Raw genomic sequence first — 57,671 nt, 5'->3', positions numbered from 1 at the left:
ATCAAGAAAAAAATCAGGCAACAATAGATTACATTCAAAAGGATTCACTTGATACAGACTGCCTTCCAATAACAGAAGTTATCATGAACTTAGTAAAATAAGAATAGATATAAATGAAAGCATGAACAATTCCGACACTCATAATCAGCGTATCGCAAAAATGTTTTTTACCTCCGTCTATCCTTTATATCTGGCAAAAGTGGAAAAGAAAGGCAGATCAAAAGAAGAATTGCATCAAGTTATAGAGTGGCTAACAGGCTTTGATGACAAAAAACTGCAAGAACTCATAGCTGAAAAAGCAACTTTTGAAACACTCTTTGAACAAGCTTCTCTAAACCCCAATGCTCACCTCATCACAGGAGTAATATGCGGATATCGTGTAGAAGAAATCGAAAACACTTTAACACAGCAAGTTCGGTATTTGGATAAGCTAGTGGATGAATTAGCAAAAGGCAGGAAGATGGAGAAGATTTTGCGTGGCTCGTAGATTGTTAGAAAACTTACTGCTGCTCAGATGTTCGTTCAACACCAAAAAACTAAACAGCTGCATTCTTTTATGTGATTATCATTATAAAAACAGCTGTAAACGACTGTTATACCGATTACAAAAATGGTTTGACTATCTTTGCAGCGAAATTTAGGAAATGAAATCAATAAAAAATACAGAAAAGACAACTTTACATCCAAGAAATCTTCATCGATTTGGATATAACTTTGAACTATTAACACAAAAAAATCCAGAATTAGGAAAATTTGTTTTTGTTAATAAGCATGACATTGAAACAATTGATTTTAGTGATCCTCAAGCCGTAAAAACACTCAACCAGACCTTATTGCAAGTGGATTACGGCATTCAAAATTGGGATATCCCAAAAAATTACCTCTGCCCGCCAATTCCCGGACGCGCTGATTATATTCATTATATTGCAGATTTGCTGGCTCTGTCCAATAAAGGAAAAATTCCGGAGGGGGAAAATGTATTGGGACTTGATATTGGCGTAGGCTCAAATTGCATCTATCCTATCATTGGCAATGCAGCTTACGGCTGGAATTTTGTAGGTACCGATATTGACTCAAAAGCTATCGAAAACTGCAGTAAAATTATTGAGGCAAATCCAAAACTGATAGACGCTGTCAGCTTGCAGCAGCAAACCGAATCCCGTTTTATTTTTAAAAATATTATCACGCCCGAAGATCGGTTTACCTTCATAATCTGCAATCCGCCCTTTCATAATTCAGCCGAGGAAGCTCAAAAAAGCGCCACTCGAAAAGTAAACAGCCTGAATCCAAAAACAGCCAAAACTGATAAGCCAATTTTAAACTTCGGCGGACAAAATAATGAATTATGGTGCGATGGCGGCGAACTGGGATTCATCAAACAAATGATTTATGAAAGTGCCAAATATCCTATGCAGTGTTTATGGTTTACCACTTTAGTTTCTAAAAGCGATAATCTGAAAAGTATTTATAAAACATTGGCTAAAGTTCATCCCGCAACTATAAAAACAATTGATATGGCTCAAGGCCAAAAAACAAGCCGCTTTGTTGCTTGGTCTTTTTTAAGTGAAGAACAACAAGAAAACTGGAAGTTTTAATATTTACAATGCTCTTTTGATTAAATTTGTATAAATTCTTTTATTATGAGTACCATCGAATTAAAAAATTTATTGATTTCTAAAATTGTCGAAATTGATGATGAAGTTTTTTTGTCGGCAATAAATACAATTTTAGACAGTAAATCAAAATCCATTGATAGTGGCAATCAGGATTTTAAAAACATAATAATTCTTAACGATCAGCAAAAAAAAGAAATTCAAAATTCGAAAAAGGAATATTTGAAAGGAAATTTTATTGAGAACGATGTCTTAAATGAAGAAATGGAAAAATGGCTGCAAGAAGAATAGTTTGGACAACACCTGCAAAACTTCAATTAAAAGCTATATTTGAATATTTTAATTTTAGAAATAAAAGCAAATTATATTCCTTAAAATTAAACAGATTAATTCAAACCGAATTACAAATACTGCTCCAACAGCCAACCATTGGAAAAAAAACTGATTCGATAAATATTCGCGGTTTGTTAATTGAAAATTATTATATTTTCTATGAAATTAATGAAACTCACATTATAATTCTGTCTGTTTGGGACACAAGACAAAACCCTAAACGTTTGAAATACTAAACAATGAATTTCCAAGTTATATCCGAATACAAGCCAAAAGGAGATCAACCGCAAGCCATTGAAAAATTAACTCAAGGTGTGCTCGATGGCGAACAATTCCAAACGTTGCTTGGAGTTACTGGCTCCGGAAAAACTTTTACAGTGGCCAATGTCATTCAAGAGATACAACGTCCTACTTTAATTTTGGCACACAACAAAACCTTGGCTGCGCAATTATACTCGGAGTTTAAGCAGTTTTTCCCCAATAATGCCGTAGAGTATTTCGTATCCTATTACGATTATTACCAACCCGAAGCTTTTATGCCCGTCACAGGCGTTTTCATTGAGAAGGATTTATCCATCAATGAAGAGTTGGAAAAAATGCGTTTAAGCACTACTTCTTCCCTGCTTTCTGGTCGGAGAGATATAATAGTTGTGGCTTCTGTTTCCTGCATTTATGGTATTGGTAATCCCGTAGAATTTCAAAAGAACGTAATTGCCGTAGAGAGAAACCAAATGATTTCACGAACCAAATTATTAAAAAGTTTGGTTCAAAGTTTATACTCCAGAACCGAAGCTGATTTTACTCCTGGAAATTTTCGCATAAAAGGAGATACTGTTGAAGTATATCCTAGTTATGCTGATGATGGTTTCCGAATTCATTTTTTTGGAGATGAAATAGAAGAAATAGAAAGCTTTGATATAAAAACGTCCAAAGTTATTGAGAGATACGAAAAGCTGACAATTTACCCAGCCAATATGTTTGTAACTTCGCCGGATGTATTGCAAAATGCCATTTGGGAAATCCAGCAGGACTTGGTCAAACAAGTTGATTATTTCAAAGAAATCGGCAAGCATCTTGAAGCCAAACGCTTAGAAGAACGCACCAATTTTGACTTAGAAATGATTCGGGAATTGGGTTATTGCTCAGGAATTGAAAATTATTCCCGCTATCTCGATGGCAGAGAAGCCGGAACCCGCCCTTTTTGTTTATTGGATTATTTCCCTAAAGACTATCTGATGGTTGTTGACGAAAGCCACGTAACAGTTTCACAAGTGCATGCCATGTACGGAGGCGACCGCAGCCGTAAGGAAAATTTGGTAGAATATGGTTTTCGCTTACCAGCCGCTATGGACAACCGCCCTCTGAAATTTGAAGAGTTCGAGGCCATGCAAAACCAAGTTATTTATGTTTCGGCAACACCAGCCGATTATGAACTGCAAAAATCGGATGGCGTATATGTAGAACAAGTAATTCGCCCTACTGGATTATTGGATCCAATTATTGAAATCCGCCCAAGCCTGAATCAGATTGATGATTTAATAGAAGAAATTCAACAACGATGTGAACTTGACGAACGTGTTTTGGTAACTACTTTGACCAAAAGAATGGCAGAGGAATTAGCCAAATATTTAACTAAAGTAAGCATTCGCTGTCGCTATATTCACTCTGATGTAGATACTTTAGAGCGAATTGAAATCATGCAGGATCTGCGAAAAGGAATATTTGATGTTCTAATTGGTGTGAATTTATTGCGTGAAGGATTGGATTTACCCGAAGTATCATTGGTTGCCATACTCGATGCCGATAAAGAAGGATTCTTGAGAAGCCACCGTTCACTTACTCAAACCATTGGTCGTGCAGCAAGAAATCTGAATGGGAAAGCAATTATGTATGCAGATAAAATTACTGCCAGCATGCAAAAAACGATTGACGAAACCAATTACCGAAGAACAAAGCAAATCAATTTCAACACAGAGAATAATATAGTTCCTCAAGCATTGAATAAAAAGATTGAAAGTGCCTTTACCAATAATAAATTAGTAGAATACGAATTGGGGCACATCATGAATATAGCCGCCGAACCGGAAACAGCTTATATGTCAAAACCAGATTTAGAAAAACTCATTCGCGAAAAGCGAAAAGCAATGGAAAAAGCGGCAAAAGATCTTGATTTTATACAAGCCGCAAAACTGCGTGATGAGATTAAGGCTTTACAAGGGAAAATTCATTAATTATGCTGTTCCTGAAAATGTCCCAATAAAACTTGCGGAGGAATCATGGCATTGGGAGATTCTTTCATCAGCTTTAATATACGATTCGTAGCACTTGGATTCAATCCCATGTTAATGGCAATTTGCCGGATAGCCTCTTCTTCTTTTTGATGTAAAACGCCGTCAACATGCATCAATAATGCCAAACGGTAAAATTGCTGAACTCTCTCAAATTCAGATTTAATAACTCCTGTTGGCAATTCTTGATGAAATAAATCGTTAAAGTCATTTTTACTGATGCCTAATTCTTGGGCAACAATCCAAACAAATTGATATTCACGTTCATGCAGTCTTCCGTCAACAACTGAAAATGCAATCATTTCAGATAACAAATTGATTTTATCTTCAAGTTTTCCCATGATATTTGTATTTTTAGCTAAAATATTCTTTTTTTATAAATCAAAAAAATTAATCGCTTTGAAATTATTTTTTCTTATCCCATTATTTTTATTTCTTAGTAAAACCAATGCTCAGGAAAGTACCGCTTCCAAACAGGTTTCCTCTTTTGCCATCGAAGCGCCGCAACTGAAAACAAGCCGAAAAATTTGGCTGTATTTACCCAAAAATTACGAAACTTCAACCAAAAAATATCCTGTAATTTACATGCATGACGCCCAAAATTTATTTGATGCAAAGACCTCTTTTGCGGGAGAATGGAATGTCGATGAAAAACTCGACAGCTTAAACGCACAAGTAATTGTGGTGGGAATTGAAAACGGTGGCGAAAAGCGCCTCGAAGAATTAACTCCCTATAAACACTCCAACTACGGCGGGGGCAATGCCGATAAATATCTCGAATTTATCGTAAACACCCTAAAACCTGAAATCGACAAAAAATACCGAACAAAATCGAATGCCAAAAACACGACCATTATGGGAAGCTCTTTGGGAGGCTTGACTTCATTTTATGCCGTTATAAAATATCCGGAAGTCTTTGGAAAAGCGGGCGTTTTTTCTCCTGCTTTTTGGATCAACCGCAAGGACATAAATGACTATATGACAAACAGTAAAAAGCTTAAGGCCAAAATTTACTTTCTCTGTGGTGATTCAGAAGGAGATGATGACAGCATGGTAACTGACCTTAATCACATGGAACTTTTGCTAAATACAAACCGCTGTTATTGCCTGCATCTCAACAAAAAAGTAATTGTAAAAGGAGGGCATCATAACGAGAAGCTGTGGAGAGATGGTTTTGACGATGCAATTATTTGGTTGGGAATTAAACAGTTAAATTAAACTCCTCAAACGATTAAACAATTAAACTATATTTTGGAATACTCTTTTTCCATTTGGGTAATAATGCTTTTTATCGCTTCAGAACCAATTCCTTTGGCTTTAATGATTTTGTTTTTATCAAGAATATAAATCACGGGCGTTGTCACGACATCGTATTTATCTTTGAGATTATTGATATGAACCCCGTCATAGACATTAATCCAATCCAGTTTATTATCAATGATGTATTTTTTATATTTATCAAATTCATTTTGGGTGTAAACCCCAAAAACTTTGACATCTTTCTTTTCTTTCAATAAATCGTGGTACAGTTCCAATATTTTTGGCACTTCTTTTTGGCAATGCCCGCAGTCCACATCCCAAAAAAGCAGTATCAAATAATCAGCTTTAACACTTGATAAAGTCACATAAGATTTTTCGATTTCCGGCTGATTGGCATAATAGATTTTGGTGATTTCTTCGCTTGTTTTTGCGGTGTCAAAACCCATTTTTGCAATCTTGTCATGACCAGGAATGTCTATCATATAGAGTTCTGGAGCTGGTTTTCCAAGTTGCAGCGGCGTCAAAACGTTCCCCCTGTTTATGATTAGTTTGATTACGCTGTCATCGTATACGCCTTTGGCTTTTCCCGTTTTAAAATAATTATCGACCATATAGACAAACACTTTGTCCATTCCCATAATTTTTGGTATTTCGTACGTCGAAGTAAAATAAGCCAATAAAAGCATGTTCATTTTGGTGCCTTGCTTAGTTTTTAGCATCATGCGGTCAATCTCCACGCAAATTGAATCAGGATGCTGAGCAATAACTGTATTAAAATACTTCTTAATCTTATTGGCAAAAAAGGGATTGCATAACATGGCATCGTCCTGAAAATTGACGCCGTCCCAAAAATGTTTCTTGTAATAATGATACGAAAAAATGCTATCGGGTCTTCCGTTAGTAGCTTTTGGAATGTCTTTGGCCACTTTTTCAGTTTTTAAATTAATAATTTCCGAAAGATAATTTCCTTTATTTTGTCCAATAGTATTCAAATCATTTTCCAGAATAGCCTCATCCAAGATTTTGAATTCCTTGGCTAAAAGTGCTGTAGAATCAGGATTTTTCTGTTCTTTCACAGATTTTTTAAAACTGTCAAATTCTTTGTTTTTGTCCGTGACAAAACGAATATAGTTGAAAAAATTTTCATTTTGCTTAGAATTGACTGCTTTTAAATCCTTGATCAAATTGGCTTTATCAGAATTGATTTGTTGTTTTTGAGATTGCTCATCTATTATGAAATCAAAATAATTTCCTTTTTCCTGGCTGAGCAAAAAATAAACTCCCTTGTCCAGGTTTTTCTTTCCCTTGAAAACAATATTTCCGTTCACCACCTTTTTACACGTATCAGAAACATACAGCTTGTCAAATTGGTAAAAAGCAAGATATGCAATGATATCTTTACAATTCTTTAAATTTATTTTGATTTCGTGCCCCGACTGAGCATAAGCTGATATTAAACAAAAAAAGAGAACGAAACTTAGTGCAATTTTCTTCATACCGAAACAATCTTTAATACTCTTTACAAAACAACAGTTAAACATTTTTTTACAGAACAATTCCATTATTAACCCCAAAAATAATTGAATTTATATCTAATTTCAAATAATTGGCAAAGTGTTTTTGGTGACAAAAAAACAATACGAAGAATTCATTTTGTAAATGCTTATCTTTGCGCTTTAAATACACAAAAATGACAAATAACGATATATTCAAAAAACTTCGAGTAGCATTGATGTTGCGCGATGACCAAATAGTAGAGATTTTGGAATTGGTAGATTTTAGAATTTCAAAATCAGAATTGGGTGCTTTTTTCCGTGATGAAAAACACGAAAATTATATGGAATGCGGCGACCAAGTGTTACGCAATTTCCTAAACGGATTGGTAATTCACTTGAGGGGAACCAAAGAAAACCCTAAAAACCCGAATGACGTTTTAGCTAAGCACAAAGCAGAAATTCCGAAGAAGGAAACTTCAAAAGACAGACCTGAATTTAAGGCTAAACCAAAAGACGCAGAAAAATCAAGAGGAGACCAAAGTCCTTCAAAATCGGCTTCGGACACTAAAAAATCTAGTAAAAAAGAATTCCCAAAAGGAAACGGAAAAACATCAGTAGTAGAAAAAGTTAAATACAATTTTGGCAAAAACAAAAAATCCTAAGACAACTTAGGATTTTTTTATTTATTTCAAATATTATAAAGCTGGCAAATCACCATTTCCTTTTGTTGGCAAATTGCTATACCCCATCAAGTATAAATCAACTTCTCTAGCAGCTTCACGTCCTTCTGAAATGGCCCATACAATTAAGGATTGGCCTCTTCTCATATCACCAGCAGTGAAAATATGAGGAACATTAGTCTGATAATTGGTAGCTTTGTAATTACTTCTAAAATCAATTTCTAAACCTAACTGCTCTGCTAATGTTTTTTCAGGACCTGTAAAACCTAAAGCTAGCAAAGCCAAGTCGCAAGGCCAGATTTTCTCTGAACCTTCTTTTTCGATTAATTCAGGTCTTTGTCCTGGTTTTATTTTCCATTCTACTTCAACGGTTTTTAATCCTACTAGTTCTCCTTTTTCATTAGCAAGGAATTCTTTAGTATTAATCAACCAGTTTCTGTTACAACCTTCTTCGTGTGATGAAGAAGTTTTTAATTGCAACGGCCAAAATGGCCATGGTGTGGTTTCGCTTCTTCCTACTGGAGGTTTTGGCATGATTTCAAAATTTGTAACCGATTTTGCTCCGTGTCTGTTTGAAGTTCCAACACAGTCAGATCCTGTATCACCACCGCCAATAACGATTACATCTTTACCGGTTGCTAATACTTGGTCTTCAATTTTTTCTCCGTATAAAACTTTGGTTTGCTGCGTTAAGAAATCCATAGCTTGTACAACACCTTTGCTGTCTGCACCTTTAGTAGGTAATCCTCTTCTTTCAGTTGCTCCACCGCATAATACGATAGAATCAAAAGAATTTAATTCCTCTACACTAAAATTAACGCCAACGTTTACATTAGTTTTGAAAACAATTCCTTCGGCTTCTAACACTTTTACGCGTCTGTCGATTATTCCTTTTTCCAATTTAAAGTTTGGAATTCCATAACGTAATAATCCGCCAATTGCATTGTCTCTTTCGAAAACGGTTACAGTATGACCAGCGCGGTTTAATTGTTGCGCAGCCGCCAATCCTGCAGGGCCAGATCCAATTACAGCAACAGTTTTTCCTGTTCTTTTTTCTGGAGTTTGCGGTTTAATCCATCCTTCAGCGAATCCTCTTTCTATGATGTTTTTTTCAATATTTTCGATAGCTACAGGTTCTTGGATTATTCCTAACACACATGATTTTTCACATGGAGCAGGGCATAAACGGCCTGTAAATTCAGGAAAGTTATTGGTTGATTGTAAAATTTGTAATGCACTTTCCCATTCTTCTTGGTGCACCATGTCATTAAAATCAGGAATTAAATTTCCTAACGGACAGGAGCTATGGCAAAATGGAATTCCGCAATCCATACATCTTGAACCTTGTTCTTTTTTCTTTTCTTCTGAAAGCGGAATTGTGAACTCATTATAATTTGTAACTCTTTCTTGAACAGCAACGTTATTTTCGTCGGCTCTATTATATTCTTTAAATCCTCCTATTTTACCCATGACTTATTGTGCTATTAATTCTTGAATTTGCTTTTCTTCTGCCAATCTTTGCAATGCTTTTTTGTAATCTGTTGGCATAACTTTTATGAAATGTTTGCTCTCGTTTTCCCAATCTCCTAAAATGCGTTTCGCTAGAGGGCTATTGGTGTACATAGAATGATTTTTGATTAAGTGTTTTAATTTTACTAAATCTTCCTCTTCTAATGTTTCTAGGGCAACCATTTCCATATTGCACAATCCATTTTCAAATTTCTTTTTGGCGTCATATACATAAGCAACACCGCCGCTCATACCTGCTGCGAAGTTTCGGCCGGTTTTACCAAGAACAACTACTGTTCCTCCAGTCATGTATTCACAACCGTGATCCCCAATTCCTTCAACAACAGCTGTAGCTCCTGAGTTTCTAACAGCAAAACGCTCTCCAGCCATACCATTAATATAGGCCTCTCCAGTAATTGCACCGTATAAAGCAACATTACCAATAATGATATTGTCTTCTGGGGTAAAAGTTGCAGTAGGAGGTACTTTAATAATTAATTTTCCTCCAGAAAGCCCTTTTCCTAAATAGTCATTACAGTTTCCGTGGATTTTGAACGATAATCCATTAGTAGCAAATGCTCCAAAACTTTGTCCCGCAGAACCTGTAAAGTCAACAAGAATAGTGTCTTCCGGTAATCCTTGAGAACCATATATTTTTGAAATTTCATTACTTAAAATGGCACCAACAGAACGGTCTGTGTTTTTGATGTCAAATGTAACTCTTGTTCTTTCTTTTCTATAAATAGATGGAATAGCAGCTTTTATAATTGCAAAGTCAAGTACATTTTCTAATGCGTGATCTTGAGATGTAGTATTATGATTTGGTACAGTTTTCGCTTTCTCAGGTTTGTAAAGAATAGTAGACAGATCTAAACCATTTGCTTTATAATGCTTAATCGCTTTATTAACATTCAATTTTTGAGATTGTCCAACCATTTCTTTCAATGTTCTGAATCCAAGCTGAGCCATGATTTCTCTTAACTCTTCGGCGATAAAGTACATGAAGTTAATAACGTGCTCCGGAGTTCCTTTGAAATTCTTTCTCAATTCAGGATCTTGTGTTGCAATACCTACAGGGCAAGTATTCAAGTGGCAAGCTCTCATCATGATACAGCCAGAAGCAACAAGCGGTGCAGTTGCAAAACCAAATTCTTCTGCTCCAAGCAATGCAGCGATAGCAACGTCACGTCCTGTTTTTAATTGACCGTCACATTCAAGAACTACACGGCTTCTTAAATCGTTCAATATTAAAGTCTGTTGTGCTTCCGCAAGTCCAAGTTCCCATGGAATACCAGTGTGCTGTAATGAAGTTAATGGTGCAGCACCAGTTCCTCCGTCATATCCAGAAATTAAGATAACATCAGCTTTTGCTTTAGCAACACCTGCAGCGATAGTTCCAACTCCAACTTCAGCAACTAATTTAACATTGACTCTAGCTTCTCTATTGGCATTTTTTAAGTCAAATATCAATTGAGATAAATCTTCAATAGAGTAAATGTCATGGTGAGGCGGAGGCGAAATAAGACCTACATAAGGAGTAGAATTTCTTGTTTCGGCAATCCAAGGCACAACTTTTTCACCAGGTAATTGTCCTCCTTCTCCAGGTTTTGCACCTTGAGCCATTTTAATTTGTATCTCTTGAGCATTTGTCAGGTAGTTAATAGAAACTCCAAATCTTCCAGATGCCACTTGTTTTATGGCACTGTTTTTAGAATCGCCATTTAATTCTTTTTGGAAACGTTTTGGATTTTCTCCACCTTCACCAGAGTTAGATTTACCTCCAATTCTGTTCATGGCAATCGCTAGATTCTCATGAGCTTCCTGGCTGATAGATCCGTAAGACATTGCGCCAGTTTTGAATTTTTTCACAATTTCAGTCCATGGTTCTACTTCGTCAATAGAAATAGGATCCAAATTGTTAAATTCAAATAAACCTCTTATGGTCATCAAGTTTTCACTTTGCTCGTTCACCATTTTAGAGTATTCTTTATAGCTTTCTGGGCTGTTTAATCTAACTGCCTGCTGTAATTTTGCAATGGTAGTTGGATTGAACATGTGTTTTTCACCATTTCTTCTCCATCTGTAAATACCTCCGATTTCTAATGGCAACAGATTTGCAATATTCGATTTTGGGAAAGCATTTTGATGTCTTTTTTTAACTTCTCTTTCGATTTCCATTAAACCAATACCCTCTATTCTTGAAGGAGTATAAGGGAAGTATTTAGAAGTAAACGTTTTATTTAAACCTAAAATTTCAAAAATTTGTGCGGCTTTATAGGAATGCAAGGTAGAAATACCAATCTTATTCATGATTTTAACAATACCTTTTGCAATCGCTTTATTGTAGTTTGTAATCGCATAATCTGCTTTTACGCCTGTAATGAAACCTTGGTTTACTTGGTCATGAAGAATTTCATTTACCATGTACGGATTGATCGCACTGGCGCCATATCCAAATAATAAGGCAAAATGATGTGGTTCACGTGGTTCTGCAGATTCGATTATAATACCAAATTTGGAGCGAACTTTCAAAATATTCAAAGAATGGTGGATGTAAGAAGTAGCCAATAACATTGGTATTGGAGCCATTTTTTCGCTTACGCCTCTGTCTGAAAGGATAACGATATTACATCCTTCAGAAACTGCTTTGAATGTTGCTTGTATGCATTTTTCTAAAGCACGTTCCATTCCGTTTACTCCTTTTTCTATTTTGTATAAAGTAGAAATAGTAACCGATTTGAAATCGGTATGGTCAAGGCTTCTTACTTTATCCAAATCCTCATTGGATATTACAGGATTTTGGATTTTGATTTTTTTACAGTGAATGTCAGTAATATCAAAGATGTTGTAATCTCCTCCAACAGATAAACTTGTATCTGTGATTATTTCTTCACGAATACCATCCAACGGCGGGTTAGTAACCTGAGCAAATAATTGTTTGAAATAGTTATACAGCAATTGAGGCTGATCAGATAAAACTGCAAGTGGAGTGTCATTACCCATTGAGCTTAATGCTTCATTACCTTGAGCGCCCATTGGATTAATGATAGTCTTTAAATCTTCGATAGTGTAACCGAATAAACGCTGTCTGGTTTCAAAATCAGTTTCTTCAGTTGGAATTGGATTGTTTGTATAAGGAATTTGCGCCAACTGCAGCATATTGTTATTTAACCATTCTCTATAAGGACGTTTAGTTACTACAGAATGCTTAATTTCTTCATCTTCAATGATACGGCCTTCATTCATGTCAACCAAGAACATTTTTCCTGGTTCTAATCTTCCGTGCTGAATTACATCTTCTGGTTTTATGTCAAGTACACCAATTTCTGATGACATGATAACGAAACCGCTTTTTGTCAATGTATAACGGGACGGACGCAATCCGTTTCTGTCCAATAATGCGCCAATTACGTTTCCGTCAGTAAAAGGAATAGAAGCAGGGCCATCCCATGGTTCCATGATACAAGCATTGTATTCGTAGAATGCTTTTTTCTCATCAGACATGGTTTTGTGTTTTTCCCATGCTTCAGGAACAACCATCATCATAACTTCCGGCAATGAACGTCCAGTCATTAATAATAACTCAACAACCATATCCATAGAAGCTGAATCTGATTTTCCTTCTAATATAATTGGGAATAATTTTTTTAAATCTTCTCCGAAAACATCACTTTTCATTAATTCTTCACGAGCGCGCATTCTGCTCACGTTTCCTCTTAATGTGTTGATTTCACCATTGTGGCACATATATCTAAATGGCTGTGCCAAATCCCAAGATGGGAAAGTGTTTGTAGAGAAACGCTGGTGAACCAAAGCTAAACGGGTTACCAAATCGCTGTCTAATAAATCAGTATAGTATCTGCTGATGTCTTCCGGCATCAATAGTCCTTTATATATTATAGTAGTTGTAGAACAGCTTGAAAAGTAAAACATATGACTTTCAGAAGTTCTTGAATTGCGAATCGTATGCTCAGCAATTTTTCTAGCCATGAATAGTTTGGCATTGAATTGCTGTTCAGTAATATCTAAACCGTTTTTACCAACAAATACTTGTTTAACGGTTGGTTCTTTCTCTGCGGCAATTTGCCCTAAATTAGAAACATCCACAGGAACGTCTCTCCATCCTAAAATAGACAGATTTTGATCCTTTACAGCAGATTCAAATGTGTTTTTGCAAAAATCAGCTTGGTTTGGGCTTTTTGGCATAAAAACCATTCCTACTGCATATTCTCTAACTTCCGGAATTTCAAAATCACAGACTTTTTTGAAGAAATCATGTGGGATATCAAATAAGATTCCAGCACCATCACCAGTTCTTCCATCCGAGCTTACCGCTCCACGATGTTCCAGCTTGATTAGGATGTCTAGAGCCTTATGAATGATGTCATTAGACTTAATTCCGTTCAAATTACATATAAATCCTGCGCCACAGTTGTCGTGCTCAAATTCGGGTAAATAAAGACCTTGTTCTTTAACTCTCATGCTTGATATTTTTTTTTACAAAATTAAAGATTTCATAACATATAACGAATGAATCTATAATTAAGGTTTCATTTTTGCTATAAAATTAAAAAAGGAATGTATAATTGATAATAATGTTGATTTTTTACTTTTGAATTGACATATCAGCAAAAAATATTTTTCTAATTTTTTAAAAGAGTCTCTTTTTGTAATAAATATAGGATTATACTTTTTTTGGATGATTATTTTAACAAAATACTTGATTATTTTTAAATTTTCTATTCTTTTTCAAATGGATTGCTACCTTTAATTTTTTTTCTGCTTTATGTTGGATATATAACTAAAAAAAATTTCAATTAAATTAAATTTTGCTATTTTTGTGCCACTTTTATTCTGAAATAAATTCAGAATCCAGACAAATTCTATATTATGAACATACACGAATATCAAGGAAAAGAGATTTTAGCTAGCTATGGTGTCCGCATTCAACGCGGAATTGTAGCTAATAGCCCAGTAGAAGCTGTAGCAGCTGCCAAACAATTAACTGCCGAAACGGGTACAAGTTGGTATGTAGTAAAAGCCCAAATTCACGCAGGTGGACGTGGAAAAGGCGGTGGAGTTAAGCTTGCCAAAGGAATTGACAAAGTGGAAGGAATTGCAGAAGAAATAATCGGAATGCAATTAATCACACCTCAAACTTCTGCTGAAGGTAAAAAAGTGCACAAAGTTTTGATTGCTGAGGATGTTTATTATCCAGGTGAAAGTGAAACTTCTGAGTTTTATGTTTCTGTTCTTTTAAATAGAGGTACAGGACGTAATATGATTATGTATTCTACTGAAGGCGGAATGGATATCGAAGAAGTGGCTGAACACACACCGCACTTAATTTTCACAGAAGAAATTGATCCAGCTGTTGGATTACAAGGCTTCCAAGCAAGAAGAATTGCTTTCAATTTAGGTCTTTCTGGAAATGCTTTCAAAGAAATGGTGAAATTCATCGACTCATTATATAATGCTTATATTGGTTCTGATGCTTCTATGTTTGAAATCAATCCGGTTTTGAAAACTTCGGATGATAAAATTTTGGCTGTTGACGCTAAAGTAAATATTGATGATAATGCTTTATACAGACAAAAGAAATATGCAGATATGCGCGATATTCGTGAGGAAAATCCAATCGAGGTTGAAGCTAAAGAAGTAGGATTAAACTATGTAGATCTTGACGGAACTGTAGGTTGTATGGTAAACGGAGCAGGTCTTGCAATGGCAACTATGGATTTAATTAAGTATGCTGGTTTTGAGCCTGCAAACTTCCTTGACGTAGGTGGAACTGCTGATGCAAAACGTGTTGAAACTGCTTTCCGTATTATCTTAAAAGATCAAAACGTAAAAGCAATTTTGATTAACATTTTTGGAGGAATCGTTCGTTGTGACCGTGTTGCTCAAGGTGTTGTTGATGCATACAAAAATATGGGTGATGCTATTAAAGTGCCAATCATTGTTCGTTTGCAAGGTACAAATGCTGAAATTGCAAAAGAACTAATCGATAATTCCGGAATGCCAATTTTATCTGCAGTACAATTTCAAGAGGCTGCTGATCAAGTACAAGCTGCACTTTCTTAATTAGATAAGGAAAACTTAAATACTGAAAATCCTGAGTGAAAGCTCAGGATTTTTTATTTTTAATTCAAAAGAGTTAAGTTCAAGACTATTTTTTAAAAATAGCTTCTTTGATTTTTTTACTGATACTTGCTGCGTAATCTTTAGGATACGTTCTTTCTCCCATAAACAAATCAGTCATAGCTTCGGCGGTATACTGCCCGTAATTTTTTAAAATAATATTTCTGAAGTTTTTTTTATGATAGAAATGATATGCCAACACCCCGGCTTTTTCTAGTTCAGGCAAAATCGTAGCTTCTAATTTTTCAATGTATAAAGAAGCAGCTTTTTCTGAATTTAAATTACTTTCCATAATTGCTTTTGCAGCCAGCACACCGCTCAAAATGGAATTAGAAATACCTTCGGCTACTAATGGATCAGCAAAACCTGCTGCATCTCCGGTTAAAAAAACATTTTTTTGTACAAAAGAATCTGTTCTTGGTGTTACCGGAATGACAAAACCGTGTCCTTCCTCATTTAGAATCTCAGTAATTCCCAGTGTTTTTAAATAGTCTGCATAATACTGTTTGAGATTGATTTTTTTATTGGTCTTGATAATAGTTGCAATCCCAATCGAAAGATGATTTTTTTTAGGGAAACACCATCCATATCCATAAGGGATAGCATCAATATCAAAACGGGCATCTTGAGACAATCGTTCAAAATCAGCTGCCGGAACTTCCACTTCATATTCCAATGCCGGAATTATTGTTCTCGTTTCTTTCCAGCCGACTATTTTTGCTGTTGGGCTTAATGCTCCATCCGCTGCTATAATAAATTTAGCGGTAACATCTCCTTCAGTAGTATGAATCGTTTGAATCTCTCCAAATGTAATATCTAATACTTTATGATTCTGCAGTAAGGTAACTCCGTTATCTTTGGCTTTTTCTACAATTAAATTATCAAAAGTATCACGCATCACCATGCTGACAATAGGTTCTTCTCTTTTGGTAGTTATACGGGGATATTTTTTGGAAAAGTAAATATCCATTGAATAAAACTTTTTTTCAACTACAGATGAAATATCAAACGGCATCATTTTTAGACCTCTAAAAACAAGCCCTCCGCCACAAGTTTTATATCTTGGCAAGGTTTCCTTTTCAATAATTACTGTTGAAATTCCTGATTTGGATAATTCAAAAGCTGCTGAAGCACCTGCGGGCCCACTGCCAATAATAGCTACATCAAATGATTTCATGTGTTTTTTAGCAAAACTAAATTAATAATTTGAAATCTTCAAAATTATCTGCTCATTGCATTTTATAAATATTGTTTTTTGTTTTTCTAATTTATAAGCATATTGATTTTGCGTATAAAATAAAGTTATCGTAAGGATCCAATTATGTGTTAGGGATGGAATATCTTTGCATAATATTAATTTAGCAACAAATGAAACTTCATATTCAAAATAATTTTATTACCGAATTGCCAGCCGATCCAAGTGAAATCAATATTCCGAGACAAGTGGAGAAAGCATGTTTTTCGTATGTTGAACCAAAGAAACCTTCAAACCCTTCTTTGATTCATGCTTCGGCAGAAGTGGCTAATTTGTTAGGATTGTCTCAAGAAGATATAGTGGAGGATGATTTTTTGAATGTTTTTTCGGGAAATACCGTTTATCCAGAGACAAAGCCTTATGCTTTGAGTTATGCCGGACACCAGTTTGGAAATTGGGCCGGGCAATTGGGAGATGGCCGTGCTATTAACCTTACCGAAGTAGTGCACAATGGCCGCTCGTACACATTGCAGCTGAAAGGAGCGGGGCCTACGCCTTATTCCCGTACAGCCGATGGTTTTGCAGTATTGCGCTCTTCGATTCGAGAGCATTTGTGTGCCGAAGCGATGCATTATTTGGGTGTCCCAACAACCCGTTCGCTTTCTCTAATGCTTTCGGGGGATGAAGTGATGCGGGATATATTGTATAATGGAAATCCTGCTTATGAGAAAGGTGCTATCGTGTGCAGAGTGGCACCGTCGTTTATTCGTTTTGGGAACTTTGAATTATTTGCTTCAAGAAATGATCTAACTACGCTTAAATTACTGGCGGATTATACTATCAAACATCATTTTCCAGAGATTAAAAGCGATGGAATAGAAAAATATCTTTCTTTTTTTCAGGCGGTATCCAAAACTACTTTGGATATGATAGTGAATTGGCAACGTGTTGGTTTTGTTCATGGCGTTATGAATACCGATAATATGTCGATTCACGGAATCACGATAGATTATGGACCTTATGGATGGCTAGAAAATTACGACCCAAATTGGACTCCCAATACAACTGACAGACAGTATAAAAGATACCGATTCGGTAATCAGCCCGATATTGCTTTGTGGAATTTATACCAATTTGCGAATGCTTTGTATCCCCTAATTAATGATGCCAAGCCGCTTGAAACTATTTTGAATGCTTTTGGCAGTGATTATCAAAAAGAATATCTGAATATGATGCGGAATAAACTTGGCATTAAAATAATGAAAGATGAAGATGCTATTTTAATTGAAAGCCTGACTGAACTGCTTCAATTGGCAGAAACTGATATGACTATTTTCTTCAGAAACTTAAGCAGTGTTCAGAAATCGGATTCAGCTGAAGCTTCATTCGAAAAAATAAAAGAAGCTTTTTATAAAGAAAAAGATTTAACAGAATCTATTTTGAATAATTGGCACACTTGGCTTGAATATTATAAAACCCGAATCAATGAAGAAGCACAGACGGATGCTGAAAGAAAAGAGCAAATGAATATTGTAAATCCTAAATATGTATTGCGGAATTATATGGCACAATTGTGTATTGATGATGCCAATAAGGGAGACTATTCGTTATTGAATGAATTGTTTGAATTACTAAAAAAACCTTATGGTGAACAGCCGGAGAGCCAAAAATGGTTTGCCAAAAGACCTGATTGGGCTAGGGATAAGGTTGGCTGTTCTATGCTAAGCTGCAGTTCTTAATTATTAAGGTTTAAGTCTGTTTTTTATACCATTTAGAAATATAAAATAGTTTTTTTGTTTTTCCTCACCCCAATCCTCTCCAAAGGAGACGGAGATAGAAAATGGAATTGTTTTATATTTCTAAAAGGTATTATAGTCAACTTTTTTCAGGATGAGACATTAAATTAAAAATCCCTTGATATCAACTTTTATCAAGGGATTTATTTTTTAGGCCAGATCAAAATTTCAATTCGTTAAAAATTTAATTATTCGACAAAAAAAATGTTAACGATTTATTCATTAAACCTTTTAGAATTCCCATTCTTTAGACATCTAATACAAATTTTGACAAATCCAAAAAAGTTAAAAAAATTCACAAACAAGAACTATTTGTTCAATATAAAACATTTTGTTATATTTTGTTAAATAGTATCAATTTGTTTGGTCGTAATATTAAAGAATAATAAATTTGTAAAAAATTAATAAAACAAAGATGCAAGCAAACGATTTACTACAATTAGCTGAACAATTTGGAAGTCCACTTTATGTGTATGATGCAGAGAAAATACAATCCCAGTATAATCGGTTAACAAAGGCTTTTTCTAAAGTACCTAATTTACGCATCAATTATGCGATGAAAGCATTATCCAATGTTGCTATACTACAATTATTGAGAGATATGGGATCTGGATTGGATACAGTTTCTATACAAGAAGTATTATTAGGATTACATGCTGGTTATGCTCCAGAAAAAATATTTTACACGCCAAACGGTGTTTCCTTAGAAGAAATTGAAGAAGTACACGCATTGGGTGTACAAATCAACATTGATAACTTATCGATATTAGAGCAATTCGGAGCAAAACACCCGCACGTACCCGTTTGTATCCGTATTAACCCACACGTAATGGCAGGCGGAAACGCTAACATTTCGGTAGGGCATATCGACAGTAAATTTGGTATTTCGGTACATCAGTTGCCACATTTAGTACGTATAGTTGAGAATACCAATATGAACATCGTAGGTATTCACATGCACACAGGTTCTGACATATTAGATATTGAAGTGTTTTTATACGCAGCCGAAATTTTATTCGATGCTGCCAAAAACTTTAAAAACTTAGAATTTTTAGATTTCGGAAGCGGATTTAAAGTTCCATACAAAAAGGACGATATCGCAACTGACATTGACGAATTAGGTAAAAAACTTTCAAAAAGATTCAATGCTTTCTGTGCAGAGTACGGAAAAGATCTGACTTTAATATTTGAACCTGGTAAATTTTTGGTAAGTGAAGCTGGTTTCTTTTTAGCCAAAGTAAATGTGGTAAAACAAACCACTTCAACTGTATTTGCAGGTATCGACAGCGGTTTCAATCATTTGATTCGGCCAATGCTTTATGGCTCACAGCACTTTATTGAAAACATATCGAATCCAAAAGGAAAAGAGCGTTTTTATTCTGTAGTAGGGTACATTTGTGAAACTGATACTTTTGCAACCAATAGAAGAATCTCTGAAATAAAAGAAGGAGATATTTTATCTTTCCGTAATGCCGGAGCTTATTGCTTCTCTATGTCTTCTAATTACAATTCCAGATACAAACCAGCGGAGGTTTTATGGATGAATGGGCAAGGACATTTAATAAGAGCTCATGAAAAATTTGAAGACTTACTTCAAAATCAAATTCCGTTGCCTACAGAAGTGGCAGCAACCGTCTAATACAAATAAAAAATCCCGTCTCGCCTAAACGAAACGGGATTTTTTTTAATCAATAACTAAGATTAATCGCTTTCAAATTGGCATAAATCACTTTTAAATCCTGATTCTTCATTCCGCCATACATTTTACCCAAAATCTCACAGTCTTAAAAGTTTCTTTTGATTTTTTTGGCACATAAAAATACTGTCTGCATAGAATTTAAAGTACTCCACAAAACAGCTTAAGAGCATTTTCCAATCCCTCATTATTTCATCTTGGGTAATGGACAAACGTGCAACATTCCAAATTAACAGTTTCAATTAAAATATCGCAGTAGAACAAAAAATAGACCACTAAACCACTCTGCACTGAAAGTGCAGAGGTTTGTTTTACGAGGGACTGAAAGTCCCTCAATTTCTTTCATTCGAGAATGAAATTTGAATTATCATCACTCTCTTTTCTTCTATGATGCTCCAAATATTCATTTACCATTTTATCTGTGATATTTCCAGTACTCCAAACTCCATAACCACTCGCCCAAAAATGCTGTCCCCAATAACGATTCTTCAACTCAGGAAATTCAATTTGTAATTTTCTTGAAGTCCGTCCTTTAAAATTTTTCAAAATTGTACTAACATTATGTTTTGGAGCATATTCTATATGCATGTGAACGTGATCCGAACTAACAACTCCTTTTAAAATTTCAATACCTTCAGCTTCACAAATCTGTATCAAAAGTTCACGACAACGCTGTTGAACATCGCCTTTCAAAACTTTAAATCTATATTTTGTAACCCAAACAACATGACATGTTAATCTGCTTACTGTGTGCGAATCTTTTCTTATATCTGTACTCATAAACTAAAGATAAAGATTTTTTCGCATTACTAAAGTACTGCAATAAATTGCAGGGTTTTAAACCCGATACTGTGACCAATAAAAAAAATCCCCGTTCATTAGCATGAATGGGGATTTCGCTACTGCAAAAAAAAACAGTCTATTTTTTAACGAACAACTCTTCCAATACTTCAGATTCTGAACCGTTTGGAGTAGTAATTCTCAGCATTTTAGAAAGAGTCGGGGCTATTTCCGTAATATATTCTTTTTTATTTGATTCTCCATTTGGAATGTGCCAACCGTAAAAAAGCAACGGCACATTCGTGTCATAACTATTAGGTGTTCCGTGAGTAGTTCCTGTTTCTATGCTCTCTAAATATCCCGCTCCCTGAACAACAACCAGATCTCCATTTTGCTTAGGGTCATAGCCTTTAAAAATAAAATTCAAATAATAATCCTGACCTGTCGCACCCAAAATTTCTTCTTGTGTATATACTCTTTTTACATGATCTTGAGACATCAAAAAGTCTTTGAAGCTTTGCTTCACCTTTGCCAGTTCCAGTCCTTTTTCTTTTACAAGATCTTTGTTTAAATAAACATTAAAATTAGAATAATTCAACACTAAATTAACTCCAAAAGTGTCTGTCGAGAATTTATTCAAAGCATTATAGGTATCCTTCGAAGGAACATTGGTGACATTATATTTATGATCTTTCAAATAAATTGGATTTTCGGCAACAGCATGATCAGCCGTCAAGAAAAGCAAATAATTATCTTTACCCACAGTTTTATCTAAATAGTCCAAAAACGCAGCAATAGTTAGATCCAAGCGCAAATAAGTATCTTGGATTTCCATAGATCTTGGCCCAAAAGTATGACCTACATAATCTGTTGATGAAAAGCTTACCGCCAAGAAATCAGTAATATTATCTTTACCTAACTCTTCTTTATCAATCGCTCTCATCGCTAATTCAGCCAAAAAATCATTTCCAAACGGAGTAGTTTTCAAAACCTCCATTCCTGATTCTTTATAAATTTTATTCAAATCATAAGGGAAAACAGGAGGCAAAGATTTATCCAGTCTCCCTTCATATGGATTATTATCAGGCAGACTTTCGTTATAGACATCAGCTGGCTTTAACAAACTCCATCCTTTATTGATGTATTTCATATAATTCTTTTCATCATTGAATTGAGTTATCCAATCCGGCATTTTATTGCCATAAAAACTGCTGGAAATAAACGCCCCTGATTTAGTGCACCAAAATGCCCAATTGGCAAAATGCCCTGCTGGTAAAATAGCTCCGCGGTCCTTAATGCTCAAACCAATAACTTTACCGCTAAAGTTTGTTGCCATTCGCAGCTCATCAGTAATTGTAGTGCTCAAAAGATTTTTTGGCGACATTGCTCCTTCTTTTTCAGTACCTTCAACCAAAGTTTTAACGCTCGCATCATCGGTGCAATACATACTTTTTCCTGCCGAACGAACATACCAGTCATTCCCTATAATTCCGTGAACAGCAGGCGTTGTGCCCGTGTAGATAGAAGCATGCCCAGGCGCAGTATAGGTAGGCACGTAATTATAATTCATATTGTAAAAAGTAAAACCTTTATTCATCAGTCTTTTAAAGCCATTATCTGAAAAATCATCAGAAAACCGATACAGATATTCCATTTTCATTTGATCAACAACAATACCAACAACCAATTTAGGACGCTGTTGTGCTTGACTCTGGATAGCAAAAACACTTACTAAAAACAAAACAAATTTTCTCATAGATACAATTTATATAAAAAACAAAAATACACTTTATCTTGTACAAATAGCCCAAAACAAAAAACATAAGGCAATAAAATAATCTATTCTTAACTATAAATTATTAAATTCTCAAAAATAATCTGGGCGTGACCCCATTAGGGAAAGAGGCCTGCATATTTTGCAGTCATTTGGCCTCCTTCCCTAATGAGGTCGGGCTATTCGGGCTACTTCGGTAGCTTCCTGCTATCCCTCACGCTCACTTAAATCAAGAAATTAAATGGTCTTAACATTTACCAAACTCAATATTAATTTCTAAAATTGGATTAAAAACAAACTGACGAAGTAAAAAAACAGCTTGATTTCAAGATTAAACCATCAGATCAAAACCGAAAAAAATCTATTCTATTCGAAAATGACAATATTATAGGCCAGCACTCTATCCTCATATTTAACATACAGCTGTTGTCTGTTGTGCTGGTTTTTTCGGGTAATGAACGAAAGCGTACAGTCTTCTCCACTATTGTCTTTACAGACAAAACCATAAACTAAATCCGTTTTATTTTCTTCGGTAGGAGAATATTCTACGATTTCAAACAACTGAATTACCTCAGAGTAAATAACGATTCTATTTTTTTTTGTATCTAAATTGATTACGATATCCACGGGTTTCAATTCGCTCCAATCCCCAAATTTACCATTTGTCCCTTTTACAGAAACACTTAAGCCTGTAGTTTTGAATTTATACGCCTGACTAAATCCTTGGCTCAAACCAAAAAAAACAAACAGCAGCAATAAAATATTTTTTAACTTAATCATTATTTAAAAATTTATAGAAAAGCAAATATAAGGCTTTTTAAAAATCAAACCGAACTACTTCTTGTTTTGCCTGTTCAAATTCAGCAATCATAATATCAATTATTTCTTTAGCTGGCAATATTCCTTTAATCAGCCCGGCAATTTGTCCGATTTCCAGTTCTCCTTCCTCTAAATCACCCTCAAACATACCTCGCTTGGCTCTTGCTCTTCCCAATAAAGCCATCAATTCTTCTTTGCTAGGGCATTTATCATACAACTGCTGTATGTCTTGGTAAAATTTATTTTTGATTAAACGAACAGGCGCCAATTCTTTCAGCGTCAATTGTGTTCCTCCTTCTTGAAGCTCAATAATAGTCTGCTTAAATTTTTCATGTGAAGATGACTCTAATGAAGCGGCAAATCGGCTCCCAACCTGTACTCCATCTGCACCAAGAGCCATAGCTGCAAGCATTCCGCGCCCAGTGGCAATTCCGCCTGCAGCAATTAACGGAATCGAAATTTTATCTTTCACCATCGGAATCAAAGTAAGCGTCGTAGTTTCTTCTCTGCCATTATGCCCACCCGCTTCAAACCCTTCGGCAACAACTGCATCAGCACCTGCATCTTCCGCTTTTAAAGCAAAAACAGAACTGCTTACTACATGAACAACCTTTATTCCGTTCTCCTTAAGAAATGAAGTCCAGCTTTTAGGATTCCCAGCTGATGTAAAAACAATCTTAACCTCTTCATCTACAATAATCTTCATTATCTCTTCGATATTAGGATACAACAATGGCACATTTACCCCAAAAGGCTTAGTTGTTGCTATTTTACATTTCTGAATATGTTCTCTCAATACTTCCGGATACATCGAACCAGATCCAATCAGTCCTAATCCTCCTGCATTACTAACAGCACTAGCTAATTTGTAACCGCTGTTCCAAATCATTCCGCCTTGAACGATTGGATATTTAATATTGAAAAGACTTGTAATTTTGTTCATATATAAAATAAAAATTATTGCTTGATTAGTTTGCCGGAAAACACATTGCCTTCCCAATTTATGACATAAATATACATCCCAGCGTTTAATGTTTTCAATGAAATAGCTGGAAGCGCTTTGGTAATTGCCAGCTCGAGTAATTTTTGTCCAAGAACAGAATAAACCCGAAATACTCCAGCATCAAAATTATCCGGAAAAGAAATAACACTCAAATCGCTGGTTGGATTAGGAAATAAAAAAAAATCTTTTTTTGAAAAATCATTTAATCCTAAACCGCTAGACAAAGCTGAACTGAAATCAGGAATTCCATATCCATACTGATTATTTGGAGCAGTAAATCTATCTGCTGATTTTACAATCAAATCTTTAATTTCCTTATTCGTTTTATTGGGAAACGCTTGCCATAAGCATGCTACCAGTCCTGCCGTGATCGGACTTGAAAAAGAGGTTCCGTTTGCTGTTCCGATATTCCCCGCCGAATCTGACAAAACAACCGATTGGCCTTGCGCCATAACATCAGGTTTTATTCTGCCGTCAAATGAAGGTCCGATTGAGCTAAAACTAGCCACTGTCTTTGCAGAAGTCACCGCTCCCACTGTGAGTACGGAAATTCCATCTGCAGGAGCATCAATATGAGGATTTGCAGTATCTCCTTCATTCCCAGCAGAAACTGCCACTATCATTCCACGGGAAAAAGCAATTTCGGCGCCACGGGTAATATAAGCCGTTTTACCATCCATCTCAGCATAAGTATGACTATAGCCCGCATTATCAAACTCAAAATATCCCAAAGAGGTATTTATAACATCAACTCCTAAACTATCCGCTTTTTCGCTGGCCTCTACCCAATAAGATTCCTCAACAGGGTTTTCACTCGAAGCATCTTCTGTTCTAAATAAATAATACGAAGCATCTGGTGCAGTACCTACAAGAGCATTTTCTTTATATCCTCCCATACAAGAAAGCACCATCGTGCCATGGGAATCTCCTGTATAAAAAAAATCATTTCTATTGACAAAATCATAACCTCCCAATATTTGATTATTGTCGCGGAGTCTTTGAAATGGCTGAGCCGTATTAACGCCTGGAAAACCAGCATCTATAATTGCAATTATTTTTCCAGAACCCGTGTAATTTTGTTGGTGCAGTACATCGCCATGAAGCATTTGGATTTGGTTTGCCGAACCGCCATAAGCAAAACTCACCTGAGTTTCCAAAATCTTACTGACAGATTTTGTTTTGGCCATAACAGCTATCCTTGCTGTTGGATTGAGAGTTTTATTAGCAAAATCAACTTTCTCAACAAAAGCAAATGATGTCAAGGAATTAATCACTGTCTGCGTACCTCTAACGTGTAAGGCATTCAGCCATTTGGATTTGGCCAAAACTGTAACACCAGAAACCCCTTTTACCTGATTGATAAAACTTTTATCGATAGGAACATCTTTGGAATCTAAAGCTATACTTTGTTTGGCACGTCTATCTAATGCTCTCTGAGAAAGCATCAGCAACGGATTATCAAAATAAGATTGTGAATTATTTTTGACATTAAAATATACCCAGGCATCTTCCTGAGAAAACCCAGCAAAACAGGAAAAAAACAAAATAAAAAATACTATTTTCTTCATGCTTTGCAACAATTTTAAACTAAAATTAAGAAATAACCCCAGAACCAATTAACTCATCATTGTGATACCATGCTGCGAACTGCCCTTCGGTAATCGCAGACTGCGGTTCTTCAAAAGAAATATACATGCCATTTTCAAATTGATGCAGAGTTGCTTTTTGCAAAGGCTGTCTGTAGCGAATGCGAGCCATCACATCCATCGTTTCTCCATTGGCCAAAGCCAAATCTGTCCGAATCCAATGCACTTCAGATTTTTCAATAAACAAAGCGCTTTTGAATAACCCGGGGTGTGTACTTGATAAGCCGGTATAAATAGTATTGGTTTCTACATCGGTAGCGATAACAAAAAGCGGATCGGTTGTTCCTCCTACATTCAAGCCTTTTCTTTGCCCTACCGTAAAATAATGCGCTCCCTGATGTTTGCCCATGACTTTGCCCATTGTTGGAGTATAAGGTCTTTTCTTGGATGCAAAAAACAATTGCTTCTCTAATGGCAATTCGTTCTGCACTTCATCATTATATATGGAATCATTTTTATCAATTTGAATAATCATTCCTTCTTTGGGCTGCAGTTTTTGCTGCAAAAATTCAGGCAAACGCACTTTTCCGATAAAACACAATCCTTGAGAATCTTTCTTTTCTGCAGTAACCAGCTCCATTTCAGCCGCAATTTCACGCACTTCCGGCTTCGTCAATTCCCCAATTGGAAACAACGCTTTAGACAATTGTTCCTGAGATAATTGACATAGAAAATAAGATTGGTCTTTATTGTTATCAACACCGGCAAGAAGCTGGTATACCTTTTCACCATTCACTTCGATTTCACTTTTTCGGCAATAATGTCCTGTAGCCACATAATCGGCACCAAGACTTAAGGCGATTTTCATGAAAACGTCAAATTTTATTTCTCGGTTACAAAGTACGTCTGGATTTGGAGTTCTTCCTTTTTCGTATTCGCTGAACATATAGTCAACGATTTTTTCCTGATACTGTTCGCTTAAATCAACAGTTTGAAAAGGAATACCTAATTTTTCAGCAACCAATAAAGCATCGTTACTGTCTTCCAGCCAAGGACATTCATTAGAAATGGTTACCGAATCATCGTGCCAATTCTTCATAAAAAGACCTATTACTTCATATCCCTGCTGTTGCAATAAATAAGCAGCAACACTCGAATCGACTCCACCTGAAAGACCTACAACTACACGTTTCATATACTGAATTATATTATTTCCAAAAAAACATTGGAACAAAATCACATAATCTATTGGCAATTATGACCAACTAAAATTATGATTCTTCATTTTAAAAAAATTAAATGCTCTAAATTTTTAAGCTTTTGCAAAAGTACAAATAATATGCCTAGTAATAATTACATCCGGATTTATGAAAACAATACAGCTATAAGCCAAACCAATATTAGAATCAATCCTGACGGCAACTCACAAATACTAATTTGTTTTTACTTTATCTCTTTTGAGCTGCGGTTTTTTTGGCTTATCCATATTTTCTTCACTGTCCAATTTTCCATTTATAAAAAACTGCCACTTTCCTATTTTCTTGCCATTTTTGAACTTCCCTTTTGCAATAACAAGATCATTTGGGTCTTTATAAATAGCCTCACCTTCATATTCCCCATTTTTAAAAAAACTGTTTTCCAAGACAATGCCTTTTTCAGAATATTTTTTATAAACACCTTCTTTTAATCCGTTTTTATAAATGGTTTCATCCACAATTTTACCATTCGGATAATAAACTGTTCGGGTTCCTTCAAGTTTTCCGCCTTTGTAATTCTCCAAGGTCATAATCGTTTTTGAAGCCTTATGATAGTATTTCCATTGGCCTTCACGCAATTTATTTACCTCTTTTCCCTCACTCACAATATTTTTATTCTGATCATAAAAAATGGTATAACATGAGTTATCCTTTGCATTGAAAGTTCTTGTCGCTATAATTGACTTTGCTTTTGTATCATCAAAAAAATTAAAAACACCAACTTCCTTTCCATGCTCAAAAGTTCCCTCATATCTAGGTCTCCCCGATTCTTCATAAAATCCTTTCCAAACGCCATGTTTCTTTCCATTTACATCTACAGGATTGGTATCTGTTTGAGAAAAAACAGCTTGACAACATAAAAAAAAGACTAAAATTCTAAAAATAGCTAACATATATTTCTAATTAAATTATCTAAAAATCAATACTATAACTTTAAATCACTGCTAATAGCATGATTTTCTGTTTATTTCATAAAAGTACAAAACCAAGTACTATAAATTAATACTCTTTATAAAAAACAAAAAGCTCCTATTTTACTAGGAGCTTCTGCCGTATTTTCAAATATTATTTATTTTTTTGCTTTTTTCTGAGCTTCAGCCTGATCCATAGCTTCTTGAAGACGCTGCTGGAATTTACCTGGTTTTTTAGGTTCTTTCAGCTTATTTTCTTGAATTTGAGCATGAATTTTATCTGAATCAACAATATAATTTTTGATTACAAACATGATTCCGATAGTGATCAAGTTGGAAATAAAGTTATACAAACTCAATCCAGCTCCATAACTATTAAAGAAAATCAACATCATAATTGGTGAAATATAAATCATGTATTTCATCATTTTGGCCATATCCGGCATTCCTTCCTGCTGAGGAGCAGCCATTTGCTGGTCTCCAGAAGTCATTTTCATGTAAAAGAAAATCGCAATTGCCGCCAAAATTGGGAACAAACTGATATGGTCACCGTATAAAGGAACATGGAAAGGCAATTTATAAACCGAGTCAAATGAAGACAAGTCATCAGCCCAAAGGAAACTTTTTTGTCTCAACTCAAAAGCCGATGGAAAAAACTGAAACGAGGCATACATAAACGGAATCTGAATCAAAGCCGGAATACATCCCGCCATAGGATTAACACCTGCTTTAGAATACAATTTCATTGTTTCCTGTTGTTTTTTCATTGGGTCTTTTTTGTATTTTTCACCCAATTCCGTAATGTCCGGACGCAATACTTTCATCTTCGCCTGAGACAGGAATGACTTATACGTAATAGGCGACATTGCCAATTTTATAAGAATAGTAAAAATGATAATCGCTATGCCATAAGAAATGCCCCCAGTTAAAAATCCGAATAACGGAATGAAAATAAACTTATTAATCCAGCCAAAAATACCCCAACCCAACGGAATAATTTTCTCTAAATGTTTATCATATGATTTCAGTGTTTGATAATCTGAAGGTCCAAAATACCAGTTCATTTTATAATCCACCTCTCCATTAGTAAAAGCTAATGGCATCTTGGCATTAAATTGCTTTACAAAAATAGTATCCACCTTTTCGTCAACTACCAATTTATTTGACTTTAAATCTGCCTTTGCAAATGGAGTGTTCGTCAATAAGATCGAAGAGAAAAAATGCTGTTTAAAAGCTACATAACTTACTTTCTCCAGTGACTCTTCTTTATTGTTGCCATCATTAACATTACTGAATTTTTCATCACCATGCTCATAATTCAAAAGAGTATAGCGATTTTCGTATGAGATACTTTTCTCTGTTCTAAACGTTTTCATGTTCCACTGCAAATCCATTGGTTTTGCTGTATTCAAAACTTTATTCAAACCTTGGGAGCGAACATCAAAACCAACCATATAATCCTTTGGTTTCAAAATGTATTTGTATTCTAAATACTCATTGGCACCAGCTTTCAATTTCATCGAAAGAATCTGATCAGCACCAACTTTAGTCAATGTTGGCTCAAAATACAAATCTTTTGTATTTAAAACTCTATTGTCATTTGTCTGCAGCTGAATATTCAAATCGGCATTATTGTCTTTAATCAAAGAAACCAACTGTCCGGATTTTTTCTTGAATTTTTCAAAATTCTTCAAAGTAGCTTCAACTATGTAACCGCCTTTGTTTGCAATTTTTAATAATACATAATCATTTTCGATTGTTGTAATATCATTTTTTGCAGAAGACAAAGTTGCTGAATAAGCAAAACCTCCCAATGTTTTTTGCAATTGTGCCAATTGTGTAGAATCTCCGGCAACAACAGCTGCTGCAGGAGCCACAATTTGTTTAGCCGAAGCAGCCTTAGCTTGAGCTTCTTTTGCAACCAATTCTTTTTTAGCCTTTTCCGCAGCAAGTTGCGCCTCTGAAGGTTTGTTTTGGTACATCATCCAAAAGAATATACCAACGATTAATAACATACCTATAATCGAGTTAAGGTCTAATTTTTTTTCTTCCATTTTTATTTATTGTTGTTTTTTGTCTTCCTAATTTGATGAATTAGAAACTGATTCCGTTAGTCATCAAAACATCTTTAATGTTACATTTTGACAAAAATCATTCTTAACTCTTATTTCTTTTTTCCCTTAACAGCCGCCGCTACAAAACTCACAAAAACAGGATGTGGGTTTGCAACCGTACTTTTATACTCCGGATGGTACTGCACGCCAATAAAGAAAGGATGATCCGCTAATTCAACAATCTCTACAAGACCTGTATCTGGATTTACACCTGATGATATCAATCCTGCTTTTTGCAGCTGATCCACATATTGACTATTGTATTCGTAACGGTGACGGTGACGCTCTGAAATAGACGTTTTACCGTAGATTTTATATGCTAATGAATCTGGTGTGATATCACATTTCCAAGCTCCAAGACGCATTGTCCCTCCTTTGTCTGTAACGTTTTTTTGATCTTCCATCAAGTTCACTACAGGGTTTTTGGTCTTATCGTTCATTTCAGTAGAATTCGCATCTGCCAATCCTAATATATTTCTGGAATATTCGATAATCGCCATTTGCATACCTAAACAGATTCCAAAAAACGGAACTTTATTTTCTCTTGCATAACGAATAGTTTCGATTTTTCCTTCGATTCCTCTTTCTCCAAAACCTGGAGCAACAAGGATTGCATCCAAACCTCCTAATTTCTCCGTAATATTCTCTGAATCTATAAATTCTGAATGAATAGAAATAACATTTACTTTGGTTTCATTAGCAGCACCTGCATGAATGAAAGCCTCCAGAATTGATTTGTAACAATCCTGCATTTCGACATACTTTCCAATCAAACCAATATTTACGGTATGTTTTGGAAATTTCAGTCTGCGTAAAAAAGTATTCCAGTTTTTTAAATCCGGAGCTGCTTTTTTAGGTAAATCCAATTTTTTCAAAGCAACAACATCCAGTCCTTCTTCCAGCATCAAATTTGGCACTTCATATATTGTAGAAGCATCGATTGACTGAATAACTGCTTCTCTTTTTACATTACAAAATAATGCCAATTTATTGCGGATTTCATCCGAAATTTCGTGTTCAGTTCTGCAAACTAAAATATCGGCTTTGATACCGCTTTCCATCAAGGTTTTTACGGAATGCTGTGTTGGTTTAGTTTTTAATTCTCCAGCTGCAGCCAAATAAGGAACCAACGTTAAATGAATAACGATTGCATTGTTTTCTCCTAAATCCCACACCAACTGACGCACTGACTCAATGTAAGGCAAAGATTCAATATCCCCGACAGTCCCGCCGATTTCGGTAATGACAATATCAAAATCGCCTGATTTGCCAAGCAGCTGCATTCTTTCCTTAATCTCGTTAGTAATATGAGGCACAACCTGAACCGTTTTACCCAAGAATTCCCCTCTGCGTTCTTTTTCAATTACCGAAAGATAAATTCTTCCTGTAGTTACATTGTTCGCTTGAGAAGTAGGAACATTCAAGAAACGCTCATAATGCCCTAAATCTAAATCTGTTTCTGCACCATCATCTGTTACATAGCATTCCCCGTGTTCATAAGGATTTAAGGTTCCTGGATCCACATTGATATACGGATCAAATTTTTGGATTGTTGTCCTATATCCTCTTGCCTGTAACAATTTTGCCAAAGATGCCGCTATAATTCCTTTTCCTAAAGAAGAAGTCACACCACCTGTAACAAAAATATATTTCGTTTGATTCATCTGTTGTTGTTTGTATTGTAGTTGTGTAAAAAACGTGGCAAAAGTACAAATTTAATTGGAATACTAGAGCGTTCCAATATTAGATTTTTAGACTTGCATAATTATTGGCTAATTAGCAAACAACTTTAATTTAACTATCAAAATTCTAATAAATTAACATTCCAATTAAGGTTTTGGGTACTTCTTTTTTATGTTCCGAATTAATTCTTCGAGTCCGTTGAGTTTTAACTCATAAATTAATTTCAGCTGTTCGCCCAGTTCACCTTTTGGAAAACCTTTATTGCTGTACCAGACAATGTAATACTCCGGAATATCGATAAGATACCAGCCTTCATATTTGCCAAAAGGCATTTTGGTGTGCGCTAGTTTTATGAGCTGTTTTTGGTTTTGATCCATTTTAAAAAGTAAAAGAAGCTCAATAATAGAGCTTCTTTTCATTGAATTTATTAATTTCTTCTAAATATTTTACTTCCAATTAAAACTAATCCTTTTCTCAATATCCGTATTCAGACTCAAGAAAACAGGACAAGTCATTGCGGCTCTTTCCAGAATCGTTTTGTCTTTTTCTTCGGAAACTCCTGTCATCTCAAAAACAATTTCGATAGCGCCGATTCGTCTTGGTTCGGCATTCATGATTTTAGTAACCGCTGCAGTTGAACCTTTAAAATCAATATTCAAATCCCTTGCTTTGATTCCCATAATTGTCATCATGCAGGTAGCCAAAGCATTGGCAACCGAATCCGTTGGAGAGAAAGCTTCTCCTTTTCCGTTATTATCAACTGGAGCATCTGAAAGGATTTCACTCCCAGATTGTATATGAATTGAGGAAGTTCTTAAATCCCCTAAATAAGTTACTTTTGAAGTCATTTTTTTTTTGAATTATAAATTATCTGTAATTAAACTGAATACTAAAAAACTGAATACTGAACACTTTTATTTCGCTTCTTTAACGGTCAAATCAGTGTCGTAATACAAGATATAAACCCCTTTATTGACATAACCGCCTTCTTCTTTTTTGTGATACTCAAACTTGCTTTCTACTTGCTCTGTAATCATTGTTTCGGCAGTTTCCTGATAAGTTTTGCCTTGTGACAAACGCATCATAGTATCAAAAGTAATATCAAAACCGCGAATAGCAAAGGTGCTTGGATTCACTTTATTCTTTTTTCTATAGCTCTGCATGAACATTTGAGCTTCGGGAGAATTGTTTTCGCGGGTTGCAGAAGGATACATCAAATGCAGCTTGGTTAAATCTTCGAAACTGATTTCATCGGTATCCAAAGTTTCATTAGGCTCCAGAATAACCAGCTGCACCTGATAAGCAGCCATAACACTGACCATAGCATTTATCGTATATTTTATCATGCCTGTATTACCAGTCTCTAGAATAACATAATTCATTCTGTCTTTGACCAGCTGGCTTTTAAAACCTTCAACATTTAAACCACCAGTTTCCGACAACGGAGCTATTTTTACTTGTTTTTGATTTTCTAAAATGTATTTTCTGATGGTTTCTCTTTTCTTGTCAATCACAGCAATTATGTTTCCTTGCTTTGCATTCATAAAATCAAACATAACCGATTTCAAAACAGTAACAGGAACAATTGACTGATATAAATTTGGAGTTGGATTACCCGCATCTTTTGAAAGTGGAGAAATAACCGGCACATTACTCTGACCAAGCAAATTTGCCATTTTTTCTACATTACTCTGATAAAACGGCCCTACAACTGCATCGGCACTTGCAAGGTCATTATTGGCAAAAACAGTTGCTGCGCTTGAAGTTGTTTTTGTTTCATTCGAATCAAAAATCTTAACATCCATGGAAATGCCAACTTGTTTAGCAGAATCAATCGCCATCAATGCCCCCGAATAAAAATCCAAAGTCATATTCAGAAATTTGTCATTGTTCAGCCTGCTAACAGTAGAAGCAATGGTATCTCCTCCATTTTTGGCAATATTAAAGGGAAACAATAATACTAAAGTCTTTCTATCGTTACTGTTTTTCTTAGTCAGGACAACATTTTGTTTCGCAGAATTAGATGCAATCTGGTTTGATTTTGACGGCACTTTCAAAACCATTCCTTCTTGAACACCACTCGATAAAGCTGGATTCAATTCGACTAACTGCTGTTGTGTCAGCCCATACTGTTTAGACAAACTATAGAAAGTTTCTTTGGCTTTTACAGTGTAATCAATATAGCTCACGGGCTCTGATTTGACAACTGGCATTGGTTTTACCGGAGCTGGTTTAGTTTCTGTAACAGCGGTTTTAGGCACAGCTTTTGGTCTGCTTCCTTTTATCAACAACTCATACCCTACTGTTAAATTAGTTACAATCTCAGGATTTTTTTGTTCTAATTCTGCAACAGTTATATCATATTTCTTAGCTATTGAAAATTTGGTTTCTTTTGGCAATACCGTATGATAAATTACAGCACTCTTAACAGCAACATTTGCTTTTTGGCTGTTTTTGGAAGGAATATTCAAGATTTGACCTACCTGAAGACCATTTTTTTCAAGATCCGGATTCGCTTTTTTCAAATCTACATCAGTTACATCGTATTTTTTTTCAATACCAAATAATGTTTCCTTTGCCAATACTTCATGAGTTTTTGGCTGTTGCTTAGCTGCTGGTTTCACTGGCTGTTCAGTAATTTTCCCTTTAGCTTTTGGAATCAGTAAAACACTATTGGGTTTCAATCCTTTTTGCGCATCAGGATTGAGCTTATAAATATCGTAAGGAGTAACATTAAATTTTTTAGCAATCTGATTTACTGTTTCTCCCTTACCAACGATGTACTTATCAATCTTTTCCTGCGCCGCAATTGAAGTCAGCGAAAAAAATATTGTGCAAATTGTTACAAAAAAATAGTTCATAATAGATAGGGGCATTTATTAATTTTAGTAAAAATACTGTCTTTATAACAGATACTTCCTCTAAAGATTGTTAATTTATTCTTTAATTGAATTACTCAGAAACTACATTTGCAATAAACATTTTTTCAAAAAGCGGTTTCCCCAGCTTTTGAATACACTCGTATTGAGCCTCTTCTTTAGTTGCTGCTATTTTTGAATACACATAATAGGAAAGTAAATTTATATTATAAAAGAAATTACTTTCTAAAGAACCGGAATCTGACAGTTTCTTGATAAAAGCATCTCTTTGCTTCGCATCCTGAAAGTTTCCTAACACAACATAATAACCAGCTTTCAAATCCTTCACGCCTTCTACTTTTTCAATTTTGACTGCCTTAACTTTAGCTGGCTGTTTGGCCAATTCTTTTTTCACCTGTTCCAATGTAAGCGTTTTTGAAACTACTGCTGTTTTAGTTTTTGCTTGAGCTTCGGATGCTTTATTCTGATAGCTTTGATTTTTTAATTTGGCCAAATTATCATCAAACGCTCTTGCTTGCTTGCTATAAAAACTCGCTTTACTGATATGCAGCCTCAATTCGGCTTTACTTTCATTATTCAAAGAATCCAGTTTTGTAATCAGTTTTATATTGTTTAAATCACGAACACGCTGTTGCATTTCCATAGTTTTTAATTCCGAAGGAGTCAATTTTACAGCTTTTGCAGTAGCTGGCTGTGTCTTACTGTTTTCTCGAATACTTTTCTTGTACTGCTGGTTTTCTTCAACTGCAATACGTTCTGCTTTGTCCATTAAGCCTGTATACACTTTTCTGTTATCAGCCAATTGTTTTTTGAGCTGCTGTGATAATTCATTAGTTTTCTGAATATTTTCATTTGAAATTTTTTGCAAACGAACTGACTCATCAAGATCTACTAATTCTGTCTTTTTTAGTACCGATAAATCTTTACTCATCGTACTAACCAAAGAATCTAATTTTACCAAAAGAATTTCCTGTATATTTTTATTTGCTTCTAGAACCAATCTCAATTTTTCAGCAGAACTTTCTTTTTTACTATCAATTTCTTTCAAATCCACCAAAAGACCATTAACCTTAACTACTCTTTGATTGATTTCCTGCTGTAATTCTAGTTTATCTTTTAGGCTGCTGATTTCTTTTTCCTTCGCTTTAGATTTCTCAACCACCACTTGCTTTTCTGCCAAAGCAAGCATAAGTTCTTCATTTTCATTGGAAGGTTTCACTTCCTTAACGTTAATTGCTAACTTATTTCCTTCAGTCAAACCATTAACGATTTCTGGATTTTGAGATTCCAATTGTTCTACAGTGATTCCAAACTGCTTAGCTATAGAATATTTAGTTTCTTTAGCTTTTACCACATAAAAAACGGTTTCAGCATTGATAACTCGTACTCTTCCGTCAAGTGTTTTCTTTTTATTTGGAATGGTAATTTCCTGTCCGATCTGCAGTCCGTTTTTCAAAAGAACTGTATTAGCTTTATCCAAATCTTCAACAGATACATTGTAAAGTCTCGCAATGCTGAATAATGATTCTTTTGGCTGTACTAAATGAGTGTTTTTTGAGGATACAGTTTCTGTTTTAGAATCCTGCGGAATAATCAGCTGCTGACCAACCTGCAGTCCATTAGCTAAAGCTGCCGCGTTTGCATTTTGAATAGCTTCTGCTTTAACATTATACTTTGCAGCCAATCCAAACAATGTTTCTTTTGGAGCAACAGTATGAGTAACCGAATTTGAGGTTTGAGGAAGTAATTCAGGAACATTCAGTATTTGGTTTTCTGAAATTCCGTTTTGAGCTTCTGGATTTAATCTGTAAATTTCAGAAGGTGTAGTTTTGTAGTTTTGAGCGATTTGGGAGATTGTTTCGCCTTTTAAAACTGTATGCTTAGCTGCTGATTGCTGTCCAAAAGAGACATTTGATACAAAAGCAACAAACAATAAAAATTTTGAAAATTCTTTCATAAATAAGTAGGTTTAAACAATTAAGTCGTTACAAATGTAACGACTTAATGTTAAAAAAATTACTATTCCCACTCAATTGTTGCAGGCGGTTTTGAACTAATATCGTAAACGACACGATTCACACCTTTCACTTTATTGATAATGTCATTAGATACTTTCATTAAGAATTCATAAGGCAAATGTACCCAGTCTGCAGTCATTCCATCAGTAGATTCTACTGCGCGAAGTGCAACCACTTTTTCATAAGTACGCTCATCGCCCATTACTCCAACGCTGTTTACCGGAAGCAAAATTGCTCCTGCCTGCCAAACTTTATCGTACAATCCCCAAGATTTTAATCCGTCGATAAAAACTTTATCTACATCTTGCAGAATTTGCACTTTCTCTAAAGTAATATCCCCTAAAATACGGATAGACAATCCAGGTCCAGGAAAAGGATGTCTTCCTAATAATTCCGGATCAATTCCTAAAGTTGCTCCTACTCTGCGCACTTCGTCTTTGAAAAGCATGCGCAAAGGTTCAACAATCTTCAATTTCATATAATCTGGCAAACCGCCAACATTATGGTGCGATTTGATAGTTGCCGATGGTCCTTTTACCGAAACCGATTCGATTACGTCAGGATAAATAGTTCCTTGCGCTAACCAGGTAACATCTTCAATTTTGTGTGACTCATCATCGAAAACTTCGATAAATGCGTTACCAATGGCTTTTCTTTTTAATTCTGGATCACTAACTCCTGCCAAGGCATCGTAAAAACGCTGAGAAGCATCAACTCCTTTCACGTTCAGTCCCATTCCTTCGTATTGATCTAAAACGTTTTGAAATTCATTTTTACGGAGCAATCCGTTATTAACGAAAATACAGTACAGATTTTTACCAATCGCTTTATTTAATAAAACCGCTGCTACAGTTGAATCAACTCCTCCTGAAAGGCCTAAAACAACTTTGTCGTTTCCGATTTTTTCTTTCATTTCTGCTACGATTTCTTCAACGAAAGCATTTGGCGTGAAATTTTGAGGAACCTCGGCAATTTTTACCAAGAAATTCTCCAGCATTTTTGATCCGTCAGTAGAGTGAAAAACTTCTGGATGGTATTGAATAGCATAAGTAGTTTCTCCTTCTATTTTGTAAGCGGCAAATTCTACATCATGTGTACTTGCCAATTTTACTCCATTAGCTGGCAAGGCTTTAATACTATCACTGTGGCTCATCCAAACCTGGCTGTTTTCAGAAACGCCGTCAAAGAAAGTTTCGCCTTCTTTAATATAAGACAAATTAGCTCTTCCATATTCTCTCGTATTTGAAGCTGCAACTTCACCATCGCTAAAATGGGCTAGATATTGCGCTCCGTAACAAACGGCAAGCATAGGGAGTTTCCCTCTGATTTGTGATAAATCTGGATGTGGTGCATCTTCTCCTCTAACAGAAAAAGGACTTCCTCCAAGAATTACGGCTTTATAACTTGATAAATCACTCGGAAAATGATTGTAAGGAAAAATTTCGCAGAATATATTTAATTCGCGAACTCTACGCGCAATAAGCTGTGTATATTGCGATCCGAAATCTAAAATAAGTACGTTGTGTTGCATGCGCAAAAATACTTTATATATTCGGAATTGAAAAATGGTATTTTGAAAAAATTTTTATTTTATTTTTATCCAATAACTTTCGTTCATTTTAGCCCAAAGAATTAAATAAATTCAAAAAAATCAATCAAAAAAACAATAATTATCAAGGTTAAAAGAATCTTGAAACAGACAGATGATATTCTGTATTATAATTCTAAAATAAATCGTTGCTTACATTCAGCCGCTTGTTATTTAATACTAATTCAAACATTAGCCCGTTAAAGTAAGCAACAGAGTCTCTATTGGATTCTGTTAAAAAAGCTCAAATCTTAATTTTTAAAAAATGAAAACAAAAAAAATCACAATTTTAACAATGGCAATTTTATGCTTATTTTCAGTTTCATGCGGTGAAGTGGATAAATTACTGACCTTTACAATTTCTAATGAAACCACATTCAAAATCAATGGCGGACTATTAATGAACACACCGTTCGATGTAGCAACTCCAGATGTTACGACCAATTCGTCAGCTGAATTCAAGAATAATAATACTGATGCGGATTTGGTCAAAGATGTAACGCTGAAAGAAATAAAACTGAGCATTACAACCCCTGCTGATAAAACATTCAGTTTTCTAAAATCAGTTCATATGTATATTTCTACAAATGCAGATGATGAAATCGAATTAGCCTTTCTCGATAATATCAATTCATCCGCAAACTCAATCAACCTAACCTGTACATCTCAAAAACTAGATAAATACATTAAAGCTTCCAGTTATAAAATACGAACCAAAATAATAACGAAAGAAACAATTACCCAAGATATTGAGATAAAAGCAAATATGAAATTTAGGGTAACGGCTGACCCTTTTTAAGTAAAAACAACTAGCTATTCCTTATTCCTTAACAATAATAATAGTGGCTTTAAAGCCAGTACCCAGATTCCATTCACTAGCCGAAATCAGTTGTTTTTTATCATCATAAACTTTGAATTCGGCTGTGTTGGGACCTGAATCCCCTTGATTTAATGCTTCAAAATCAATCTTGTTAAATCCTTTTTTCAGCGTAATTTCAAAACCTTTAAAATTGCTGTCCAAATACACTTGGGATTGTATGATTACTCCGTTCAGATACACCCGAATCAAATCACCGTCAACATATTGGGCATCTCTGTACATAACTGTGGCAGCATCGGCAGTGGATTTGAAAGTGCCTAAATTTTGATTACGGCGATAAGCCAGTCCTTCTTGGCGGTCTGTTTTTTTATTCAGTCTGTCTCTCACTTCATCACCAGGATTGATAAACTCATTCTTGGGAATCATTGACATTTCACTTTTGGTTTTTACCTTATAATCGTCAACAGGATTCGGAGGCGATTGAATTATATTTGGGCTTTTATAAACATTGGGAGGAATAATTACAGGGACATTGGGATCCGTTGGCGGTATGTCCTTCTTTTCTGGTTTAGGTTTGATATTTGCAGGGGGAATCCCTTTAAACTTACCGCCAAACTCTACTTGAGCCTGCGAACAAGTTATAAAACCTATTAGAAAAATAAATAAATATATCTGCCTCATAATATTAAAAAAGTAGGTTTTTTGCCTTAAAACATATTTCAAAAATAAAAAAACAATACTTATAGAATCACAAAACTAACATAATTTATTTTTACAGAGCTGTTAAGAAATTCTAAATACCTAAGTTACATTATTTACAATTATACAATTTTGTTTTTTTTTAAAACCATTAAGGCATTAAGATTCATTAAGCATTATGTTTAAATAAACTTCATACAAAGTTAGGTTTCTATGTAAATAATCCGAAGAAATTAAAATATCTTAACGATTTTGTGATAAAACGCAAAAATCAATCACAATAAGACTGCTGTCCCAAAAGCGGCTCTATTTTTAATTCTAATTTTTATAAATTCGCACTTTAATCGAAATTCATCCGTATTAAACGACAATTAAAAAAATTAAAAAACTAAATAATGAAAAGAGAAAACATCTTAACCGGATCGCCTTGGGAGGACAAAATGGGATATTGCCGCGCTGTACGTATCGGAAACATCATCGAAGTATCTGGAACTGTTGCAATAGTAGATGGTGAAAAAGTAAAAGCAGATGACGCTTATGCACAAACATTAAATATTCTTGAAAGAGTTGAAAAAGTATTGGAAGATCTTAATGTGGGAATGAAAGATGTAATCCGCACTCGTATTTTTACAACAGATGTATCAACATTTGAAGCGGTTGCAACTGCACATGCCACTTTCTTTAAAGACATCAAGCCAACTACAGGATTTTACGGCATCAACCAATTAGTTGCACCAGAATATTTAGTTGAAATCGAATTTACTGCAATTGCATCAGAATAATTCTAAATCACTGCAATTTTTAATACTTTAGCATGACAGTAATTAGTGAATAGCTTCAAAAGTTAATCACTATTCATTAATCACTAAGGACTTAATAGCTACAGAAATTAGTTTTAAAAAAGTATTGCAGTTAATGGATTTTCAAAAAATAAAACAAATAATGCCTATCACGCTCAAATGGTTTTTCATTTGCTGTCTGATAGGCATTTTTTCCGGATCGGCATCAGCCTTGTTTTTAGTTTCATTAGAATTTGTAACCCAAATTAGAATTCAAAATACCTGGATTATTTGGCTATTGCCCTTTGGAGGATTACTCATTGGATATCTTTATTTTATATCAGATTCCAAAATTGCAAAAGGAAACAATCTCCTTTTGGAAGAATACAACAAACCCGAAAAAAAGATTCCTTTCATGATGGCTCCTTTAGTTCTTTTGGGCACATTAATCACTCATCTGTTTGGGGGATCGGCCGGCAGAGAAGGAACAGCAGTACAAATGGGAGGTGCAATTGCGGATGTATGCACATCTATTTTCAAACTCAATCATTCCGAAAAGAGAACCATAATCATTCTGGGAATCAGTGCTGGTTTTGCATCCGTTTTTGGAACACCACTAGCGGGAGCAATTTTCGCCTTAGAAATTGTATTTTTCAGCAAAATTAATTTCAAAAGCATTCTATTATCTTTTGCGGCAGCCTACATCGCTTATTTCACGGTTGAATTCTGGGAAATAAAGCACACTCATTACAGTATTTCTGCAGTTCCCGACATGAATTTCACTGCTTTCTTTTGGATAATTATTGTCAGTATTTTATTTGGATTTACAGCTTTGCTTTTTTCCAGAAGCACCCATTTTTGGGGAAAATTATTTTCGAAGAATATAAAATACCCTCCATTAAGGCCTTTCATTGGAGGAATCGTTCTGGCAGTTTCGATTTATTTTATTGGCACTACAAAATATATAGGACTGGGAGTTCCCATGATTGTTGATGCTTTTACAGTTCCTAATGCACCGTTTGATTTTCTTTTAAAAATACTCTTTACAGGTTTTACACTTGGGGCAGGATTTAAAGGAGGCGAAGTTACCCCGCTTTTTTTTGTAGGCGCTACTTTGGGCAGTGCTTTGTCAATTATTATTCCTTTGCCAATAGCTTTATTAGCCGGAATGGGATTTGTGGCTGTTTTTTCGGGGGCAACCCACACACCTATTGCCTGTACAGTAATGGGGATGGAGCTTTTTGGAATTAATTGCGGCGTTTATATTGGAATTGCCTGCGTTATTGCTTACTTTTTTTCAGGAAATGTCGGAATTTACAAATCGCAAATTGTGAAAGGCCCTAAATCTATTTTGTACCAAAGCATTAGAAAAAAAGGATTGAAATACCTCTAACCTATATTTCTTTATAATTTCTTAAAAGTTTTCAACTATTACTTAAAAAATGTAATTTCGCAGACTATGAATATACAAGACATACAAGCGATACAGTTGTTATTATCAACGCCAAAAAAGATTGCCATAATTCCGCATAGAGGTCCAGACGGAGACGCCATGGGTTCAACATTAGCATTATATCATTTTTTGCTAAAAAACAGTCACTTTCCAACAGTAATTTCTCCAAATGATTTTCCAGATTTTCTAGCTTGGATGCCAGGCTCTGAAACAGTTAAAATATATGAAAAAGACAAAGAAAACTGCACCAAAATCCTAGAGGATGCAGAACTTATTTTTACTTTAGATTTTAATGCCCTTCACAGAGTGGGCGAAATGGAGCAGGTTTTAGAAAAACTTTCTGCACCGTATATCATGATCGATCATCATCAAAAACCGGATAATTATGCAGCTTATACCTATTCGGATGTTGCATTTGGATCAACCTGTGAAATGATTTATAACTTTATTTCTTTTTTGGATAAAAAGCAAGATTTAGACAAAACGATCGCAACCTGCATCTACACTGGAATATTGACAGATTCTGGTTCGTTCCGATTTCCAAAAACTACAGGAACAACACACAGAATCGTAGCCGAATTAATTGACCTTGGAGTCGAAAACACATTAATTCCTGCTTTATTGTTTGATAATAGTTCTTATAACCGTCTGCAGCTGCTAGGTCGCGCTTTGCAGAATATGAAAGTTATGATGAATCATAAAACGTCATACACTGCATTAACACAAGAGGAATTAAACAGTTTTGATTACATAAAAGGCGACACCGAAGGCATTGTCAATTATGGCTTAAGCATAAAAGGCATTGTATTCACTGCCATTTTTATCGAAAACAAAGAAGAAGGAATTATCAAAATTTCATTCCGATCTCAAGGGGATTTCGATGTAAACCAGTTTGCCAGAGATTATTTTCAAGGTGGGGGACACAGTAATGCCGCAGGAGGAAAATCAGAAGTTTCTATGGAAGAAACCATCAATAAATTTGAAAGTTTAGTACAAAATTTAAAAATATAGCCCCTATGAATTATTTTAAAGTATTATTAATTGTGTTTTTTTCTGCATTTTTGGTATCAAGCTGCAAACAGCCTCAAGAAGCGAGAAAACCTATTTCGCATTCATCAGGAAGCTTCATGAAACAATCTATTGCCCGAAATAAAAAAATGATAGCAAAAGAGGAAGATCAAATTGAAGCTGTGATTAAGAATGACCCAACCAAACAATACATTGCATCCAAAAAAGGATATTGGTATTATTATGAGACCAGAAACCTTAATGACAGCCTTAATCCAAAGAAAGGAGATATTGCATTATTTGATTATGAAATAAAAGATTTGAATGGAAATATTATTTATTCCAAAGAAGAATTAGAGCCTCAAATCTACAAAGTCGACAAACAGGAGATCATGATGGGATTGAGAGATGGAATCAAATTAATGCGAAAAAAAGAAAAAGTGCATTTTCTTTTTACCTCACACATGGGATATGGATATCATGGAGATAATAACAAAATAGGAACTAACCAGCCATTATTATGTACTGTAACCCTTAATGATTTCATGCCGGAATCCGAATATAATAAACAAATACAGCCAATAACAGCAACTGTCTCAAAAGCAAATGCCTCCGTAAAATCTAATATAAAAGACACCTTAACAAATTAAAAAGATTCAGAATGAAAAAAAATATTTTATTTCTACTACTGCTTATTACAGCGTTAATTTCCTGCAACAAAGAACATGATAATTTACCCGATGGTTTATATGCAGAAATTGAGACTAACAAAGGCAGCATCATACTAGAATTAGATTATAAAAAAGCGCCTGTAACTGTTGCTAATTTTATCACATTGGCAGAAGGTGAAAACGAGTTTGTTGTAAATGACACTCTAAAAGGGAAACCATTTTTTAATGGATTAAAATTTCACAGGGTAATTAAAGATTTTATGATTCAAACCGGTGATCCTTTAGGAACAGGGTCTGGAGATACTGGCTATAAATTTAAAGATGAATTTTCTGATTTGAGATTTGATAAAGGAGGAATTTTGGCAATGGCAAATAACGGCTCCGGAACAAACAGCAGTCAATTTTTTATCACGCATTTAGAAACTCCCTGGCTTGATGGAAAGCATACTATTTTTGGACATGTAGTAGATTATAACCTAGAAGTTGTCAATAAAATAGAGCAAGATGATTTTATAAAAAGCATAACCATCATTAGAAATGGTGAAGACGCCAAAAAATTTGATGCCAAAAAAACTTTCTACGATTATTTCAAAGTAGAATCAGAAATTCAAAAACAAAAAGTAGCTGCTGAGGCGGCAGCAAAAAAAGAATACGAAATCAAATATAAAGCCGTTTGTGATCAAAAATCGGCTTTGTTTACAGCATTAAAAAGCAAGGCCGTCAAAACTGCCACAGGACTTCAATATGCAATTACTAAAAAAGGCAATGGTAAAAAGCCAGCTGTAGGATCTACCGTTTATATCCATTATGCCGGATTTTTAGAAAACGGCACTTTATTTGATGCAAGTATTGAAGATGTTTCTAAAACTTTTGGGAAATTCGATCCAGCAAGAGCTGCTGCAAAACAATATATTCCAATTCCTTTTCAAATAGGAAAAAAAGACGGTTTAATTCCTGGTTTTATAGAAGGCATCGAAAAAATGGCAATTGGAGACAAAGCTGTACTCTTTATTCCATCGCATCTTGCTTACGGTGAAGCAGGAGCTGGAGATGTAATTCCGCCAAACACTAATATTATTTTCGAAATAGAATTAATGGACAAAATGCCTAATTAAAAAAGATATTGAACTACTAAGAATCTAAGCAACTATTTTTCAAACTATAAATATTCTAAAAAATGAAATCTAAAATCATATTATTACTCTTTTTAGGAGTATTCAATTTACATGCACAAAATACTAAGAAAAAAGCTGTATCAAAAAATCCTGTAGCCACAGCTGCAAAACCAGCCGTAGCTGCCGAAGGTATTTTTGCTACAATTGCAACCAATAAAGGAAATATAACTGTTCAATTATTTTATCAAAAGACACCTGTTACTGCCGCAAACTTTATAAGTCTGGCCGAAGGGAAAAACCCATTCGTAACTGTTGAAAAATTAAAAGGGAAACCTTTTTTTGATGGTTTAAAATTCCATAGGGTAATAAACGATTTCATGATACAGGGAGGAGATCCTGAAGGCAACGGTTCTGGCGGACCTGGTTATGATTTCAAAGATGAGTTTAATGATTCCAAATTTGACAAAGCAGGAATTTTAGCTATGGCAAATTCAGGACCGGCAACTAATGGAAGCCAATTTTTCATTACGCATAAAGACACGCCTTGGCTTACAGGAAAACATACTATTTTTGGCCAGGTAACACAAGGAATGAGTATTGTTAACGCCATTGTTCAAGATGATGTTATCACAAAAATTACCATAACCAGAAAAGGAGATTTGGCTAAAAAATTTGATGCTGTAAAAGTATTCTCTGATTATTTTAACAATAAATCAGAAGATCAAAAAAAACAGGCAGCAATAGATGCAGAAAACAAGAAAAAACAAGCAGCCATTGATGCTGAAGCCAAAAGAGTATATTTAGAAAAATACAGCCCGGTTATTAAAGCAAAAGTGGCTTATTTTGCAGCTGAAAAAGCCAAAGCTACCACTACTCCATCCGGATTAGCTTATACCGTAGTAACAAAAGGGAATGGCATTAAACCTGCTGACGGATCTACTTTCTTCTTCCATTATGCGGGTTATTTTGAAGACGGAACACTCTTTGACAGCAGTTATGAAGAGGTAAGTAAAGCTTATGGAAAATTCGATGAAAATAGAGCCGCTCAAAACGGTTACAAATCATTTCCATTTACAGCTGGGAAAAAAGAGGGCTTAATCCCGGGATTTTTAGAAGGAATTGCCACCATGTCTTATGGCGAAAAAACAATTCTCTTTATACCACCTAATCTCGCTTATGGAGAGAGAGGTGCCGGAGGTGTAATTCCACCAAATGCCACTTTGATTTTCGAATTGGAAATGTTTGAAAAACAACAATAAATTTAACTTCTGTATAAAAAAGCCACGATAAATATCTAATATATCGTGGCTTTTATCTTTTTGAAGAAGTCAAAAATTATTTTTTAAACTTCCATTCAAATTCATCTTTGCTGTTGATTATTGCTCCTATCTCAAATTTGACAACTTCATCAAATTCAGTTTGAAAAATAATCCAATTCTCCTCATTAAAGTAATTTTCGAAAGTATCAAACTCTTCTTGGGTAAATTTGGTAATTCCTTTTTGTGCCAAATCTTTTTTGACATCCGTTATTTTTTTTGCTATTATTTTGTTGCCGAATAATTCTAAATTTGGGCTGGAAGCCACTAGATATCCTAATTTCAACTCTTCATCTTTGTAAAAAGTCATTCGGATTTTAAGGTTATTGTAAACAAAAATCACATTATCGTCTTCGTCATTATAATTTTTATTTGGCTTACCATAAATGGCAATAACATCATTCTGCTTCATTCCGAAAATGAGTTTATCAATACCGCTTTTAAGATTTATTTTCATGCTTTTCTTTTTATTTCTTTGTCTGCAAAGGTATCTATTTTTGAATCAATTCTATTTTTTGCCTAAAACAAAATACATCAAAAAAAGTCATTATAAAAACACTGGGCAAAGAAGAAACTAACAACGCAATTATTTCAATTTGTGATGCAGGCATAGGAATGAATGCCAAGATGCTGCAGAACATTTTCCAGCTCGATGTAAAAAATAACCGAAAAGGAACTGAAAATGAACCAAGCTCAGGCTTAGGATTAATTCTTTGCAAAGAATTTATCGAAAAACATGGAGGGAAAATTTGGATAGAGAATGAAGAGAATAAAGGCTCCTGTTTTTATTTTAATGTTCCCCATATTAATACATAAATTAAATGTGTATTTTTGAAAAAAAATATTGATGCTTCAAAAAAAAGCCCTTTTTTTAATTCTTATTTTAACTTTTTGTACCAGTAATATTCAGGCACAGAATGATAACAATAAAATTATTGATTCATTAAAAACAGCATTGAAACAAGCAAAAAGCAAATCTCAAAAAATGGCTGTATTAATAAAACTTTCCTCCTATTCAGAATATATCGGCCCTGATAAAGCAATCAAATATGCAAAGCAGGGACTAACTTATGCTCAAAAAATAAATGACACCGAAGAGATTGGTTTAGCCTACACCAATTTAGGTATCGCTTATGAAATAAAATCTGATTATCCCCATGCTTTAGAAAATCTGTATAAAGCTCTTGAAATTAGCGAAAAAACGAATGACCTCAAAACACTCACCGCTTTATATAATAATATTGGATTAATTTATATTGACCTAAAAAATCACAAACAAGGTCTTGTTTTTTACAACAAAGCATTAAAATTAAGCTATCAGACAAAAAAAGACAGAAATATTTCTCTTCTTTTAAATAATATAGGAGATGTTTATCTACAGCAAAAAGAATATAAAAAAGCACTGATTTACTTTTACAAAGCCCTTATAATCAACAAAAAAAGCAACGAAACTTCAGGCATTGGCATAAATCTTACCAATATTGGCATTTGCTACATCAACATAAAAAATTATGAAAAAGGAATTGAAATGCTGCATAAGTCCATAAGCGCTTATAACGACGATTCAAATCTGTATAATACATATAATAATTACGAACTTGGCCGTGCCTATTACTTAATGTCTCAAGATGAAAAGTATGCAAGCAATAAAAATAAATATCTTGAAAAATCCATTAACCTCCTTGAGAATGTTTTAAAGAAATTTATAAAATTCAACTCTCTAAAAGACACCCAAGACACCTATTTTTATCTGTCAAAAGGGTATAAAATCAGAGGTAATATTAAGTTGGCTTTAGACAGTTTTGAAAAATATTCAACAATAAAAGATTCAATATTCTCAAAGGACAGCGAAAAAAAATTAGCCAATCTTGAATTTCAAAGAGAAATTGATTTAAGAGACAAACAAATAGAGATACAGACTCTTAAAATAAATAGTGATACCCGAAAAGTCTATCTGTTAATTACAACATCTATTTCTGTTGCCATATTATTAGTGCTGTTTTTGTATTTATACATTTCCAAAAGAAAAAACAATGAACTGCTTAAAGAAAAAAACACAATAATTTCTAATATCAATTTGCAAAAAGATAAATTTTATTCCATTATAGCACATGATTTAAGAGGTCCTTTCAATGGTTTTCTCGGACTCACAGAATTAATGGCCGAGGATATCGATGACATGAGTAATGAGGAAATAAAATTTGCCGCCGCTAATATGAGGAGCTCTGCAAAAAATCTTTTCAATCTTTTGGAAAATTTATTGGAGTGGACCCGTATGGAACAAAACTTAGTCCCATTTGCCCCAAAAGAATATCCATTAGAATCTATTGCTTTAGATAGTATTATCACATTACACGACATTGCCGAAAAAAAAGAAATAAGCATCCAAACTCAAATTCCAAGCACTCTTGCTGTATTTGCAGATAAAAATATGTGCCAAGCCATAATTCGCAACATTGTTTTGAACGCAATAAAGTTTACGCCAAAAAAAGGAACAATCCACATTCATGCGTTAGAAAATCCTGAGAATATAATCATCACTATCAAAGATTCAGGAATTGGAATGCACCAGGATTTGATTAATGACTTGTTTAAAATAGACACAAAAAACAACCGAGTTGGAACCGAAAATGAACCAAGCACAGGTTTAGGCCTAATTTTATGCAAAGAGTTTGTCGAAAAACACAAAGGCCAAATTTGGGCTGAAAGCGAGGAAGGAAAAGGAAGTACATTTCATATTAGTTTCCCCAAAAAACAAAATGCATAAGAATATCTATAAAAAACAGCAACTCAAAATTCTAAAGCTTTTTGATCAAATTCTCTTTAACCCCTCCAAACCATTCCTCTTTTAGAATACTCAATATAATACTGTCTCGGCGTACATCGCTTTCATACGTTGGCATGTGGCTTCTCATAACGCCTTCCACTTTGCATCCTATGCTTTTCATCGCTTCAATGCTTGGCTGATTGTTATTATCGGCACGAAATTCTACGCGTTCCATTCCAAGAGTTTCAAAGGCAAAACACAGTAAAAGATATTTGCAGTGCTTATTAAGTCCTGTTCCTCTAAAATCTTTTCCATACCAAGTATAACCCAGCTGGACAGTTTTGAAAGCCAAATTGATATCATAAAAACGAGTGCTTCCCGCATATTTCCCTGATTTTTTATCATATACAATAAAAGGGAATTCCGTTTTATTTTCTCTAGCTTTTATAGCAATCTGAATATAGTTTATCAGGTTTTCTTTTCCATTGGCGGGAACTAAGGAGTATTTCCACGTTTCGGGTTCATTGAGGGAAATATCCAAAAGATTATCAACATCTGTCAATTCTAAAGGGCGCAGTAAAACGAATTCGTCTTCGAGGATTGTATTTTGGGGAAATTGCGGAGCGGTCATTATTTTTTTGAGCTAATTTACAAAAATAGCAACAACTTTTCTTTCAAAACTTTAATATCATTTAGACATATAAATTGGTCTTATTATCGATTCTAGCACAATGTTATTAAAGAATTTGATTTAATATAGGTCTCGCAGAGGTGCGAAGACGCAAAGAAATTGGTCCCGAATTTTGCGTCTTGGCGTCATGGCGAGAAAAATTATTGTTTAAATTAATGAGATCACATTCGCTGTATCAAAAAAAAATTAGACTTTTTTATATTTCTAATTGGTATAAATAGCATCAAACTTCTTAGACAGTTAACTATCGTTCTTATAAAAGTAAAAACCCGCAGTATAAATTTATATTGCGGGCTTCAAATATTTAAACCAAATAGCTTCTAAAACTATTCGTTCATTTCATCATAACGTACTGGAATCTGTGGATCATACAGCGGGCATTTGAATTCTTCCAAAGTATCTGCCAGAAGATTCATCGTTTTGCCTTCGGTTCCATAACAGTCGATCTGTATGCTTTGCGGAGTTGTTTTTACCTGAAAAGCACCTTTTCCTTTGGTATTTTTCCAGCTGTTTTCATCTACTCTATCCCAGCTTGAAAACACACTGTTAATCCTGTTTAAAATAACATCGACAGGAAGCGTTTCAAGACCTTCTACTTCTTGCTCTTCTGCCAAAGCTTCATAAACCAAATGATGATTAAGATAGATTCCGTCCTGATATTGCCAAAAAAATAGTTCGTACATTTTGAAAAAGTTTAATTGTTTAAATCGTTTAATCGTATAAATGATTAAACCTTTAAACGATTCAACCAAAAACGATTCAACAACCTTTAATATTCGAAAGTACCGTATTCGCTAGTGATTGTTAATTTTTTAGAATCAGAAGCTTCGACCCTGCCTACAATCTGCGCATCAACATTGAAAGATTTTGAAATATCGATAATATCCTGAGCAATAGCTTCGGGCACATATATTTCCATTCTGTGTCCGCAATTGAATACCTGATACATTTCTTTCCAATCTGTTTTTGACTGTTCCTGAATCAATTGAAACAAAGGCGGAACCGGAAATAAATTATCTTTTATAATATGAAGATTTTGAACAAAATGCAAAATTTTTGTCTGAGCTCCTCCACTGCAATGCACCATTCCGTGAACCTCCTGTGAAGTATATTTATCTAAAATTTTCTTGATGATTGGTGCATACGTTCTTGTTGGAGAAAGCACTAATTGCCCCGCATCGATTGGCGAATTTTCAACGGCATCTGTCAATTTTACTTGTCCTGAATAGATAAGTTCGCTTGGAATAGCCGAATCATAGCTTTCTGGATATTTGGCTGCCAAATATTTCCCGAAAACATCGTGGCGCGCAGACGTTAATCCGTTGCTTCCCATTCCTCCATTATAGCTTTTTTCGTAAGTTGCCTGACCAAAAGAAGCCAGCCCAACAATAACATCTCCTGCTTTTATATTAGCATTATCAATTACTTTGGAACGTTTCATTCTAGCAGTTACAGTAGAATCTACGATAATGGTTCTCACAAGATCACCAACATCAGCTGTTTCTCCTCCTGTTGAGTGAATCGTTACTCCAAAAGAATCCAATTCTTTTATCAATTCCTCAGTTCCATTGATAATAGCTGACAAAACTTCGCCTGGAATAACATTTTTGTTTCTGCCAATGGTTGAAGAAAGCAAAATATTGTCGGTAGCGCCTACACACAATAGATCATCAATATTCATGATTAAAGCATCTTGAGCGATACCTTTCCAAACTGAAATATCTCCAGTTTCTTTCCAGTACATGTAAGCCAAAGAGGATTTTGTACCTGCACCGTCAGCATGCATTATCAGACAGTAATCATTGTCCTGCGTTAAATAATCCGGAACAATTTTACAAAATGCTTGTGGAAATAAACCTTTGTCAATATTTTTAATGGCATTATGCACATCTTCTTTGGATGCCGAAACACCGCGCTGTGCATATCTTTTTGAAGTATCTGAACTCATTTTCTAGTTGTGTGTATGTGGGGCAAAGATAATTTTAATGTGACAATTATACAATAGCAATATTAATGACAAAAATCAATGGCAATAGCAATGGCAAAATTCAATATCAATTTCAATATCAATGACAAAAATCAATGCTAATAGCAATAAAAATCAATGGCAATGGCAATTTTATAAAATCTCAATTCTGAAATCTGAAATCTTATTTCTGAAATCTGCAATCTCAATTCTTTCCTTTAATTGGCAATGATTTCAATTTCAACACGGCGGTTTGCTTCGCGTTCTGCTTCGCTTTTTTCGGGTAAAGGATATAAAGGTCTTGTACTGGCAAAACCAACAAAAGTCATTCTGCTTTTATCAATTCCGTTAAATTCTAAAAATTTATAAATAGCTTTAGCCCTTTGAGTGCTCAGATCCCGAAAATCTTTTTGCACACAGCAAATATGTCCCTGTATTTGTATTTTTAAATCTGGAACATTTTTCATGACTGTCAGTAATTCATACATTACTGATCTGGATTGAGGCATTATCGCAAAAGTGTCTACAAAAAAATTCATGTTCTCTAACTTGAGTTTTTCACCAACATTAGCCACACTCACTTTTTTCATAAAAACAGTATCCACTTTTATATTAACTGTTGAACCGTCTGGATTTTCATAAACATAAGTATCCGAGAATTTAATATTTGGTTTCTTCTTCTCTACGGCAGCTTCTTTCTTCTCGTCTATTATTTTTTCTTCATTTACAAAATCTTTTGGCTGAATATAATACAAAGTAACTTTTCTGTTTTCGGCTTTAATGGGAGATAAAGAATGTAATTTTCCAAAACTTCTTGTTTTGAAATCCTCTCTTATTTTTACTTTATTTTTAATGATATTGAATACATAATCGATTCTTTTTTTGGCCAAAGTATCATTGTACCCAACAGTTCCTTCCTCATCGCAAAAACCGTAAACCCCAACCACTTTAACTTCTTTGTTCGAAGACATCCATTGGTTTAACTTCAATAATTCTGTCTTTTTCAATACAAATTTATCGCTGTCAAAAAAAAAGGAAACTTGTTCCTGAGCAATAGCAGAAGAAGCTATACAACTCAACAGCAATGTGATAAAAAACTTCATGGTTTGGGAATTTATTTCCTCAAATTTACAATAAAACTTAATCTGTTTGCGCCAACTGGGAATTAAAATAAAAACTAAATTAAACATTGACATCTCTAAAATTATTCAATTTAGCATATCTAATCAATTGAGTAAAGATTTCATCATTAAATAATGGAATTTCAAGAATAGAATTCAACAGCTTAGTATTAAACTGTTTTGCACTAGACACTAGATAAGGTTTGAGGTGTTTACCAATGCTTTCGTAATATAATTTTTCGGTGGTGTTTTGATATTCAAACTCTGGAGAATCTGGAATTATTGTATAATTAGAATAACCAACTTCTTTCATAATCAATTTCAATCCCTTCACTAAATTTAAACTATTGTGGCTCACAATATTAAGCTGATGAATATCATCTCTTCTAAAAACAGACACAATCACTTTGGCAACATAATCGACTGGGATGATATTTAAACCTGACATTTGACCAATTGCAAAACGTACATTTTCCTGCTCGGTTTTTCTTTGAGCCACAAAATAAAAAAATTTAGCCAAAAGATAGAAAACCATATATTTAGAAATGAAATATCTATTCTCATCTCCTAACATTTTTCCGCAGATAACACTTGGACGCAGTATTTGATAAGGCAAATCCAAAGCTTTGCATCGCTTGGCAACAAATTTCTCAGAATGAAACTTGGCATTTTCATATGCGTTGCGGTGTTTTGGAACAAAATCCAGATTATGATAGTCATTATCAACAATTCCTGAGCGTTCTCCAGAAGAAAAAGCAGTTCCTATGTAAATGAATTTTTTAATGTAATGATGAAAATTTTCTAAAATAACTTTGGTAATCTTGGTGTTTTCCTCAAATATTTTTTCACGATGCGCCTCGTCAGTAGATAAATTTACATATCCTGCTGAATGAATAAAATACGCTCCCTCTATTTTGCCTAAAAAATTTTCCTTTAGAGAATCTAAATCAGCATCAATAACTTCGATGTATTGATCCAATTTTTCAACGCCTATATCTTTTAAGAATTTGGGAGTATAACTGCTTGAGAGCAGTTCGTTTATTCGATCTAAAGCGGTTCTTTTTTTCTTGCCTCTGGAAATCAAAATGAGTTTGCCGTCGATTGACTCTTTTATGAATAACTCTAGAATTTCATACATAATCTGAGATCCCAAAACACCTGTTCCACCTGTAAGCACTATTTTCATCGAAAGTGTTATTTTAATTGAAAACTGAAGTCGATTAATTAACTACGATAAAAATGGGGTGGCAGAAATAAATTATTGATGTTCAATTAAAAAACAATCTCACATCCAAAAGTTTAGTAAAGTTAAGTCTTTTTTTTCCTCTTAACTATCACTTTTTCCAAAATTTTAACTAAAACACCAATACTTTGTACTATAAAAATCTTTAAAATATTTAGTTTTTAATCAACGCTTTCTGAGATAATTTCAGCTGCAGTTTTACCCTTAGAAAAAGTCGATTTTAAGACAAATCGTTACTCATTTTTAGCTAAAATGCTATCTTTATTAATTATAGCTGAAAACATTAGGTATTTTATGCTTTTCACAACAAAACATTAGTACGTATTTAGTTGATAATTAGTAAGTTATGTTAATTTTTTAATTTAAATCGCATCTCATAATCATGTACGCTTATTCGTATTTAGGGTGTTTTTTATCGATTTTTATTCAACTTATATCGTTCTTTTTACTATTTATGAGGCATGCATTTTTTAAATTAATTAATTTTACACAGTCACTTTTCAAAGTGATTTAGCTGTCCTAAATGATGGCTAAAATTAAAATAGCGAATTGGTCATACACTTCAGTATTTCATTTTGAAGTTTGTCATTGTATTGAATATTGTATTTTCTCTAAAGGTACATTTTCAATTTTTTAATCTATTTTAAAAATTTATTTTTTAATATTTTTTTATATTAAAAAGCCCCATTTTTCAAACCTTCTTTCTTTTTGTAATAAAAGAATTTAATTATTGATCCCCTCAATAAAAAATTCTTTCAGACCCTATATACCTCATAAATGCATTTTATGAGGGTGTGATTATTTCCCTAATTAAAAGTTACAGTCCAGACAGGTTTGTTTCTTTTAAGATATCCCTAACCAAACTTCTTCACAACATGGAACAACACTCATTGGTTTCTCGAAAACCCAATTTCTACTGATCTTTTCTTATTGATATTGTGGTCTAAAAACCATATTGATATGAAAAAAATTATTCTTTTTACGATAAAAAGCATGCAAGAATTTTGCATTTCTTTTTCCTGTTTCCTCAAAACAGAGATTTCAAAATTTAATTTCACAATTCCTTTAAATCAGTCACTAAAACTATGGGCTTTCTATTGGCGCCAAAGCCTTGCCTTGCCTATAGTCTTTTTAGTAATTCTCATGAACAGTTATACTGTTGTACATGCACAAAACATTAAAGGGATTATCCCAGTCGTATCACCTGCAGCAGGAGATGCAATTGATGGAGATTTTTGGGCTCATCAGCCTATTGGAACTAATTTTGAAAAAGTTGGTGATTTATTTGACGATCGGTATAATCCTGGCAGTCCAGCTTATGATCCCAATAATCCAACTAATATGCACAACATCAATCATGGATTGATTGATCCTGTTACAGGTAATGTACTATACAAACCAAATCCTATAACAGATCCTCCCACTCCTCAGAGTATTCCTGTAACTTATCAGATAAAAGATCGTTATATAGATGATCTTACGATATTCACGCTTTCCAATAAAATAAACGACAATCCTAACACCTATTCATGGGGTCCTGGATCATCTCCAAACAAAAATGAAATCCAAAACTGCGGAGCTCATTTTAGTTATGGCGATCCAGCTATAAAAGGCGGTGTAACGAATGAAGTTGGTAACTTTATCAGCCCTTCACCAGCTGGAGGAGTTTCTGGTTCAGCGACTGATTTATGGTGTATGTTTGCTGGTGACCGTCAGGTAACTAATGGTAGCAGCTACATAGATTTTGAATTTCTGCAAGCTCCTTTAACTATGACAGGTGCCACTTACGGCCCTCCTGATCCTTTTACAGGCGTAGCTCCAATTACTGGGGGCAGCGGTGTATTTCATACCGCAGCACCTGATGCAACTGGTGGCCGTACCCCTGGCGACATATTGATTACCATTGAGTTTACCCAAGGTGGTGGTGATGCAACTGTTGTAATTCGGCAATGGAAACTAGTTGGGTCAGCTTATGAATATGTTGTTATTCCCAACACAACTTTTCCTGGATTAATTTTTTGTACCAATAATAATGTAACCACTACAGTTCCATTTGATGCTTATGGCGTTAATCCAGGTGTTTATGCTCCAAATCAATGGGCTGAAGGAGCCATAAATCTTACTCAGGTTTTGACATACTTAAATAATCCGTGTACATCAATTAGCACGCTGTTTATTCGAACCAGATCTTCTGGAAGTTCAGCTCAATCTGAATTAAAAGATTTCCCTGGAGCTCCTATTCAATTGAATTTGGATTTCAGACCAAGCCCACCAACTACAACTGGAGCAACAGTTTGCGGTCCTGGACCTGTACAAGTAAATCTTTCAGCCAGTGGCTGTCCTGGAGGAACATTAAAATGGTATGATGCAGCTACAGGCGGCACAAAAGTAAATGAGGGACTCACCTATAGCCCAACCATTTCTGCAACTACCAGTTATTGGGTAAGCTGTACCAGTGCTTCAGGTTGTGAAGGTGCAAGAAGTCAAGTTACTGCAACTGTAAACACTGTAAATCCAGGCGTAATAGCCGGAAATCAGACACTCTGTACACCATTTGACCCTGCAGCATTTACCAATACAACAGATGGCAGCGGCAGCGCAGGAGGAGTAATTACTTATCAATGGCAAATGAGCACAACAGGCTGTGCCGGCACTTGGGCAAATATCCAAGGAGCAACATCTGCAACTTATGATCCAGCAGCGGTATCTGTGATTACCAATTTCCGAAGAGTAGCAACAGCAACACTCAATGGAGTTGCCTGTTCTGCAAACAGCAACTGTTTGACAGTAACTCCTAATCCTATAAATCCGGGAGCAATCGCTGGAGACCAAATCGGCTGTTCACCATTTGATGCAGCAGCCTTTACCAGCACTACACCGGGAAGCACTACAGGAGCTGGAGTAATCTCTTACCAATGGCAAATGAGCACAACAGGCTGTGACGGCACTTGGGCAAATATCCAAGGAGCAACATCTCCAACTTACGATGCACCTGCGGTAACAGTGATTACCAATTTCCGAAGAGTAGCAACTTCAACGCTCAACGGCGTTGCCTGTTCTGCTAACAGCAATTGTTTGACAGTGACTCCAACCGGAATAGTTTCTGGTGAAATTGCAGGAAGCCAAACACTTTGTTCTCCTTTTGATCCTGCACCATTTACCAGTGTTACACCTGGTTCTGACCATGGTACAATTACCTACCAATGGCAAAGCAGCATTATAAGCGGAGCAACCGGTTTTGCAAATATTCTTGGCGCGACATCTGAAACTTATGATGCGCCTGCAGTAGCAGTTAAAACTTGGTTCAGAAGAGTCGCTTCTTCTGATGTTAACTGTGCAGGAAACAGTAATGTTTTGGTAGTAACTCCAAATGACATTGCCCCTGGCGTAATCGCGGGAGATCAAACTCTCTGTACTCCATTCGACCCTGCAGCATTTACCAATACCACACCGGGAAGCACTGCAAATGGAGGAGTTATCTCTTATCAATGGCAATGGAGCACAACTGGATGTGACGGCACTTGGGCAAATATCCAAGGAGCAACATCTGCAACTTATGATGCAGGAGCGGTATCTGTGATTACCAATTTCCGAAGAGTAGCAA

At 34.9% G+C, this 57,671-nt stretch carries 47 protein-coding genes (1 of these 47 running past the window's edge); 21 read left to right on the top strand and 26 right to left on the bottom strand.

The window, feature by feature from the left end:
* From AC1DVP_RS00235 to uvrB, 6 genes are all read left to right on the top strand, one after another.
* Positions 1–101: the 3' end of a hypothetical protein gene (locus AC1DVP_RS00235; protein ID WP_477181542.1), read on the top strand. It extends 418 nt beyond the left edge of the window; the window shows 101 of its 519 coding nt (coding positions 419–519); its start codon lies off the left edge, out of view; its stop codon occupies positions 99–101.
* Positions 102–121: 20 nt separating this feature from the next.
* Entirely contained in the window at positions 122–487 is a 366-nt protein-coding gene (locus AC1DVP_RS00230) for a DUF2200 domain-containing protein (protein WP_477181541.1), read from the top strand.
* Positions 488–644: 157 nt separating this feature from the next.
* A complete protein-coding gene (rlmF, locus tag AC1DVP_RS00225) occupies positions 645–1,595 on the top strand; it encodes a 23S rRNA (adenine(1618)-N(6))-methyltransferase RlmF (RefSeq protein ID WP_477181540.1) in 951 nt (316 codons plus the stop codon).
* Positions 1,596–1,640: 45 nt separating this feature from the next.
* The gene (locus tag AC1DVP_RS00220) at positions 1,641–1,904 is read left to right on the top strand and encodes a hypothetical protein (protein ID WP_477181539.1); all 264 of its coding nucleotides are present in this window, start codon (positions 1,641–1,643) and stop codon (positions 1,902–1,904) included.
* On the top strand, positions 1,886–2,182 hold the full coding sequence (locus AC1DVP_RS00215; RefSeq protein ID WP_477181538.1) for a type II toxin-antitoxin system RelE/ParE family toxin: 297 nt from the start codon (positions 1,886–1,888) through the stop codon (positions 2,180–2,182). Before AC1DVP_RS00220 ends, AC1DVP_RS00215 begins: the two co-directional genes overlap by 19 nt.
* A gap of 3 nt (positions 2,183–2,185) precedes the next feature.
* Positions 2,186–4,177 carry an excinuclease ABC subunit UvrB gene (gene uvrB / locus AC1DVP_RS00210; protein WP_477181537.1) on the top strand — a complete coding sequence of 664 codons (1,992 nt, stop codon included), beginning with the start codon at positions 2,186–2,188 and terminating at the stop codon, positions 4,175–4,177.
* Here uvrB and AC1DVP_RS00205 read toward each other — a convergent pair.
* Complete coding sequence (locus AC1DVP_RS00205; protein ID WP_477181536.1) at positions 4,174–4,575, bottom strand: TerB family tellurite resistance protein; 402 nt, start codon at positions 4,573–4,575, stop codon at positions 4,174–4,176. The two genes, uvrB and AC1DVP_RS00205, sit on opposite strands and share 4 nt — an antisense overlap.
* A gap of 58 nt (positions 4,576–4,633) precedes the next feature.
* Here AC1DVP_RS00205 and AC1DVP_RS00200 point away from each other — a divergent pair, with 58 nt between their 5' ends.
* Entirely contained in the window at positions 4,634–5,452 is an 819-nt protein-coding gene (locus AC1DVP_RS00200) for an alpha/beta hydrolase (protein WP_477181535.1), read from the top strand.
* Between the two features lie 26 nt (positions 5,453–5,478).
* Here the strand turns inward: AC1DVP_RS00200 and AC1DVP_RS00195 are convergent, their stop codons facing one another.
* Positions 5,479–6,990, bottom strand: a complete 1,512-nt coding sequence (locus tag AC1DVP_RS00195) for a redoxin domain-containing protein (protein ID WP_477181534.1) — start codon at positions 6,988–6,990, stop codon at positions 5,479–5,481.
* 194 nt (positions 6,991–7,184) lie between these two features.
* Here AC1DVP_RS00195 and AC1DVP_RS00190 point away from each other — a divergent pair, with 194 nt between their 5' ends.
* Positions 7,185–7,652 (top strand): DUF1456 family protein, encoded by a 468-nt coding sequence (locus AC1DVP_RS00190; RefSeq protein WP_477181533.1) that lies wholly within the window; start codon positions 7,185–7,187, stop codon positions 7,650–7,652.
* A 33-nt stretch (positions 7,653–7,685) separates the two neighbouring features.
* Here the strand turns inward: AC1DVP_RS00190 and AC1DVP_RS00185 are convergent, their stop codons facing one another.
* Both AC1DVP_RS00185 and gltB read right to left on the bottom strand, forming a co-directional pair.
* Positions 7,686–9,140: a glutamate synthase subunit beta gene (locus tag AC1DVP_RS00185; protein WP_477181532.1), complete on the bottom strand. Its 1,455-nt coding sequence runs from the start codon at positions 9,138–9,140 to the stop codon at positions 7,686–7,688.
* 3 nt (positions 9,141–9,143) lie between these two features.
* On the bottom strand, positions 9,144–13,661 hold the full coding sequence (gene gltB, locus AC1DVP_RS00180) for a glutamate synthase large subunit (RefSeq protein ID WP_477181531.1): 4,518 nt from the start codon (positions 13,659–13,661) through the stop codon (positions 9,144–9,146).
* 408 nt (positions 13,662–14,069) lie between these two features.
* Here gltB and sucC point away from each other — a divergent pair, with 408 nt between their 5' ends.
* Positions 14,070–15,263 carry an ADP-forming succinate--CoA ligase subunit beta gene (sucC, locus tag AC1DVP_RS00175; protein WP_477181530.1) on the top strand — a complete coding sequence of 398 codons (1,194 nt, stop codon included), beginning with the start codon at positions 14,070–14,072 and terminating at the stop codon, positions 15,261–15,263.
* Positions 15,264–15,348: 85 nt separating this feature from the next.
* Here sucC and AC1DVP_RS00170 read toward each other — a convergent pair whose 3' ends face one another.
* Positions 15,349–16,497, bottom strand: coding sequence for a geranylgeranyl reductase family protein (locus AC1DVP_RS00170; protein ID WP_477181529.1), 1,149 nt, complete (start codon positions 16,495–16,497; stop codon positions 15,349–15,351).
* A 191-nt stretch (positions 16,498–16,688) separates the two neighbouring features.
* Here AC1DVP_RS00170 and AC1DVP_RS00165 point away from each other — a divergent pair, with 191 nt between their 5' ends.
* A complete protein-coding gene (locus tag AC1DVP_RS00165; RefSeq protein ID WP_477181528.1) occupies positions 16,689–18,254 on the top strand; it encodes a protein adenylyltransferase SelO in 1,566 nt (521 codons plus the stop codon).
* 472 nt (positions 18,255–18,726) lie between these two features.
* Positions 18,727–19,950, top strand: a complete 1,224-nt coding sequence (gene lysA, locus AC1DVP_RS00160; protein WP_477181527.1) for a diaminopimelate decarboxylase — start codon at positions 18,727–18,729, stop codon at positions 19,948–19,950.
* A 399-nt stretch (positions 19,951–20,349) separates the two neighbouring features.
* On the opposite strand, the gene tnpA is transcribed toward lysA, so the two are convergent.
* The 14 genes from tnpA to guaA all read right to left on the bottom strand — a co-directional run bounded on the left by tnpA (position 20,350) and on the right by guaA (position 38,361).
* The gene (gene tnpA / locus AC1DVP_RS00155; RefSeq protein WP_477181526.1) at positions 20,350–20,787 is read right to left on the bottom strand and encodes an IS200/IS605 family transposase; all 438 of its coding nucleotides are present in this window, start codon (positions 20,785–20,787) and stop codon (positions 20,350–20,352) included.
* A 139-nt stretch (positions 20,788–20,926) separates the two neighbouring features.
* Positions 20,927–22,543 carry an alkaline phosphatase PafA gene (gene pafA, locus AC1DVP_RS00150; protein ID WP_477181525.1) on the bottom strand — a complete coding sequence of 539 codons (1,617 nt, stop codon included), beginning with the start codon at positions 22,541–22,543 and terminating at the stop codon, positions 20,927–20,929.
* 384 nt (positions 22,544–22,927) lie between these two features.
* Entirely contained in the window at positions 22,928–23,341 is a 414-nt protein-coding gene (locus tag AC1DVP_RS00145) for a hypothetical protein (RefSeq protein WP_477181524.1), read from the bottom strand.
* A gap of 37 nt (positions 23,342–23,378) precedes the next feature.
* Complete coding sequence (locus AC1DVP_RS00140; RefSeq protein WP_477181523.1) at positions 23,379–24,323, bottom strand: NAD(P)H-dependent flavin oxidoreductase; 945 nt, start codon at positions 24,321–24,323, stop codon at positions 23,379–23,381.
* Between the two features lie 14 nt (positions 24,324–24,337).
* On the bottom strand, positions 24,338–25,951 hold the full coding sequence (locus tag AC1DVP_RS00135; protein ID WP_477181522.1) for a S8 family serine peptidase: 1,614 nt from the start codon (positions 25,949–25,951) through the stop codon (positions 24,338–24,340).
* A 25-nt stretch (positions 25,952–25,976) separates the two neighbouring features.
* On the bottom strand, positions 25,977–27,164 hold the full coding sequence (mnmA, locus tag AC1DVP_RS00130; protein WP_477181521.1) for a tRNA 2-thiouridine(34) synthase MnmA: 1,188 nt from the start codon (positions 27,162–27,164) through the stop codon (positions 25,977–25,979).
* A gap of 237 nt (positions 27,165–27,401) precedes the next feature.
* Entirely contained in the window at positions 27,402–28,118 is a 717-nt protein-coding gene (locus AC1DVP_RS00125; protein WP_477181520.1) for a toxin-antitoxin system YwqK family antitoxin, read from the bottom strand.
* Between the two features lie 176 nt (positions 28,119–28,294).
* On the bottom strand, positions 28,295–30,190 hold the full coding sequence (gene yidC, locus AC1DVP_RS00120) for a membrane protein insertase YidC (protein WP_477181519.1): 1,896 nt from the start codon (positions 30,188–30,190) through the stop codon (positions 28,295–28,297).
* A 110-nt stretch (positions 30,191–30,300) separates the two neighbouring features.
* Positions 30,301–31,914 (bottom strand): CTP synthase, encoded by a 1,614-nt coding sequence (locus AC1DVP_RS00115; protein WP_477181518.1) that lies wholly within the window; start codon positions 31,912–31,914, stop codon positions 30,301–30,303.
* A 165-nt stretch (positions 31,915–32,079) separates the two neighbouring features.
* Entirely contained in the window at positions 32,080–32,310 is a 231-nt protein-coding gene (locus AC1DVP_RS00110) for a DUF3820 family protein (RefSeq protein ID WP_477181864.1), read from the bottom strand.
* Between the two features lie 69 nt (positions 32,311–32,379).
* Positions 32,380–32,781 carry an OsmC family protein gene (locus tag AC1DVP_RS00105; protein ID WP_477181517.1) on the bottom strand — a complete coding sequence of 134 codons (402 nt, stop codon included), beginning with the start codon at positions 32,779–32,781 and terminating at the stop codon, positions 32,380–32,382.
* Between the two features lie 66 nt (positions 32,782–32,847).
* The gene (locus AC1DVP_RS00100; RefSeq protein ID WP_477181516.1) at positions 32,848–34,794 is read right to left on the bottom strand and encodes a LysM peptidoglycan-binding domain-containing protein; all 1,947 of its coding nucleotides are present in this window, start codon (positions 34,792–34,794) and stop codon (positions 32,848–32,850) included.
* A 91-nt stretch (positions 34,795–34,885) separates the two neighbouring features.
* A complete protein-coding gene (locus tag AC1DVP_RS00095) occupies positions 34,886–36,769 on the bottom strand; it encodes a LysM peptidoglycan-binding domain-containing protein (protein ID WP_477181515.1) in 1,884 nt (627 codons plus the stop codon).
* Between the two features lie 62 nt (positions 36,770–36,831).
* Positions 36,832–38,361: a glutamine-hydrolyzing GMP synthase gene (guaA, locus tag AC1DVP_RS00090; RefSeq protein ID WP_477181514.1), complete on the bottom strand. Its 1,530-nt coding sequence runs from the start codon at positions 38,359–38,361 to the stop codon at positions 36,832–36,834.
* Between the two features lie 322 nt (positions 38,362–38,683).
* On the opposite strand from guaA, the gene AC1DVP_RS00085 reads away from it, so the two are divergent.
* Positions 38,684–39,217, top strand: coding sequence for a hypothetical protein (locus AC1DVP_RS00085; RefSeq protein WP_477181513.1), 534 nt, complete (start codon positions 38,684–38,686; stop codon positions 39,215–39,217).
* A gap of 21 nt (positions 39,218–39,238) precedes the next feature.
* Here AC1DVP_RS00085 and AC1DVP_RS00080 read toward each other — a convergent pair whose 3' ends face one another.
* Positions 39,239–39,919 (bottom strand): PH domain-containing protein, encoded by a 681-nt coding sequence (locus AC1DVP_RS00080; protein ID WP_477181512.1) that lies wholly within the window; start codon positions 39,917–39,919, stop codon positions 39,239–39,241.
* A gap of 413 nt (positions 39,920–40,332) precedes the next feature.
* On the opposite strand from AC1DVP_RS00080, the gene AC1DVP_RS00075 reads away from it, so the two are divergent.
* The 6 genes from AC1DVP_RS00075 to AC1DVP_RS00050 all read left to right on the top strand — a co-directional run bounded on the left by AC1DVP_RS00075 (position 40,333) and on the right by AC1DVP_RS00050 (position 46,222).
* Positions 40,333–40,719: a RidA family protein gene (locus AC1DVP_RS00075; protein ID WP_477181511.1), complete on the top strand. Its 387-nt coding sequence runs from the start codon at positions 40,333–40,335 to the stop codon at positions 40,717–40,719.
* Positions 40,720–40,852: 133 nt separating this feature from the next.
* Positions 40,853–42,109, top strand: coding sequence for a voltage-gated chloride channel family protein (locus tag AC1DVP_RS00070; protein ID WP_477181510.1), 1,257 nt, complete (start codon positions 40,853–40,855; stop codon positions 42,107–42,109).
* Between the two features lie 66 nt (positions 42,110–42,175).
* Positions 42,176–43,180 carry a DHH family phosphoesterase gene (locus tag AC1DVP_RS00065; RefSeq protein ID WP_477181509.1) on the top strand — a complete coding sequence of 335 codons (1,005 nt, stop codon included), beginning with the start codon at positions 42,176–42,178 and terminating at the stop codon, positions 43,178–43,180.
* A gap of 5 nt (positions 43,181–43,185) precedes the next feature.
* Entirely contained in the window at positions 43,186–43,827 is a 642-nt protein-coding gene (gene gldI / locus AC1DVP_RS00060; protein ID WP_477181508.1) for a gliding motility-associated peptidyl-prolyl isomerase GldI, read from the top strand.
* A gap of 11 nt (positions 43,828–43,838) precedes the next feature.
* Positions 43,839–44,963 carry a peptidylprolyl isomerase gene (locus tag AC1DVP_RS00055; RefSeq protein ID WP_477181507.1) on the top strand — a complete coding sequence of 375 codons (1,125 nt, stop codon included), beginning with the start codon at positions 43,839–43,841 and terminating at the stop codon, positions 44,961–44,963.
* A gap of 62 nt (positions 44,964–45,025) precedes the next feature.
* Positions 45,026–46,222 (top strand): peptidylprolyl isomerase, encoded by a 1,197-nt coding sequence (locus tag AC1DVP_RS00050; protein ID WP_477181506.1) that lies wholly within the window; start codon positions 45,026–45,028, stop codon positions 46,220–46,222.
* A gap of 76 nt (positions 46,223–46,298) precedes the next feature.
* Here AC1DVP_RS00050 and AC1DVP_RS00045 read toward each other — a convergent pair whose 3' ends face one another.
* Positions 46,299–46,736, bottom strand: a complete 438-nt coding sequence (locus tag AC1DVP_RS00045; RefSeq protein ID WP_477181505.1) for a hypothetical protein — start codon at positions 46,734–46,736, stop codon at positions 46,299–46,301.
* Between the two features lie 44 nt (positions 46,737–46,780).
* On the opposite strand from AC1DVP_RS00045, the gene AC1DVP_RS00040 reads away from it, so the two are divergent.
* Positions 46,781–47,095: a sensor histidine kinase gene (locus AC1DVP_RS00040; protein ID WP_477181863.1), complete on the top strand. Its 315-nt coding sequence runs from the start codon at positions 46,781–46,783 to the stop codon at positions 47,093–47,095.
* 31 nt (positions 47,096–47,126) lie between these two features.
* Positions 47,127–49,046 (top strand): tetratricopeptide repeat-containing sensor histidine kinase, encoded by a 1,920-nt coding sequence (locus tag AC1DVP_RS00035; RefSeq protein ID WP_477181504.1) that lies wholly within the window; start codon positions 47,127–47,129, stop codon positions 49,044–49,046.
* A gap of 31 nt (positions 49,047–49,077) precedes the next feature.
* Here the strand turns inward: AC1DVP_RS00035 and AC1DVP_RS00030 are convergent, their stop codons facing one another.
* The 5 genes from AC1DVP_RS00030 to AC1DVP_RS00010 form a co-directional block, all read right to left on the bottom strand.
* Positions 49,078–49,677, bottom strand: coding sequence for a GNAT family N-acetyltransferase (locus tag AC1DVP_RS00030; protein ID WP_477181503.1), 600 nt, complete (start codon positions 49,675–49,677; stop codon positions 49,078–49,080).
* Positions 49,678–50,063: 386 nt separating this feature from the next.
* Entirely contained in the window at positions 50,064–50,420 is a 357-nt protein-coding gene (locus tag AC1DVP_RS00025; protein WP_477181502.1) for a hypothetical protein, read from the bottom strand.
* A gap of 86 nt (positions 50,421–50,506) precedes the next feature.
* Positions 50,507–51,685 carry an AIR synthase related protein gene (locus tag AC1DVP_RS00020; RefSeq protein ID WP_477181501.1) on the bottom strand — a complete coding sequence of 393 codons (1,179 nt, stop codon included), beginning with the start codon at positions 51,683–51,685 and terminating at the stop codon, positions 50,507–50,509.
* 236 nt (positions 51,686–51,921) lie between these two features.
* Positions 51,922–52,806, bottom strand: a complete 885-nt coding sequence (locus AC1DVP_RS00015; protein WP_477181500.1) for an OmpA family protein — start codon at positions 52,804–52,806, stop codon at positions 51,922–51,924.
* Between the two features lie 79 nt (positions 52,807–52,885).
* Positions 52,886–54,010, bottom strand: coding sequence for an SDR family oxidoreductase (locus tag AC1DVP_RS00010; RefSeq protein ID WP_477181499.1), 1,125 nt, complete (start codon positions 54,008–54,010; stop codon positions 52,886–52,888).
* 1,017 nt (positions 54,011–55,027) lie between these two features.
* Between AC1DVP_RS00010 and AC1DVP_RS00005 the strand changes: the two genes are divergently transcribed.
* A partial coding sequence (locus AC1DVP_RS00005; RefSeq protein ID WP_477181498.1) for an immunoglobulin domain-containing protein occupies positions 55,028–57,671 on the top strand: 2,644 nt, incomplete at its 3' end.

The organism is Flavobacterium sp. P3_A6, assembly GCF_056403035.1.
The sequence above is the reverse complement of the archived record's forward strand: the minus strand, read 5'-3'. Positions and strand labels throughout refer to the sequence as shown.

Coding starts and splice junctions, on each gene's coding strand:
- AC1DVP_RS00230 (WP_477181541.1), top strand. CDS start 122: ATGAACAATTCCGACACTCATAATCAGCGTATCGCAAAAATGTTTTTT.
- rlmF (WP_477181540.1), top strand. CDS start 645: ATGAAATCAATAAAAAATACAGAAAAGACAACTTTACATCCAAGAAAT.
- AC1DVP_RS00220 (WP_477181539.1), top strand. CDS start 1,641: ATGAGTACCATCGAATTAAAAAATTTATTGATTTCTAAAATTGTCGAA.
- AC1DVP_RS00215 (WP_477181538.1), top strand. CDS start 1,886: ATGGCTGCAAGAAGAATAGTTTGGACAACACCTGCAAAACTTCAATTA.
- uvrB (WP_477181537.1), top strand. CDS start 2,186: ATGAATTTCCAAGTTATATCCGAATACAAGCCAAAAGGAGATCAACCG.
- AC1DVP_RS00205 (WP_477181536.1), bottom strand. CDS start 4,575: ATGGGAAAACTTGAAGATAAAATCAATTTGTTATCTGAAATGATTGCA.
- AC1DVP_RS00195 (WP_477181534.1), bottom strand. CDS start 6,990: ATGAAGAAAATTGCACTAAGTTTCGTTCTCTTTTTTTGTTTAATATCA.
- AC1DVP_RS00190 (WP_477181533.1), top strand. CDS start 7,185: ATGACAAATAACGATATATTCAAAAAACTTCGAGTAGCATTGATGTTG.
- AC1DVP_RS00185 (WP_477181532.1), bottom strand. CDS start 9,140: ATGGGTAAAATAGGAGGATTTAAAGAATATAATAGAGCCGACGAAAAT.
- gltB (WP_477181531.1), bottom strand. CDS start 13,661: ATGAGAGTTAAAGAACAAGGTCTTTATTTACCCGAATTTGAGCACGAC.
- sucC (WP_477181530.1), top strand. CDS start 14,070: ATGAACATACACGAATATCAAGGAAAAGAGATTTTAGCTAGCTATGGT.
- AC1DVP_RS00170 (WP_477181529.1), bottom strand. CDS start 16,497: ATGAAATCATTTGATGTAGCTATTATTGGCAGTGGGCCCGCAGGTGCT.
- AC1DVP_RS00165 (WP_477181528.1), top strand. CDS start 16,689: ATGAAACTTCATATTCAAAATAATTTTATTACCGAATTGCCAGCCGAT.
- lysA (WP_477181527.1), top strand. CDS start 18,727: ATGCAAGCAAACGATTTACTACAATTAGCTGAACAATTTGGAAGTCCA.
- tnpA (WP_477181526.1), bottom strand. CDS start 20,787: ATGAGTACAGATATAAGAAAAGATTCGCACACAGTAAGCAGATTAACA.
- pafA (WP_477181525.1), bottom strand. CDS start 22,543: ATGAGAAAATTTGTTTTGTTTTTAGTAAGTGTTTTTGCTATCCAGAGT.
- AC1DVP_RS00145 (WP_477181524.1), bottom strand. CDS start 23,341: ATGATTAAGTTAAAAAATATTTTATTGCTGCTGTTTGTTTTTTTTGGT.
- AC1DVP_RS00140 (WP_477181523.1), bottom strand. CDS start 24,323: ATGAACAAAATTACAAGTCTTTTCAATATTAAATATCCAATCGTTCAA.
- AC1DVP_RS00135 (WP_477181522.1), bottom strand. CDS start 25,951: ATGAAGAAAATAGTATTTTTTATTTTGTTTTTTTCCTGTTTTGCTGGG.
- mnmA (WP_477181521.1), bottom strand. CDS start 27,164: ATGAAACGTGTAGTTGTAGGTCTTTCAGGTGGAGTCGATTCGAGTGTT.
- AC1DVP_RS00125 (WP_477181520.1), bottom strand. CDS start 28,118: ATGTTAGCTATTTTTAGAATTTTAGTCTTTTTTTTATGTTGTCAAGCT.
- yidC (WP_477181519.1), bottom strand. CDS start 30,190: ATGGAAGAAAAAAAATTAGACCTTAACTCGATTATAGGTATGTTATTA.
- AC1DVP_RS00115 (WP_477181518.1), bottom strand. CDS start 31,914: ATGAATCAAACGAAATATATTTTTGTTACAGGTGGTGTGACTTCTTCT.
- AC1DVP_RS00110 (WP_477181864.1), bottom strand. CDS start 32,310: ATGGATCAAAACCAAAAACAGCTCATAAAACTAGCGCACACCAAAATG.
- AC1DVP_RS00105 (WP_477181517.1), bottom strand. CDS start 32,781: ATGACTTCAAAAGTAACTTATTTAGGGGATTTAAGAACTTCCTCAATT.
- AC1DVP_RS00100 (WP_477181516.1), bottom strand. CDS start 34,794: ATGAACTATTTTTTTGTAACAATTTGCACAATATTTTTTTCGCTGACT.
- AC1DVP_RS00095 (WP_477181515.1), bottom strand. CDS start 36,769: ATGAAAGAATTTTCAAAATTTTTATTGTTTGTTGCTTTTGTATCAAAT.
- guaA (WP_477181514.1), bottom strand. CDS start 38,361: ATGCAACACAACGTACTTATTTTAGATTTCGGATCGCAATATACACAG.
- AC1DVP_RS00085 (WP_477181513.1), top strand. CDS start 38,684: ATGAAAACAAAAAAAATCACAATTTTAACAATGGCAATTTTATGCTTA.
- AC1DVP_RS00080 (WP_477181512.1), bottom strand. CDS start 39,919: ATGAGGCAGATATATTTATTTATTTTTCTAATAGGTTTTATAACTTGT.
- AC1DVP_RS00075 (WP_477181511.1), top strand. CDS start 40,333: ATGAAAAGAGAAAACATCTTAACCGGATCGCCTTGGGAGGACAAAATG.
- AC1DVP_RS00070 (WP_477181510.1), top strand. CDS start 40,853: ATGGATTTTCAAAAAATAAAACAAATAATGCCTATCACGCTCAAATGG.
- AC1DVP_RS00065 (WP_477181509.1), top strand. CDS start 42,176: ATGAATATACAAGACATACAAGCGATACAGTTGTTATTATCAACGCCA.
- gldI (WP_477181508.1), top strand. CDS start 43,186: ATGAATTATTTTAAAGTATTATTAATTGTGTTTTTTTCTGCATTTTTG.
- AC1DVP_RS00055 (WP_477181507.1), top strand. CDS start 43,839: ATGAAAAAAAATATTTTATTTCTACTACTGCTTATTACAGCGTTAATT.
- AC1DVP_RS00050 (WP_477181506.1), top strand. CDS start 45,026: ATGAAATCTAAAATCATATTATTACTCTTTTTAGGAGTATTCAATTTA.
- AC1DVP_RS00045 (WP_477181505.1), bottom strand. CDS start 46,736: ATGAAAATAAATCTTAAAAGCGGTATTGATAAACTCATTTTCGGAATG.
- AC1DVP_RS00035 (WP_477181504.1), top strand. CDS start 47,127: ATGCTTCAAAAAAAAGCCCTTTTTTTAATTCTTATTTTAACTTTTTGT.
- AC1DVP_RS00030 (WP_477181503.1), bottom strand. CDS start 49,677: ATGACCGCTCCGCAATTTCCCCAAAATACAATCCTCGAAGACGAATTC.
- AC1DVP_RS00025 (WP_477181502.1), bottom strand. CDS start 50,420: ATGTACGAACTATTTTTTTGGCAATATCAGGACGGAATCTATCTTAAT.
- AC1DVP_RS00020 (WP_477181501.1), bottom strand. CDS start 51,685: ATGAGTTCAGATACTTCAAAAAGATATGCACAGCGCGGTGTTTCGGCA.
- AC1DVP_RS00015 (WP_477181500.1), bottom strand. CDS start 52,806: ATGAAGTTTTTTATCACATTGCTGTTGAGTTGTATAGCTTCTTCTGCT.
- AC1DVP_RS00010 (WP_477181499.1), bottom strand. CDS start 54,010: ATGAAAATAGTGCTTACAGGTGGAACAGGTGTTTTGGGATCTCAGATT.